Source organism: Streptomyces sp. NPDC032822, from assembly GCF_055578825.1.
In genome coordinates, this window is the sequence record NZ_JBVIOL010000006.1 from 1 (window position 1) to 57671 (window position 57671).

The 57671-nt window shown below is 71.3% G+C and carries 45 protein-coding genes; 20 read left to right on the top strand and 25 right to left on the bottom strand.

Annotation, left to right across the window (positions count from 1 at the left end; translation table 11 throughout):
• Positions 1–180: hypothetical protein (locus ACZ5VD_RS18080; RefSeq protein WP_468682692.1), on the top strand; the 180-nt coding region annotated here is incomplete at its 5' end.
• 145 nt (positions 181–325) lie between these two features.
• On the opposite strand, the gene ACZ5VD_RS18085 is transcribed toward ACZ5VD_RS18080, so the two are convergent.
• Positions 326–1333, bottom strand: a complete 1008-nt coding sequence (locus ACZ5VD_RS18085; protein ID WP_468682693.1) for a stage II sporulation protein M — start codon at positions 1331–1333, stop codon at positions 326–328.
• 134 nt (positions 1334–1467) lie between these two features.
• On the opposite strand from ACZ5VD_RS18085, the gene ACZ5VD_RS18090 reads away from it, so the two are divergent.
• Positions 1468–2511 (top strand): RDD family protein, encoded by a 1044-nt coding sequence (locus ACZ5VD_RS18090; RefSeq protein WP_468548779.1) that lies wholly within the window; start codon positions 1468–1470, stop codon positions 2509–2511.
• 69 nt (positions 2512–2580) lie between these two features.
• On the opposite strand, the gene ACZ5VD_RS18095 is transcribed toward ACZ5VD_RS18090, so the two are convergent.
• Together ACZ5VD_RS18095 and ahcY are read right to left on the bottom strand one after the other, a co-directional pair.
• Positions 2581–3195 carry a hypothetical protein gene (locus ACZ5VD_RS18095; protein ID WP_468548780.1) on the bottom strand — a complete coding sequence of 205 codons (615 nt, stop codon included), beginning with the start codon at positions 3193–3195 and terminating at the stop codon, positions 2581–2583.
• Between the two features lie 156 nt (positions 3196–3351).
• Positions 3352–4809, bottom strand: coding sequence for an adenosylhomocysteinase (gene ahcY, locus ACZ5VD_RS18100; protein ID WP_468548781.1), 1458 nt, complete (start codon positions 4807–4809; stop codon positions 3352–3354).
• A gap of 468 nt (positions 4810–5277) precedes the next feature.
• On the opposite strand from ahcY, the gene ACZ5VD_RS18105 reads away from it, so the two are divergent.
• A complete protein-coding gene (locus tag ACZ5VD_RS18105) occupies positions 5278–7428 on the top strand; it encodes a fructose-specific PTS transporter subunit EIIC (protein ID WP_468682694.1) in 2151 nt (716 codons plus the stop codon).
• 53 nt (positions 7429–7481) lie between these two features.
• Here the strand turns inward: ACZ5VD_RS18105 and ACZ5VD_RS18110 are convergent, their stop codons facing one another.
• The 7 genes from ACZ5VD_RS18110 to ACZ5VD_RS18140 form a co-directional block, all read right to left on the bottom strand.
• The gene (locus tag ACZ5VD_RS18110) at positions 7482–8465 is read right to left on the bottom strand and encodes a cation diffusion facilitator family transporter (RefSeq protein WP_468682695.1); all 984 of its coding nucleotides are present in this window, start codon (positions 8463–8465) and stop codon (positions 7482–7484) included.
• Between the two features lie 110 nt (positions 8466–8575).
• Positions 8576–9727, bottom strand: a complete 1152-nt coding sequence (gene manA / locus ACZ5VD_RS18115) for a mannose-6-phosphate isomerase, class I (protein WP_468682696.1) — start codon at positions 9725–9727, stop codon at positions 8576–8578.
• Positions 9728–9888: 161 nt separating this feature from the next.
• Complete coding sequence (locus ACZ5VD_RS18120; RefSeq protein WP_468682697.1) at positions 9889–11016, bottom strand: SIS domain-containing protein; 1128 nt, start codon at positions 11014–11016, stop codon at positions 9889–9891.
• A 62-nt stretch (positions 11017–11078) separates the two neighbouring features.
• Entirely contained in the window at positions 11079–11249 is a 171-nt protein-coding gene (locus ACZ5VD_RS18125) for a Trm112 family protein (protein WP_078883827.1), read from the bottom strand.
• 278 nt (positions 11250–11527) lie between these two features.
• Positions 11528–12892, bottom strand: a complete 1365-nt coding sequence (locus tag ACZ5VD_RS18130; protein ID WP_468682698.1) for a phosphomannomutase/phosphoglucomutase — start codon at positions 12890–12892, stop codon at positions 11528–11530.
• A gap of 142 nt (positions 12893–13034) precedes the next feature.
• On the bottom strand, positions 13035–14651 hold the full coding sequence (locus tag ACZ5VD_RS18135; protein WP_468549201.1) for an L-lactate permease: 1617 nt from the start codon (positions 14649–14651) through the stop codon (positions 13035–13037).
• 160 nt (positions 14652–14811) lie between these two features.
• Complete coding sequence (locus ACZ5VD_RS18140; protein ID WP_468682876.1) at positions 14812–15237, bottom strand: DUF3499 domain-containing protein; 426 nt, start codon at positions 15235–15237, stop codon at positions 14812–14814.
• Between the two features lie 291 nt (positions 15238–15528).
• Here ACZ5VD_RS18140 and ACZ5VD_RS18145 point away from each other — a divergent pair, with 291 nt between their 5' ends.
• Positions 15529–15978: a metallopeptidase family protein gene (locus ACZ5VD_RS18145; protein WP_468549203.1), complete on the top strand. Its 450-nt coding sequence runs from the start codon at positions 15529–15531 to the stop codon at positions 15976–15978.
• A 28-nt stretch (positions 15979–16006) separates the two neighbouring features.
• On the opposite strand, the gene ACZ5VD_RS18150 is transcribed toward ACZ5VD_RS18145, so the two are convergent.
• The 3 genes from ACZ5VD_RS18150 to ACZ5VD_RS18160 all read right to left on the bottom strand — a co-directional run bounded on the left by ACZ5VD_RS18150 (position 16007) and on the right by ACZ5VD_RS18160 (position 21611).
• Complete coding sequence (locus ACZ5VD_RS18150) at positions 16007–17473, bottom strand: DUF5719 family protein (protein ID WP_468682699.1); 1467 nt, start codon at positions 17471–17473, stop codon at positions 16007–16009.
• Positions 17470–21162: a glycosyltransferase gene (locus ACZ5VD_RS18155; protein WP_468682700.1), complete on the bottom strand. Its 3693-nt coding sequence runs from the start codon at positions 21160–21162 to the stop codon at positions 17470–17472. Before ACZ5VD_RS18155 ends, ACZ5VD_RS18150 begins: the two co-directional genes overlap by 4 nt.
• Before the next feature lie 185 nt (positions 21163–21347).
• Positions 21348–21611, bottom strand: coding sequence for a WhiB family transcriptional regulator (locus ACZ5VD_RS18160; RefSeq protein WP_020137941.1), 264 nt, complete (start codon positions 21609–21611; stop codon positions 21348–21350).
• A gap of 635 nt (positions 21612–22246) precedes the next feature.
• Between ACZ5VD_RS18160 and ACZ5VD_RS18165 the strand changes: the two genes are divergently transcribed.
• The 4 genes from ACZ5VD_RS18165 (at position 22247) to ACZ5VD_RS18180 (ending at position 26383) form a co-directional block, all read left to right on the top strand.
• Positions 22247–22756, top strand: coding sequence for a cysteine dioxygenase (locus ACZ5VD_RS18165; RefSeq protein WP_468548789.1), 510 nt, complete (start codon positions 22247–22249; stop codon positions 22754–22756).
• Between the two features lie 34 nt (positions 22757–22790).
• Positions 22791–23750, top strand: a complete 960-nt coding sequence (cofD, locus tag ACZ5VD_RS18170) for a 2-phospho-L-lactate transferase (protein WP_468548790.1) — start codon at positions 22791–22793, stop codon at positions 23748–23750.
• A 5-nt stretch (positions 23751–23755) separates the two neighbouring features.
• Positions 23756–25102 carry a coenzyme F420-0:L-glutamate ligase gene (locus tag ACZ5VD_RS18175; RefSeq protein WP_468682877.1) on the top strand — a complete coding sequence of 449 codons (1347 nt, stop codon included), beginning with the start codon at positions 23756–23758 and terminating at the stop codon, positions 25100–25102.
• Between the two features lie 240 nt (positions 25103–25342).
• Positions 25343–26383 carry a DNA-3-methyladenine glycosylase family protein gene (locus tag ACZ5VD_RS18180; protein ID WP_468548791.1) on the top strand — a complete coding sequence of 347 codons (1041 nt, stop codon included), beginning with the start codon at positions 25343–25345 and terminating at the stop codon, positions 26381–26383.
• A 366-nt stretch (positions 26384–26749) separates the two neighbouring features.
• Here ACZ5VD_RS18180 and manB read toward each other — a convergent pair whose 3' ends face one another.
• Positions 26750–27832, bottom strand: a complete 1083-nt coding sequence (gene manB, locus ACZ5VD_RS18185; protein ID WP_468548792.1) for a mannose-1-phosphate guanylyltransferase — start codon at positions 27830–27832, stop codon at positions 26750–26752.
• 316 nt (positions 27833–28148) lie between these two features.
• Positions 28149–29624 carry a peptidoglycan recognition protein family protein gene (locus ACZ5VD_RS18190; protein WP_468548793.1) on the bottom strand — a complete coding sequence of 492 codons (1476 nt, stop codon included), beginning with the start codon at positions 29622–29624 and terminating at the stop codon, positions 28149–28151.
• A 139-nt stretch (positions 29625–29763) separates the two neighbouring features.
• Here ACZ5VD_RS18190 and ACZ5VD_RS18195 point away from each other — a divergent pair, with 139 nt between their 5' ends.
• From ACZ5VD_RS18195 to ACZ5VD_RS18220, 6 genes are all read left to right on the top strand, one after another.
• Positions 29764–30519, top strand: coding sequence for a TIGR03089 family protein (locus tag ACZ5VD_RS18195; protein WP_468548794.1), 756 nt, complete (start codon positions 29764–29766; stop codon positions 30517–30519).
• A gap of 330 nt (positions 30520–30849) precedes the next feature.
• On the top strand, positions 30850–32133 hold the full coding sequence (locus ACZ5VD_RS18200) for an LCP family protein (RefSeq protein ID WP_468548795.1): 1284 nt from the start codon (positions 30850–30852) through the stop codon (positions 32131–32133).
• A 229-nt stretch (positions 32134–32362) separates the two neighbouring features.
• Positions 32363–34129 carry an LCP family protein gene (locus ACZ5VD_RS18205; RefSeq protein ID WP_468548796.1) on the top strand — a complete coding sequence of 589 codons (1767 nt, stop codon included), beginning with the start codon at positions 32363–32365 and terminating at the stop codon, positions 34127–34129.
• Positions 34130–34205: 76 nt separating this feature from the next.
• Complete coding sequence (locus tag ACZ5VD_RS18210) at positions 34206–35882, top strand: LCP family protein (protein WP_468548797.1); 1677 nt, start codon at positions 34206–34208, stop codon at positions 35880–35882.
• A gap of 138 nt (positions 35883–36020) precedes the next feature.
• On the top strand, positions 36021–37736 hold the full coding sequence (locus ACZ5VD_RS18215) for an LCP family protein (RefSeq protein WP_468548798.1): 1716 nt from the start codon (positions 36021–36023) through the stop codon (positions 37734–37736).
• Between the two features lie 95 nt (positions 37737–37831).
• Positions 37832–39394, top strand: coding sequence for an LCP family protein (locus ACZ5VD_RS18220; protein WP_468682701.1), 1563 nt, complete (start codon positions 37832–37834; stop codon positions 39392–39394).
• Between the two features lie 12 nt (positions 39395–39406).
• Here the strand turns inward: ACZ5VD_RS18220 and ACZ5VD_RS18225 are convergent, their stop codons facing one another.
• Positions 39407–40441, bottom strand: a complete 1035-nt coding sequence (locus tag ACZ5VD_RS18225) for a glycosyltransferase family 2 protein (protein WP_468548800.1) — start codon at positions 40439–40441, stop codon at positions 39407–39409.
• Positions 40442–40567: 126 nt separating this feature from the next.
• Here ACZ5VD_RS18225 and ACZ5VD_RS18230 point away from each other — a divergent pair, with 126 nt between their 5' ends.
• The gene (locus ACZ5VD_RS18230) at positions 40568–42031 is read left to right on the top strand and encodes an LCP family protein (protein WP_468548801.1); all 1464 of its coding nucleotides are present in this window, start codon (positions 40568–40570) and stop codon (positions 42029–42031) included.
• A 121-nt stretch (positions 42032–42152) separates the two neighbouring features.
• Here ACZ5VD_RS18230 and ACZ5VD_RS18235 read toward each other — a convergent pair whose 3' ends face one another.
• A complete protein-coding gene (locus tag ACZ5VD_RS18235) occupies positions 42153–42710 on the bottom strand; it encodes an acyl-CoA thioesterase (protein ID WP_468548802.1) in 558 nt (185 codons plus the stop codon).
• A gap of 118 nt (positions 42711–42828) precedes the next feature.
• On the opposite strand from ACZ5VD_RS18235, the gene ACZ5VD_RS18240 reads away from it, so the two are divergent.
• Entirely contained in the window at positions 42829–44145 is a 1317-nt protein-coding gene (locus ACZ5VD_RS18240; protein WP_468548803.1) for an LCP family protein, read from the top strand.
• A 70-nt stretch (positions 44146–44215) separates the two neighbouring features.
• Here the strand turns inward: ACZ5VD_RS18240 and ACZ5VD_RS18245 are convergent, their stop codons facing one another.
• The 3 genes from ACZ5VD_RS18245 to ACZ5VD_RS18255 all read right to left on the bottom strand — a co-directional run bounded on the left by ACZ5VD_RS18245 (position 44216) and on the right by ACZ5VD_RS18255 (position 48968).
• Complete coding sequence (locus tag ACZ5VD_RS18245) at positions 44216–46951, bottom strand: S8 family serine peptidase (protein ID WP_468682702.1); 2736 nt, start codon at positions 46949–46951, stop codon at positions 44216–44218.
• Between the two features lie 249 nt (positions 46952–47200).
• Positions 47201–47563, bottom strand: coding sequence for a four-helix bundle copper-binding protein (locus tag ACZ5VD_RS18250; protein ID WP_468548805.1), 363 nt, complete (start codon positions 47561–47563; stop codon positions 47201–47203).
• A gap of 247 nt (positions 47564–47810) precedes the next feature.
• On the bottom strand, positions 47811–48968 hold the full coding sequence (locus ACZ5VD_RS18255) for an acyl-CoA dehydrogenase (RefSeq protein ID WP_468548806.1): 1158 nt from the start codon (positions 48966–48968) through the stop codon (positions 47811–47813).
• Positions 48969–49212: 244 nt separating this feature from the next.
• Here ACZ5VD_RS18255 and ACZ5VD_RS18260 point away from each other — a divergent pair, with 244 nt between their 5' ends.
• Entirely contained in the window at positions 49213–50556 is a 1344-nt protein-coding gene (locus tag ACZ5VD_RS18260; protein ID WP_468682703.1) for a UDP-glucose dehydrogenase family protein, read from the top strand.
• Between the two features lie 768 nt (positions 50557–51324).
• On the opposite strand, the gene ACZ5VD_RS18265 is transcribed toward ACZ5VD_RS18260, so the two are convergent.
• A complete protein-coding gene (locus tag ACZ5VD_RS18265) occupies positions 51325–51816 on the bottom strand; it encodes a CGNR zinc finger domain-containing protein (RefSeq protein WP_468548809.1) in 492 nt (163 codons plus the stop codon).
• Between the two features lie 90 nt (positions 51817–51906).
• On the opposite strand from ACZ5VD_RS18265, the gene ACZ5VD_RS18270 reads away from it, so the two are divergent.
• Both ACZ5VD_RS18270 and ACZ5VD_RS18275 read left to right on the top strand, forming a co-directional pair.
• Positions 51907–52266, top strand: a complete 360-nt coding sequence (locus tag ACZ5VD_RS18270) for a VOC family protein (RefSeq protein ID WP_468682704.1) — start codon at positions 51907–51909, stop codon at positions 52264–52266.
• Positions 52267–52281: 15 nt separating this feature from the next.
• Positions 52282–52710, top strand: a complete 429-nt coding sequence (locus ACZ5VD_RS18275) for a VOC family protein (protein ID WP_468682705.1) — start codon at positions 52282–52284, stop codon at positions 52708–52710.
• 13 nt (positions 52711–52723) lie between these two features.
• On the opposite strand, the gene ACZ5VD_RS18280 is transcribed toward ACZ5VD_RS18275, so the two are convergent.
• Entirely contained in the window at positions 52724–53878 is a 1155-nt protein-coding gene (locus ACZ5VD_RS18280; RefSeq protein WP_468548812.1) for a dipeptidase, read from the bottom strand.
• Between the two features lie 172 nt (positions 53879–54050).
• On the opposite strand from ACZ5VD_RS18280, the gene ACZ5VD_RS18285 reads away from it, so the two are divergent.
• A complete protein-coding gene (locus ACZ5VD_RS18285) occupies positions 54051–54716 on the top strand; it encodes a response regulator transcription factor (protein WP_468548813.1) in 666 nt (221 codons plus the stop codon).
• 17 nt (positions 54717–54733) lie between these two features.
• Here ACZ5VD_RS18285 and ACZ5VD_RS18290 read toward each other — a convergent pair whose 3' ends face one another.
• The 3 genes from ACZ5VD_RS18290 to ACZ5VD_RS18300 are packed head-to-tail and all read right to left on the bottom strand — an operon-like array spanning position 54734 to position 57587.
• The gene (locus ACZ5VD_RS18290) at positions 54734–55921 is read right to left on the bottom strand and encodes a dipeptidase (protein ID WP_468682706.1); all 1188 of its coding nucleotides are present in this window, start codon (positions 55919–55921) and stop codon (positions 54734–54736) included.
• A 5-nt stretch (positions 55922–55926) separates the two neighbouring features.
• On the bottom strand, positions 55927–56451 hold the full coding sequence (purE, locus tag ACZ5VD_RS18295) for a 5-(carboxyamino)imidazole ribonucleotide mutase (protein WP_468548815.1): 525 nt from the start codon (positions 56449–56451) through the stop codon (positions 55927–55929).
• Positions 56448–57587, bottom strand: coding sequence for a 5-(carboxyamino)imidazole ribonucleotide synthase (locus ACZ5VD_RS18300; protein WP_468682707.1), 1140 nt, complete (start codon positions 57585–57587; stop codon positions 56448–56450). Before ACZ5VD_RS18300 ends, purE begins: the two co-directional genes overlap by 4 nt.
• Positions 57588–57671: the final 84 nt, after the last annotated feature.

A 57671-nucleotide genomic window follows, 5' to 3' on the forward strand; every position in this document is an offset into this window, starting at 1 on the left:
TTGCGTTTCCGACTCTACCAGACCGTTTTCCGATCCGATTTCCTCGGTGCTTTCCAGGTTCCCGCTTCCGCGTTTCCCTTTCCGGCGATTCCGACATTATCAGAAGTTTTAAGCCGGACTGACCGGCCGTCTGTTTCCGATTCATCGGGAAGAGGCTTCTTTGAAATCAACGTTTCTTAGAAGCAGGTAGATACTAACTGTCGCCGAGCCAAGATGAAAACCGAGCTCCAGGCAACTGTTCGAATCTACCTCCCCGCAAGCTCCGTGTCAACGACTCTTGTTGGGGCGAAGGAGACAGTAGCAGCTCAGCGAGGGTGCACGCACATCAGGCAGCGGTGGGGACGGTGGCACTGCGCTCGGCTGCCTCGACATCGCCGGTCTCGCCTGCGCGGGCCGCACGACCGCCCAGGACATAGACGTATGCGAGGAATGCCAGTTCGGCGGTGATGCCGATGCCGATGCGGGCCCAGGTGGGGAGACCGGAGGGGGTGACGAAGCCTTCGATGGCGCCTGAGACGAAGAGGACCAGCGCGAGGCCTATCGCCATGCCTACGGCCGCTCGGCCCTCCTCGGCCAGTGCCGAGCGGCGGGAGCGTGGGCCGGGGTCGATCACCGTCCAGCCCAGACGCAGTCCGGTGCCGGCGGCGACGAAGACGGCGGTGAGTTCGAGCAGACCGTGCGGAAGGATCAGGCCGAGGAAGGTGTCGAGGCGGCCGGCCGAGGACATCAGGCCGAACCCGATACCGAGGTTGAGCATGTTCTGGAACAGGATCCACAGGACCGGGAGGCCCAGGAAGACACCCAGGACCAGGCACATGGCCGCGGCCTGGGCGTTGTTCGTCCAGACCTGGGCGGCGAAGGAGGTCGCCGGGTGGGTGGAGTAGTACGCCTCGTACTGGCCGCCGGGGCGGGTGAGCTCGCGCAGCTCGGTGGGTGCCGCGATGGACGCCTGCACTTCGGGATGCGTACCGATCCACCAGCCCAGGAGAGCCGCTACAGCCGTGGACAGGAGCGCTGTGGGCACCCACCAGTGGCGCGACCTGTAGACCGCGGCGGGAAAGCTGTGCGACAGGAAGCGGGTGACGTCACGCCACGAGGCACGCCGGGTGCCTGTCACCGCACTACGCGCGCGGGCCACCAGTTGACTGAGCCGACCGGTCAGTTGCGGATCGGGGGCACTGGACTGGATCAGGGACAGGTGGGTGGCGGTGCGTTGGTAGAGAGCGACGAGTTCGTCGGCCTCGGCACCCGTCAGGCGGCGCTGACGCCGGAGCAGCGCGTCGAGACGGTCCCATTCGGCTCGGTGGGCGGTGACGAAGACGTCGAGGTCCATCGGTCTGCCTGCTCCTAGGCTGGTCGTCGGCGGTTCGTCATGGAGGTCAGCTTGTCGTACCGGGGCGCGATGCGCTCTCAGCTTGGCAGACTGGACGTTCTTGGGGCAGGTCAGGGGAAGGACGGCGGGCTGACGTGAGTGAACTGGTGACGGGGGAGGCGGTGGCGCTTGAGCTGCGCCCCGCGAAGTTGCCCAGCAGAGCCTTGGCCGTGCTGATCGATCTGGCGTTGGCCGTGACCGCCTACGTCGTCGTGACCATAGCTGTGGTGGCTTCCACCGCTTCCCTGGACGAGGCGGCACAGGTCGCGTTGTCGATCGCCGCGTTCCTTCTCGTCCTGGTGGGGGCGCCCATCGCGGTCGAGACGCTCAGTCATGGGCGCTCGCTCGGGAAGCTGGCGTGCGGGCTGCGTGTGGTGCGGGACGACGGCGGGCCGATCCGGTTCCGGCATGCGTTGGTGCGGGGCGCGGTGGGTGCGGTCGAGATTCTGATGATGTTCGGAGTCGTGGCCTGCATCGCGTCCCTCGTCTCGGCGCGGGGGCGTCGGCTCGGTGACGTGTTCGCGGGGACCCTGGTCGTACGGGAGCGGGTGCCGGCCGGGCGGACGGGTTTCGTGCCGCCGCCTCCACCCTGGCTGGCCGGGCGCTTCTCGGCGCTTGATCTGTCGGCGGTCCCGGACGGCTTGTGGCTTGCGATCCGCCAGTACCTGACGCGCATGCAGCAGTTGGATCCGCAGGTCGGCTGGGCGATGGCGGAGCGGCTCGCCGCCGACCTCACCGCTTGTACGGGGACTCCCGCACCGCAGGGCGTGCCGTCGGCCGCGTTTCTGGCGGCGGTGGTGCAGGAGCGACAGGCACGGGAGGTCCGGCGCTCCTTCGGGACCGGTGCGGCACCGGGCGGAGGACCGGTCGGTGCGGGGTACGCGGGTGGCGTTCCGGGCGGTGCCGGTGCGTTCGGTGCCGGTGGTCCGCAGCATGCGCCTGGTGTGCAGGGTGCGCCTGGTGTGCAGGGTGGGCCCGGTGCGTACGGGGCTCCGGTGGCGCAGCCCGCGGCGGGAGCCGCTCAGCCCGTCACGCCCGGGGCGTGGAGCACGCCGGCAGGGGGCGGGGGAACCTCGGAACCGCCGCGTGAGACGCCGTCGGCCGATCGTCCCGGTACCGGGTTCGCGCCGCCCGCCTGACCTGCTGGGAGGGGCGGTTGGGGTCGGCCTACTCGCCGTCATGACGGACTCGGCGGTTCGTGTCCCCGGTCAAGCAGGCGCCGACGGCGGGGACTCGAGGTCTTCGAGCTCGATTCCAGGTGCCGCGAGCACCACGTCGCCGGCGATGTGGATCGTGTGCTGCTCCCCCGTGTCCAGGGCTGTGACCTGGTATTCGTCCACGGTCAGGGGGCCGCTGTCAGTGCCGTGTGCTTCTCTTTTCAGCAGGGCCCAGGACTGGTCCACGGTGCGCGGCGCGAGGACCGGATCCGTGAAAGCGACGAGGCGTACGCGGGTTGCTGTGGCGGAGGGGGTGAGGCGGAGGAGACGGGTGGTGGCGACGAGGAACGCGGGAGAGGTGCCGGTGAAGGCGTGGGCGGGGACGTTGCCTTCCGTGGCCTCGGTTCCGGTGGGGTCCGTGCGGACCCAGGTGACGCCGTCGAGGGCGGCGCCGCGGACCTGCCAGCTCGCGGCATGCAGTTCGAGACGGATGGGGCGGCCCAGTTCGTCGAGGGTGAGGTCGACGGAGCCACTGTGATCGCCCGCGGGGGTGGTCAGTTGGGAGACGTAACGCCAGCCGGAGGGGCCGGGGGCGCAGTGGAAGTGCTCTTCTGCGAGGGGGGTGTGATCGTGCGGATCGTGGAGCGAATAGCGGCCGCGGGGCATGGAGGTCCTGGTCCTGGGGCTTGACGGGGCTGGTCCGGCCTCGGCGGCCAAAGGGGCAGGCCCCCGGCACGGGGGTGCGGGGGCCTGCCTCTGAGGACCTGCTGGTGCGGGAGCGCGTCCGTGCACGGACGTGCTCCTCGCGAGCCGGGGTGCGGCTCAGTAGCGGTAGTGGTCCGACTTGTACGGGCCGTCGACCTCCACGCCGATGTACGAGGCCTGCTCGGGGCGGAGCTGGGTCAGCTTCACGCCGAGCGCGTCCAGGTGCAGGCGGGCGACCTTCTCGTCGAGGTGCTTGGGCAGCACGTAGACATCGGTCGGGTACTCGCTCTGCTTGGTGAACAGCTCGATCTGGGCCAGGGTCTGGTCCGCGAAGGAGTTGGACATCACGAAGGACGGGTGACCGGTGGCGTTGCCCAGGTTCAGCAGGCGGCCCTCGGAGAGGACGATGAGCACCTTGCCGTCGGGGAACTTCCAGGTGTGGACCTGCGGCTTGACCTCGTCCTTGACGATGCCGGGGATCTTGGCGAGGCCGGCCATGTCGATCTCGTTGTCGAAGTGACCGATGTTGCCGACGATCGCCTGGTGCTTCATCTTGGCCATGTCCGAGGCCATGATGATGTCCTTGTTGCCGGTCGTGGTGACGAAGATGTCCGCCTTGTCCACGACCTCGTCGAGGGTCGTGACCTGGAAGCCGTCCATCGCCGCCTGCAGCGCGCAGATCGGGTCGATCTCGGTGATGATCACGCGGGCGCCCTGTCCGCGCAGGGACTCCGCGCAGCCCTTGCCCACGTCGCCGTAGCCGAAGACGACCGCGGTCTTGCCGCCGATGAGGACGTCGGTGGCGCGGTTGATGCCGTCGATCAGGGAGTGGCGGCAGCCGTACTTGTTGTCGAACTTCGACTTGGTGACGGCGTCGTTGACGTTGATCGCCGGGAACAGGAGGACGCCATCGCGCTGCATCTCGTACAGGCGGTGGACGCCGGTCGTGGTCTCCTCGGTCACGCCGCGGATCTCGGAGGCCAGCTGGGTCCACTTCTGGGAGCCGTCCGAGATGGTGCGGTTCAGGAGTTCGAGGATGACGCGGTGCTCGTCGTTCTCGGCGGTGTCGACCGAGGGGACCTTGCCGTCCTTCTCGTACTCGACGCCCTTGTGGACGAGGAGGGTGGCGTCACCACCGTCGTCGAGGATCATGTTCGGGCCGCCGGTGGGGGTGTTCGGCCAGGTCAGCGCCTGCTCCGTGCACCACCAGTACTCCTCCAGGGTCTCGCCCTTCCAGGCGAAGACCGGGACGCCCTGCGGGTTGTCCGGCGTGCCGTTCGGGCCGACGGCGATGGCGGCGGCCGCGTGGTCCTGGGTGGAGAAGATGTTGCAGGACACCCAGCGGACCTCGGCGCCCAGGGCGACCAGGGTCTCGATCAGGACAGCGGTCTGCACGGTCATGTGCAGCGAGCCCATGATGCGGGCGCCGGCCAGCGGCTGGGCGGCGGCGAACTCCCTGCGGATCGACATCAGGCCGGGCATCTCGTGCTCGGCGAGAGTGATCTCCTTGCGGCCGAACTCGGCCAGGGAGAGATCGGCGACCTTGAAGTCCTGTCGGTTGTCGACAGTCGTCATTACGAGATGCTCCTCGGGGTTGGGGCGAGGTGGGTACGGCTGGTCTGCGCGGCGGCGGACACAGGGGTGCCCGAAGAGGACACAGGCATGCCCGGTGCGCGCAGCGCAGTCCGTCGGAGGCCCTCTCTCCCTCGGCCGATCCGCGGTGGGACCGCCCGACCGCCATCAGCAGCGACGTCTGGCTCCCACCCAAGCTACACCGGTGGGCCCGGCCGTCCCCAGTCCGCATCCGAACACATCGAGTCGATCACGCGAAGTCGTCGGTGGCGGAGGCGGGCGGCCGGGACAGCGATAACAGGACACCTACGAACGGGAGGACAGGAGCCAACAGACCGGAACAATCAGGCACTTTCACACCTATGCGCCGGAGAGCGGGTGTTGCAGGATGCGAGGAGATCGGAACCTCTGATCGATCCTGCGGGGCGTCCGGGACGACGTTCCGCGTGACAAAGGCGTTAGGAGATCGACGTGACCAGTCCGGCCGGCCCTCCCCCCACGGGTGGCGGCGAAGGCGAGCACAGGCGGTTGAAGCTGCTCGCGGTGACCGCGTGCCCGACCGGCATCGCGCACACGTACATGGCGGCGGAGAAACTCGCACAGGCCGCCGAGAGCCGCGGTATCGACATGAAGGTGGAGACTCAGGGTTCCATCGGGGCCGAAAACATCCTGGATGACAACGATGTCAGCACCGCGGACGGCGTCATCGTCGCCGCGGACAAGGACGTGGACCTGAGCCGTTTCGTGGGCAAGCGGGTCCTCACGGTCGGGGTGGCCGAGGGCATTCGGCACCCCGAACGGCTGATCGAGCGGGTGCAGTCGGCGCCCGTACACACCGCGGCCGGCGCGGCCGGGCCCGCCGCCGAGGGCGGCGGCAAGGAGCGGAGCGTCGCGTACAAGGCACTGATGAACGGGGTCAGTTACATGATCCCGTTCGTGGTGGTCGGCGGGTTGCTGATCGCCATCTCGCTGTCGCTCGGCGGGCACACCGATCCCTCCGGGGGTCTCGTCATCCCGAAGGACTCCTTCTGGATGGACGTGAACAACATCGGTGTCATCGGCTTCACGCTGATGGTGCCGATCCTGTCCGGATACATCGCCTACGCCATCGGGGACCGGCCCGCGCTCGTGCCGGGCATGATCGGCGGCTGGATCGCCAACACCGGTTCGCTGTACGACTCGAAGGCGGGCGCCGGTTTCATCGGGGCGATCGTGACCGGGTTCCTCGCCGGGTATCTGGTGGTGTGGATCAAGAAGGTCGAGGTCCCGAAGTTCGCGCGGCCGATCATGCCGATCATCGTGATCCCGATCGTGGCGACCACGGCGCTCGGTCTGTTCTTCGTCTACGTCATCGGGAAGCCGATCGCGTGGGTCTTCGAGCACCTGACGGACTGGCTCAGCGGGATGACGGGCACCAGCGCGATCCTGCTGGGCGCGATTCTCGGGTTGATGATCGCGTTCGACATGGGCGGGCCGGTCAACAAGACGGCGTTCCTGTTCGGCGCCGGGCTCATCGCGACCGGCAACCAGACCGTCATGGGCATGTGCGCCGCCGCGATCCCGGTGATGCCGCTGGGCCAGGGCCTGGCCACGCTGATACGCAAGCGGCTGTACACCGAGCAGGAGCGGGAGACCGGTCTCGCCTCGCTGTTCATGGGCTGCTTCGGCATCTCCGAGGGGGCGATCCCGTTCGCGGCGTCGCGGCCCGCCCAGGTCATCCCGGCCAACATGCTGGGCGGGGCGGTGGCCGGTGCGGTCGCCGGAGTCGCCGGTGTGGAGGACGCGGTGCCGCACGGCGGGCCGATCGTGGCGGTGCTGGGTGCGGTGAGCGGTGTGCCGATGTTCTTCGTTGCCGTGGTGATCGGCACGGTGGTCACCGCCCTGACGACGGTGGCGTTGGTCGACATCGGCGAGCGGAGGCGGCGCGGTGGGTCGGTCGTCGGCGGGGGTGCGTCGGGGGCCGAGCCCGCGTTGGTCGGGGTGGGCGCGGGTGCGAGTCCGGGTGCGGGTTCTGTCGTAGCGCGGCAGGCCGTGGCCGGGACCGCGACCGGGGCCGCGGCGTCGAGTGTCGGTGCTCCCCCGGCGACGGTGGGTGCATCGGCCGGATCCGACGCCGCCGACGGCGCTGCCGATACCGACAGCGGCGAAGGCTCCGGCTCCGGCGGCACGGTTCTCTCCGGTTACCTGACCGAGCGGACCGTGAAGGTCTCGCTCGGTGCGCGTGACAAGGAGGCCGCCATCCGGGAGATGGCGGTACTGCTCGCGCGGAGCGGCAAGGTGGCCGACGGGGACGAGCTGGTACGGACGGCGTTGCGGCGGGAGGAGCAGGGCACGACCGGGCTCGGGGAGGAGATCGCGATCCCCCATGCCAAGACGGACGCGGTGACCGCGCCCGTCGTCGGGTTCGCGCGGTCCGCCGAGGGGGTCGAGTGGGGCTCCCCGGACGGGACGAAGGCCAGGCTGGTCTTCATGATCGCCGTACCGGAGGCCGCCGCGGGCGACGAGCATCTGCGGATTCTGGCGCTGCTGTCGCGGAAGTTGATGGACGCCGGGTTCCGTGAGCGGCTGACGGCGGCCGACGACGAGGGCGCCGTGCTCGGCGTGCTGGGCGAGATCCGGTAGACACCGACGGGGTCCACCGAGCTACTCGGTGGACCCCGTTGCCGTACGGAAGATCAGTGGCCGGTGTCGTGCGGTGTCGTGGGTCCGCCGGGGGCCGCCTCGCGGTCGGCGCCCTTGGCGGCCTCGGTCTCGCTGTAGATGTCCGGTTCGAGGTAGATGACGCGGGCGATCGGGACGGCCTCGCGGATGCGGGACTCGGCCGCGTTGATGGCGTTGGCGACCTCGGTGGCCGTGTCGTCGTGCTGGACGGCGATCTTGGCGGCGACCAGGAGTTCCTCGGGGCCGAGGTGGAGCGTGCGCATGTGGATGATGCCGGTGACGGTGTCGCCGTCGACGACGGCGGCCTCGATCTTCTTGACGTCCTCGATGCCGGCGGCCTCGCCCAGGAGGAGGGACTTGGTCTCGGCGGCCAGGACCAGCGCGATGAGGATGAGGAGGATGCCGATGCAGAGGGTGCCGATGCCGTCCCAGACGCCGTCGCCGGTCGCCAGGGCGATACCCACGCCGCCGAGGGCCAGGATCAGGCCGACGAGCGCGCCCAGGTCCTCTAGGAGGACCACGGGCAGTTCGGGGGCCTTGGCGTGCCGGACGAACTCCTTCCACGACCTCCCGGCGCGGAGCGGGTTGGACTCCCTGATGGCCGTACGGAAGGAGAAGCTCTCGGCGATGATCGCGAACACCAGGACGCCCACCGGCCAGTACCAGTGCTCGATCTCGTGCGGGTGCTTGATCTTCTCGTAGCCCTCGTAGATCGCGAACATGCCACCGACCGAGAAGAGGACGATGGAGACGAGGAAGGCGTAGATGTAGCGCTCTCGGCCGTAGCCGAAGGGGTGTTGCGGGGTGGCCTCGCGTTGGGCCTTCTTGCCGCCGACCAGGAGCAGGCCCTGGTTGCCGGAGTCAGCGAGCGAGTGCACGGACTCGGCGAGCATCGACGACGATCCGCTGAAGAGGAACGCCACGAACTTCGCTGCCGCGATCGCGAGGTTGGCGGCGAGTGCCGCCACGATCGCCTTGGTGCCGCCTGACGCGCTCATGTGTTCGCGTTGTCCCTTCGTACGCCGTCCCGGGCTTTGCCCGTCCTTTGCGGTGGGCCATTGTTGCAGCCCGGGACGACAATGGTGTGCGAGGGCGCCGAGTGGTGGCCTCAGACGACGACGGTCGCCCGGAAGACGGTGCCGGTACCGGACACTTCGGCCTTTTCTCCCGCCGGTACGAACACGGACCGGCCGGGGGCGAGTTCGATGTCCCCGGCGCGGACCGTGCCCGCGGTGCAGAGCAGGATCTGCGGGGTCGGGCGGGTGAGGTCGTGGGCGGCGGCGCCCGCCGGGAGGACGTACCGGGAGAGCCGGAACTCGTCGATCGGGGTCTCGTAGACCTCTTCGCCGTCGGGGGACGCCTCCGGGCGCAGTACGCCCGGGTCGCCGGCCTCGAAGCGGACGATGCGCAGGAGTTCGGGGACGTCGACGTGCTTGGGGGTCAGGCCGCAGCGCAGGACGTTGTCGGAGTTGGCCATGATCTCGACGCCGAGGCCGTTCAGGTAGGCGTGCGGGATGCCGGCGCCGAGGAACAGGGCCTCGCCGGGCTGGAGTCGGACGTGGTTGAGGAGCATCGCGGCGATGACGCCGGGGTCGCCCGGGTAGTGGTGGGCGATGTCCGCGTAGGGCGCGTGGTCGCCGCCGAGGCGGGTGCAGGCGGTCGCGGCCTCGGTGACCGTGCGGGTCATCTCCTCGGGGTCCGCGGTGAGGATCGCGGTGAGGACCTCGCGCAGGGCCGCCTCTTCGGGCTGGGCGTGCAGCAGGTCGACGTACGGCTTGAGGGAGTCGACGCCGAGGCGGTCGAGGAGGTCGGCGGCCTCGGCCGGGGCGCGGAAGCCGCAGAGGCCGTCGAACTCGGTGAGCGCGCAGATGAGTTCGGGCTTGTGGTTGGCGTCCTTGTAGTTGCGGTGTCCGGCGTCCACCGGGATGCCTCGGCGCTCCTCGTCCTCGTAGCCCTCCTTCGCCTGGGCGAGGTCGGGGTGCACCTGGAGGGAGAGCGGGGCGCCGGCGGCGAGGATCTTGAGGAGGAAGGGCAGGCGGGGACCGAACTTCGCGACGGCGGGTGCGCCCAACTCCCTTTCCGGGTCGGCTCCGACGACCTCGACGAGGGTGCCGCGGGCGGTGCGCGAGGGTGCGCCCGGGTGGGCGCCCATCCACATCTCCGCCTGTGGTTCGCCGGTCGGCTCGGTGCCGAGCAGGGCGGGGAGGGCGGTGGGGGAACCCCAGGCGTAGGGGCGGACGGTGTTGTCGAGGCGGTCCATGCTGGGTCTCTGTTCTCCGTACGTGCGCCGCTCGGCGGGCGCTGGTCACATAGAGCGGGCGGCGCGGGTGACGTGGTGGCGCTGATCGCCGTCCGGGGGTCGCGGGTGGCGATCGGTGGTGCGGGGGTCACGGATGCGCGGGTGGTGCGTGCGGGTCAAGGTCATGCCCTTGATGCGAGCGCCAGGTAAACGGCGGCGAAATCCGTGACGGCGATCAGTTCCGCGAGGGTCTCCAGTTCGCCGCCGGGTTCCGGCTCCAGTTCGCTGATCGGCGTGTCGTGGCTGAGGGCCAGGTCACGGGCGCCGGGGGCGGCACTGAGGCCGCCCAGGGGGCGGTCGCGGAGCAGCACCACGCGTGCGTGCAGGGCGGGCGCCTCCGCCACGCGGTCGCGGAAGAAGTCGTCCGGGTCGGCGCTCGCGGCGAGCCGGCCGGCCAGCAGGGCGCTGTGCGCGGCGAGTGCCTCGGGCAGTTCGGCGACGACGGCCGGGCTGCCGGAGAGCTCGGCGAGGGCGGCGGCGAACCGGCGGCCGGCGGGGCCCGCGGAGACGCCCTCGGTCCAGATCACCGGGAGGGCGTCGGAGAGTTCGGAGGCCAGCGTCTTGGCCGGGTTGCTGTAGGTCGCGATGGCGGGCCCGCAGCGCTCGGCGATCAGGTCGAGGCGGTCGGCGACCTTCTCCAGGACGTCCGGTGGGGCGACGAGCACGCCGGTGCGGTCGAGGAGCGCGAGGAGCGGCGTGAGCAGCGCCCACAGCACGCCGGGGGCGGAGGCGGCGAGGGGTTCGTCCTGGTCGTACGGGGCGGTCGCCATGGCGACGAAGAGGCCGTGGGCGCCGCTGACCGCCTCGGCGAGCGGGGAGCGGGCCGGAGCCACGGCGGCGACGGCGCAGCCGCGACGGTAGGCCTGTTCGGCGAGCAGGGACAGGCCCGGCTCGCTGCCGTCGGGGGTGGCGATCAGGAGCAGGTCCACGGAGCCGGCCCAGCCGGGCAGTTCCCAGCGCAGGGCGCCGGCGGCGGGGGCCACGCCGGTGGGGGCCAGGCGGATGACGGGACTGCCGGCGCCCGCGAGTGCGCCGAGGAGGTCGGCGGTGTGGGTGGCGGCGGCGCCGGGGCCCGCGATGAGGACGGCGCGGGGGCGGCCGTCGGGCTTGAGGTCCTGCACGCCGGCCTCGGCTGCGTGGCGGGCCGCGGTGCGGACGCGGACGCCGGCTTCGGCGGCGCCGCGGAGCAGGCCGCGGTGGTCGGCCTCCGAGAGTGCCTCGGGGGTGTCGAGCAGCGATTCGTCGAGCATGGGAGGCAGCCTCCGGTCGCCGGGTTCGTCGGATGCGCGGGGTTCCGGTCGCCAGGTCGCGCTTACGCGGGGCGGCGGGCCTCGTCGACGAGGAGGACGGGGATGCCGTCGCGGACGGGGTACGCCAGGCCGCAGTCCTGGCCGGTGCAGACCAGCTCGGTGTCCTGCTCCTCCAGAGGGGCGTGACAGGCCGGGCAGGCGAGGATCTCCAGGAGGCCGGCTTCGAGCGGCATGGGGGTGTCCCTTCGGGGGATGCGGGTGTACGTGTGCCTGTGCGGATGTGCCTGGTCAGGGTACCGCCGGTGGGGGTGGGGTGTGAGGGTTGCGCTGATCGGCGTCGGGGGGTGACAGCGGGTGACGGGCGTGGGGGTGGCCCTGGTGGATTCGCCCCCGCCGCCCCTTCCCGTCCCGTCCCTGGGGGCCGCCGCCCCCAGACCCCCGCTTCGGCCCCGAAAGGGCCTCGTCCTCAAACGCCGGACGGGCTGAAAGGAGTGCGGGTGGGCCGGAAGCGTCAGCCTCGGATGATTTCCAGTACCTCGTCCCGGACCTTCGCCATCGTCGTCTCGTCTCTCGCCTCCGCGTTCAGGCGGAGCAGGGGCTCGGTGTTGGAGGGGCGGACGTTGAACCACCAGTCGGCGGCGGTGACGGTGAGGCCGTCGAGTTCGTCGAGGGTGATGCCGTCCCGGCCCTCGTAGGCGGCTCTGACGGCGGCCAGGCGGCCGGTCTGGTCGGCGACGGTGGAGTTGATCTCGCCGGACCCCGCGTAGCGGTCGTACTGGGCGACCAGGGCCGAGAGCGGGCTGTCCTGGCCGCCGAGGGTGGCGAGGACGTGCAGGGCGGCGAGCATGCCCGTGTCGGCGTTCCAGAAGTCCGCGAAGTAGTAGTGCGCGGAGTGTTCGCCGCCGAAGATCGCGCCGGTCCTGGCCATCTCGGCCTTGATGAAGGAGTGGCCCACGCGGGTGCGGACCGGTGTGCCGCCGTTCTCCTTCACGACCTCCGGGACCGACCAGGACGTGATCAGGTTGTGGATGACCACGCCCTTGCCGCCGTGCCTGGCCAGCTCGCGCGCGGCGACCAGGGCGGTGATCGCGGACGGGGAGACCGGGTCGCCGTGCTCGTCGACGACGAAGCAGCGGTCGGCGTCGCCGTCGAAGGCGATGCCGAGGTCCGCGTCCTCCTCGCGGACGCGCTTCTGGAGGTCCACGATGTTGGCCGGGTCGAGGGGATTGGCCTCGTGGTTGGGGAAGGTGCCGTCCAGTTCGAAGTACATGGGGACGACGTCCAGGGGCAGGCCCTCGAAGACGGTCGGGACGGTGTGGCCGCCCATGCCGTTGCCCGCGTCGACGACGACCTTGAGGGGGCGGATCGAGGTGAGGTCGACGAGGGAGCGGAGGTGGGCCGCGTAGTCCGTCAGGGTGTCGCGCCCGGTGATCGTGCCCGTGGTGGCCGCGGGGGCCGGGGCGCCCGAGTCGCTCCACTCCTCGACGAGTTCGCGGATGTCGGTGAGGCCGGTGTCCTGGCCGACCGGGGCGGCGCCCGCGCGGCACATCTTGATGCCGTTGTACTGGGCCGGGTTGTGCGAGGCCGTGAACATCGCGCCCGGCAGGTCCAGCGCGCCTGAGGCGTAGTACAGCTGGTCGGTGGAGCAGAGGCCGATCTCGGTCACGTCGACGCCCTGCGCTGCCGCCCCGCGCGCGAAGGCCCGCGACAGGCCGGGGGACGAAGGCCGCATGTCGTGTCCGGTCACGATCGCGCTCGCGCCGGTCAGCCGGGCGAAGGCGGCCCCGAAGAGCTCGGCCAGGGTCTCGTCCCACTGGTCGGGGACGACCCCGCGCACGTCGTACGCCTTCACCAACTGTGACAGATCTGCGGTCACGGCCACCCCTTCTGGAAGTCCTGTCGGTCGCCTCAAACTACCCGCACCCACTGACAGTGCGCTGCGCGGAAGCCGAGTGGACTCCCAGCCGTTACCTGAGGTCAATGGGTACGGAAGGGGCGTCGGGCGGGCCCGGCGGGTCTCAGGGCAGCATCCAGCCCAGGACCGGTGAGCTCTGTCCGACCACGATCAGGCACATCACGAGCAGCAGGCCGATGCTCCAGGGCAGCACCTTGCGCAGGAGGTCGCCCTCGCGGCCGGCGAGACCCACGGCCGCGCAGGCGATGGTGAGGTTCTGCGGCGAGATCATCTTGCCGAGGACACCGCCCGAACTGTTGGCGGCGGCCAGGAGTTCGGGCGAGAGGCCGGACTCTCGGGCTGCGGTCACCTGCAACGCACCGAAGAGGGCGTTGGCCGAGGTGTCCGAGCCGGAGACGGCCACCCCGAACCAGCCGAGGACCGGGGAGAGGAAGGCCAGGCCCGCGCCGGCCGCCGCCACGAAGTGGCCGATCGTGGCGGCCTGTCCGGAGAGGTTCATGACGTAGGCGAGGGCCAGGACGGACGTCACGGTCAGGATCGCGAACCTCAACTCGTACACCGTCGCGCCCCATTCCCGGACCGCCACGCGCGCGTGCACGCCGAGCACGACGGCCGTGAGGACGCCCGCGAGCAGCACGAGCGTGCCGCCGGTGGCCACGATCGGCCAGGTGAAGACGTTCGCGCCGACCGGGTCGCCGTCCGCGTCCACCACGTTCAGGAAGGGCCAGTCGTACGTCCGGGTCGCCTTGGCCAGCCAGTCCTTGACGGGCGGGATCTGGGCGAGGGAGAAGATCACCACGATCAGCGCGTACGGGGCGTAGGCGCGCACGACTTCGCGGCGCGGGTCGGCCTCGTCCAGGTCCTCGCTGCGCGCGCCGGTGAGCACGGCCACCCGGACGGTCTCGGTGGCGGGCCGGCGGGCCTGCGGTACGGCGACCAGGGCGCCCGCGCCGGCCAAGGCGGCGCCGATGTCGGCGAGTTGCGCGGAGACGTAGTTGGCGGCGGCGAACTGGGCGACGGCGAAGGCGGTTCCGCACGCCAGGGCGGGCACCCAGGTCTCGCGCAGACCGCGCCGCCCGTCCACCAGCCAGACCAGCACCAGCGGCACCACGAGGGCCAGCAGCGGGGTCTGACGGCCGACCACGGACGCCACGGTGTCCAGGGGGAGTTCGGTGACCTGGGCGAGGGTGACGACGGGGGTGCCCATGGCGCCGAAGGCGACCGGCGCGGTGTTGGCGACCAGGGCGACGACGGCGGCGCGTACCGGGTCGAAGCCGAGCGCGACGAGCATGACCGAGCAGATGGCGACGGGGGCGCCGAAGCCGGCGAGGGCCTCCAGGAGGGCGCCGAAGCAGAAGGCGACCACGAGGGCCTGGATGCGCGGGTCGTCGGAGAGCCGGCCGAAGGAGCGGCGCAGGATGTCGAAGTGCCGGGTGCGGACCGTCATCCGGTACACCCAGAGGGCGTTGACGACGATCCACAGGATGGGGAAGAGGCCGAAGACGGCTCCCTGGGCGGCGCTGGAGACCGTCTGGCCCGGCGGCATGCCGTAGGCGAGCCAGGCGACCAGAGCGGCCGCCAGGAGGCCGGTGAGGCCCGCCAGGTGCGCCTTCATGCGGACGCCGCCGAGCAGGACGAGGACGATCATCAGGGGTAGGGCCGCCACCAGGGCGGACAGGCCGAGTGAGTCGGCGACCGGTTCCAGTTCCTGGACGTACACGGGAGCCCTCGATTCCGTCATGCGGAAGGCGACTTCTCGTTTCGACGTAACGGAATGGTCGTGTCCACATCAGCCGCTCGTCAATGGGTGTGCGTCACCCAGCGGAACGCGCGTTCACCGGAAGAGGCCGCCGAAGAGACCAAGAAGGGGGCGGGGAGGGTCAGTTGTCCGGGGAGCGCAGCACCCGGAGATGGCCACGGCGGGCGACCTCCATCGGGTCGGCGCCCCGTCGGCCGCCACCGGTGCCGGCCGACCGCTCCGGCGGACGGGCCGCCTCGCGCACGGCGTTGGCCAGCGCTTCCAGGTCGTCACCGCTGGGCCGGGCCGGAGCCGAGCTGTCGAGGAGGCGGACGACCTCCCAGCCGCGCGGGGCGGTGAGGCGCTCGGAGTGCTCGGCGCACAGGTCGTAGCAGTGGGGTTCGGCGTAGGTGGCGAGCGGGCCGAGGACCGCGGTCGAGTCGGCGTAGACGTACGTCAGCGTCGCGACGGCGGGACGGCCGCAAGCGGTGCGCGAACAGCGACGTACAGGGCTCACGAGGTTGGACGGTACCGCACTCTTGAGCGGGCCGCGACGACTCTCCCCCAGGTCACTCCACCGTGTCGTGTGGTGAAACGCCTCACATACCCCACCGGACACACGGCGTTGACCTGCGCGGATGAAGGTTCCCGCGGGCTCGGTCGATCGTGAGGACGATCATCACCCGGTACAAACCACGTCAATTGCCTTGAGATCGACGGTCTCGGAGAGAACGGATTCGAGCCCAACCTTGGCTGGAATGGTCAACTGCCGACATGCCGCCCGGGATGGACGCAGGAGACCGCGCCGCCGCGTGGGTACCGGGCGGGCGGGCCGGGCGGGGACTACGCTTCACCGGTGATGGACAACCCCGTACCGCCCCGTGCAGCCGGACCCGGCCCCCGCCGTCGTGATCGCCACGGGCGGGGGATGCGCGGACCGATCGCGCCACCGCAGGTACCGCTGGCGGCGAGCCGTGCCGAGGGGTTCGCGGATCTGGTGCAGGACTCCGTGGAGCGGCTGGAGCGGCGGTGGCCGCAGCTGGCCGACATCGATTTCCTGGTCCTCGAGGTGCCGCAGCTGGACGCGCCCGGCCAGGTCTGGAACGACGAGGCGGTTCCGCTGGGCGGCACGATTCCCTCCGCGGAGGGACGGCCGGCCCGGGTGATCGTCTACCGGCGGCCGGTGGAGATTCGCACGAAAGGGCGCGACGAACGGGCCGCGCTCGTGCACGAGATCGTGGTCGAGCAGGTCGCCGAGTTGCTCGGGCTGACTCCGGAGACGGTGGATCCGCGGTACGGCGAGGACTGAACCGCCCCGCGGATCACGCCGCGCCGCGCTACTTCTGCAGCACCGACAGGTCCTCGTCCGCCTGCGGCACCGCCACCGTGCCCCGGTCGTCCGTGAGGGTCTGGATCGTGAAGCCCGGGACACCGTCCTCGGTGGCCGTCAGCAGGCGTGCCGCGTAGACCTTGCCGCCGGAGACCGGCTCGACCGTCAGGGCGTACGTGCCCTTCCCGCCGCTCGGCGTCGGGGCCTCGACGTTCTGGGTCGTGCCCGCCTTGATCGTGAACGTCTTCGAGACCGCCGTACCGCCGCCGCTGCCCGCCGACGCGGTGACCTTGACCTTCGCGGTCGCGCCGGGCGCGGCCAGGGAGAGGGTGGAGCCCTTGGCACTGTTGTCGGCGGACGTCGCGCGCGCGCCGACCGCGCGGCTGGCGGGGATGTACGCCGTCTCCTGGTCCGATCCCTTGCCCCGTACGACGCGCAGGGCGGCGACCACCGGAACGGACTGGTCGGTGGGGGTCAGGATCAGCGAACCGGCCTCGCCGCGGGTGAGGTCACCGAGGTCGACCGCGCTGGTCATGCCCGCCTTGACGTGCAGTGTCTCGTTGCCGGCCGGGGTGATCTGGCCGGTCGGCGAGGAGAGCCGCACCTTGAGGTCGGCGTCCGAGTCGCCGGGCGTGAAGGCGACCAGACGCACCGCGGTGGCGTCCTTGGGGATGCCGGGCAGGACCAGACTGCTCGTCGGGTCGGTGGAGGCGGCCAGCCAGTCGCCGCCGAGCTTGTCGTCCAGGGCCTGTATGGCGGCGCCCACGCGCCCGCTGCGGACGTTCACATGGACGGTGAGGTTCTCCTGCTTCTCGTCCGTGAGCGTGGACAGCAGGACCGGCTCGCTGGAGTGCGGCCGGACGGTGATGCCCTCCCCCGCCGTGGTCTCCAGGGCGCCGTCCTTGCCGTACAGCTCGATGTCGACGACGGCCGCGGAGTCGTCGGGGTTGGTCAGGTGCACGTAGTCGGTGCGGTCGGCGGCCGTGCTGGCGCCCGGGAACCAGAACTCCGTGTCCGGGGCGGTGCAGTTGACGCCCTGGAGGCCGCGACCGGTGCCCGCGGCGACCTCGGTGGTCTCCTGGACCGTCCAGCCGGGCGCGAACTTCCCCTCGGCGGTGCCGACCAGGGCGGGTGAGTCGCCGCCGGAGGTGTCCCCGGTGACCGGGGTGCCGGGCTCCTTCGGTGTCAGGACCGGCTTGTCGGCCTTCTTCTTGTCCTCGCCCGCGGACCGGAGTTCGCCCTTCCCGTCGCTCCCCGTGCCCTTCGTGACGGGCGTGAACGACGTGTACGACGTCTCCGCGAGGTCGGCGAGGCTGGGCGCCGGGCACAGCAGGCTGGTGCGCTCCACGGGCAGTACGGCGGCGGCCCGGGCGGTGTCCTGGCCGGCCGCGTCCGGGGTGGTGAGCACGGCGAATCCGGTGACGGCGGCGAGGGCGGCGGTGCCGGCGATCAGGGACAGGGTGGTGCGGTTCACTGCTGACTCCCGTCGGGGCGCTGCTCACTGCCGTCGCCGTGCGGGTGCGGCGCGTTCGGGTCGTACGCCGGGTCGTAGCCCTGGTCGTATCCCTCGTCGTAGCCCTGCTGTGGTGGGTACTGCCCGCCGTATCCCTGGTCGTACGGCGGCTGTGGGGCCTGGCCGCCGTAGGCGTAGGGGTCGTACTGGCCGTTCTGGTACGGGTCCGCCTGGTAGGGCTGCTGGTCGTAGCCGCCCGCCGGGTACTGCTGCGGGGCGGGCTGGTACTGCTCGCCGTAGCCGGTGCCGTACTCGGCGCCCGCGTAGTTCGGGGTGTCCCACTCGCCGTAGGACTGCTGCTGCGGGACGGCGGCGGGGGCGGGGGCCTCCTCCTGAGGCGGGGGCGGGAAATCGTCGGGGTGTCCGCCGTCCTCGGCCTCGGCCTGGGCGCGCAGTCGGCGGGCGCGGCGGCCCTCGCCGGCGACGGCCTGGGCGGGGACCACGGGCTCCTCGGGGAGGTCGTCGTCGACGTCCCGGCGGCGGCCGGGCAGGGCCAGGACGACGAGGACGACGGCGAGGGCGCCCTGGGCCCACAGCCAGGCGGTGTGGGTGATCGGGTCGTCGAAGGTGACGTCCAGCCGGCCGCCGGAGGCGGGGAGTTCGAAGCCCTGGGCCCAGCCGTCGACCGTGGTGCGGGTGAGCGGCTCGCCGTCCAGGGTGGCCGTCCAGCCCTCGGCGGCGGCGTCGGCGAGGCGCAGGACGCGGCCGTCGGCGCCGGCCGGGATCGTGGTGTGGATCTCGACCGGGCCCGCGGCGACGGGCTGCGGTTCCGCCGACCCGGTGGTGAGGGTGGCGCGCGCGACCTCCTGGTTGACCCGCCACAGGCCGCTGCCGTCCTGCTGGCTGAGCCGGGACAGGCCGGGGGTCGCGTCCAGGACGCGGGTGACCTCGCGGGGCGCGCCCTTGTGGACGAGGACGTAGCGCACGGCGAACTTGCCGAGCTGGTCGGCCTGGTCGGCGCCGGAGCCCGCCACCAGGTTGGCGACGGTCTGGTCGAGGTCGCTGTTCTCGCCGTCGGCCGCGGCCAGTTCGGCGTCGCCGAGGCGGGCGCCGGAGCCGCGCACCAGCATGTAGCCGACGTGCGCGGCGGAGTCGCTGTCGAGGACGAGTGTGCGGGCCTGGTCGCGGGTGCCGCTCTCCTCGGCGACGAACGCGGGCACCTGCACCGGGTCGCGGCGCTCCAGGGGGCCGTCGGCGCCGCCGATCATCCAGCCGGCGGCGACCAGCAGCGGGCCCGCGGCCGAGGCGAAGGCAATCAGCGCGGCGACCGGCTGGCGCCAGCCGAAGCTCTGCTCGGCCACGCGCGCGCGTGCCCCGTCGGCGCCGAGGACGGCGGCGGCGAGGAGCGCGAGGCCGTAGACGAGGGTGGCGGGGCCGGCCCAGGTGGAGGCGTTGGACAGGATCGCGAAGACGAGACCCACGAGGGCGGCGGTCCAGGCGGTCAGGATGCCGAACTGCCGCTCGGAGCGCAGCAGGGCGGCCAGTGCGGCCAGGACGACGCCGACGAGCATCAGCCCGCTGACCGTGCCGGGGCCGCCGGGGCTGATGCCGAGCAGGTCGAGGGCGGAGGCCGCCGAGGCGCCGTACTCCATGCCGGCTTCCTGGAAGAAGCCGGTCGGGAGGAGGGACAGCGACCACGGGGCGAGGATCAGCAGGGGGGTGCCGAGCTGGACCAGGAAGCGCAGGCCGTAAGCGGTGATCTCGGCCCGGCGCACGGCCAGCAGACCGATGCCGAGGATCAGCGCGATGGGCCACACGATCGGCGTGAACGCCGTGGTGATGGTCAGCAGCAGGGCGTACGCCCAGGTGGCGCGCCAGCTGCCGCGGGTGCCCGCGCCGTACGCCAGGCCGCTGGCCGCGATGCCCGCGCGCGCGATGAGCGGCAGCAGGATGGCGAGGACGGCGGTGCCGATGCGGCCGCCGGCGAGGGCGCCGGTGGCGGCGGGCAGGAAGGCGTAGACGACGGCCGCCCACGCGCGCAGGAGGCGCGACTCGACGAGCGGGCGGGAGGCGAAGTAGGCGGCGACCCCGGCCAGCGGCACCGAGCAGACCAGCAGGACGGTGACGGCGAGGCCGGTGGAGCCGAACAGCACGGAGGCGAACATCGCGACGATCGCGAGGTACGGGGGTGCGGACGAGGTGCCGCCGGCGCCCACCGTGTGCCAGGCGTCCAGGTAGCGCGACCACAGCTCGCTCGCGTCGGCCGGGGCGGGCAGCAGGGCGCCGCCCGCGAGCGCGCCGCCGCCGAGCAGGGCGCGGCAGGCGACCAGCGAGACGAACAGGAGCACCAGGAAGAGCACCGGTCCGGGCTTGCGGGCGATGCGCTTGAGGCGGACGAACTGCTCGACCTCCAGGAAGTCGGCGTCGTCGCCGCCCGGCCCGGACTCGACGGCGCCGCCGTGCCGGCCGGCGCCGGAGGTCGCCTCGGGGTCGGAGCTGCCGAAGAGGTCGCCCGCGGCCTGCTCGATCGTGGCCCGGACGGTCGCACCGGGCGGCGGGAACAGCGGCCGCAGTTCGTCCTTGTCGACGGTCGGACGGCCGCGCCTGCGGCGGCCGGCGAGGATCCGCTCGGGCCGCAGCAGGGTGCCCACCAGGCCCCGGATCTCGTCGACGGCCTGCCCGGGGACCTTGCCGACGAGGTAGGCGACGGTCCGCAGCAGGGTGCCCAAGACGAGACGTACCAGCACCCACGGCAGCACGGCCGTACGCGTGTTGACGAGCAGGGTGTAGACGGCGCCGGCCTTGTCGACCTTGTGCGGGGAGGCGGTGGTGCGGCCCGCGCAGTCGACGGCGCGGCGCTCGCGAGAGGCGGCCTCCGCGTGCCGGACGACGGCCTCCGGGGCGATCAGGACGCGGTAGCCGGCCGCGTGCGCCCGCCAGCACAGGTCGACGTCGTCACGCATCAGGGGCAGTCGGCGGTCGAAGCCGCCGAGCTCCTCGAAGACGTCGCGGCGGATCAGCATGCCGGCGGTGGAGACGGACAGCACCGGCCGCACGTGGTCGTGCTGGCCCTGGTCCTGTTCGCGGCGGTCGATGCCGGTCCAGCGACGGCCGGAGTGGGCGATGCTGACACCGACCTCCAGCAGCTGCCGCCGGTCGTACCAGCCGCGGAGCTTGGGGCCGACGACGGCCACGTCGTCCCGGCCCAGGTCGTACTCGGTCTCCACGACGCGCAGCAGCTGGGCCAGGGCGTCGGGGTCGGGGGCGCAGTCGTCGTGCAGCAGCCACAGCCACTGGACGGGCTCTCCGTGCGGGAGCTCCGGCATGTCATAGGCGTCGTCGCGCCAGGTGCGCGTGACGGGGTCCCAGCCGCTGGGCCGCTTCAGGTACGGCAGCTCGTCGGGGGTGAGGACGGGCGCGGTACGGCCCGCCTCCTCGACGGCCTGGCCGAAGCCGGTGCGGCGGGCGAGGTGCAGCACGCGGTCGGCGCCGAGGGCGTCGGTGACCAGCTGGGCGGAGGCGTCCGCGCTGCCGGTGTCGGCGCCCAGGGCGCACTGCACAGGGCGTTCCTGCCCGAGCAGCCCGGCGAGCGCGTCGGGCAGCCAGCGGGCGCCGTCGTGGGAGACGAGGACCGCCGTCACCACGTGACGCGGGAACTCAGGTGTGGCAGCGGTGTCTTGCTGGGCTGCCGTGTGGCTGTGCACGGACATCGAGGTACGGGCCCCGGTTCGGTGGACTGCGGTGGACGCCTGTGCCCCCAGGGAGCAGCGGGGCGTCTCGGACGAGCGCCCACACTATCGGCTGGGCATGACGACGGCCCGCCGCCTGTGGACAACCACCTGCGACGGGCCGTTCGTGACCCTCATGTACGCGGAGCCCGGGCCGGTGACCCGGATCAGACCGCCGCCTTCTTCAGTCTGCGGCGCTCGCGCTCCGACAGGCCGCCCCAGATACCGAAGCGTTCGTCGTTGGCGAGGGCGTATTCGAGGCACTCGGATCGGACCTCACAGGAGAGGCAGACCTTCTTGGCCTCTCGGGTGGAGCCGCCCTTCTCGGGGAAGAAGGACTCGGGGTCGGTCTGGGCGCACAGCGCGCGCTCCTGCCAGCCGAGTTCCTCGTCCGCGTCGTCGACCAGCAGTTGCTGCACCGTCTCGGTCATGTGCGCCCCTCGTCTGTCTTTCGCGTCCCCGTGATGTAGCCGTACCGATTTCGGCTGAACGACACGAGTGAAATTACAAGTGTGCTGCTCCGGGCGAGTCAAGCCGAGATCTGCTATTGGGCCCCTTATTCACTCTGCGGAACCAAGGCCTAGCGGAAAGTGTTCAAATCGGCATAAACCTTGACAGACAGAGAAGACCCCGACGGGCTCCGTTCTCGTACAGCTCTGTTCGGGCCTGTACGAAGAAGGACGCCCAGAAGTTCGATCTCGTTCCGAGGCCCGTGCGTCTGGTTGTGCGCCATGTGTCCCGGTGGGCGCATGAACAAACCTTTCCCCTGGGAGATGAACCGGATGAGGTGAAACATGTCCCACATACCGGGCGTCGAGTTGACAGTGAAGGTGTGAGCCGATGTCCTTATGGGCATGCTCGCGAACTTGGCACTCACCTCGACCCGCTCCGCCGGGTCCCCCGGTGCTGCCCGTCGTCGCTGTAGCTGTAGCTGTTGTTGCCTTTCCAGCTGTTGAGCCCCACCCGCTCCAGCTTGTCGGCCGAGTCGTCCGTGATCCGGACAGGCCCGACCTCTCGTTCCCTCTGACCTGCTTTCACTGATTTCACTGAGGAACCACCGCACCCCATGAACAGCGACAGCGACCTCCAGATCGCCGGCGACATCCTCGAAGTCCCGCACCTGCTCCAGCCCGCGCGCGAACACCCGGCCACCGTCGCCGAGTTCGTCGGACTGTCCCGGGCCGTCGCCGCCGACCGCGCCCAGTGGGCGCACCTCGTCGAGTACGACGCGACGACCCGCTGGTACCACCGGCTGCGTACCGGCCCCGGCTACGAGGTGTGGCTGCTGTCCTGGGTGCCCGGACAGGGCAGCGGACCGCACGACCACGGCGGCTCCTCCGGCGTCCTGACCGTCCTGGAGGGCACGCTCACCGAGCGGACCGAGCGGGGCACGCGCGCGCTGGGCACGGGCGCCCAGCGGGTGTTCGCGCCGGGGTACGTGCACGAGGTGGTCAACGACACCCTGGAACCGGCCATAAGCCTGCACGTCTACTACCCCGGCCTGACCGAGATGCCCATGCACTCCGCCTGCACGGCCCCCGCGGCCCACGACGACGTGGACGCCGTCACCGCCTGACGCGTTGTCGTACCCGCCTGCAAGACTTGGCCCCATGCGCATTGTGGTTCTGGCAGGCGGCATCGGCGGTGCCCGGTTCCTGCGCGGTCTCAAACAGGCCGCGCCGGACGCGGACGTCACGGTCATCGGCAACACCGGCGACGACATCCACCTCTTCGGTCTGAAGGTCTGCCCGGACCTCGACACGGTGATGTACACGCTCGGTGGCGGCATCAACGAGGAGCAGGGCTGGGGGCGGGCGGAGGAGACCTTCCATCTCAAGGAGGAGCTCGCGGCGTACGGCGCCGGGCCCGGGTGGTTCGGGCTGGGCGACCGGGACTTCGCCACGCACATCGTGCGGACGCAGATGATCGGCGCCGGGTATCCGCTGAGCGCGGTGACCGAGGCGCTGTGCGACCGGTGGAAACCGGGCGTACGACTGATCCCCATGACCGACGACCGGGTCGAGACCCATGTCGCCGTCGAGGTCGACGGGGAGCGCAAGGCGGTCCACTTCCAGGAGTACTGGGTGCGGCTGCGGGCCTCCGTGCCGGCCGAGGCGATCGTGCCGGTGGGCGCGGAGCAGTCGAAGCCGGCGCCCGGGGTGCTGGAGGCGATCGCGGCGGCCGACGTCGTACTGTTCCCGCCGTCCAACCCGGTCGTGTCGATCGGCACGATCCTCGCCGTGCCGGGGATCCGCGAGGCCATCGCCGAGGCCGGTGTGCCGGTGGTCGGACTGTCCCCGATCGTCGGGGACGCGCCGGTGCGCGGGATGGCCGACAAGGTGCTCGCGGCGGTGGGCGTGGAGTCCACGGCCGCGGCGGTCGCCGAGCACTACGGCTCGGGACTGCTGGACGGCTGGCTGGTCGACACCGTGGACGCGGGTGTGGTGGAGCGGGTGGAGTCCGCCGGGATCCGGTGCCGGGCGGTGCCGCTGATGATGACCGACGTGGACGCGTCCGCGCAGATGGCGCGTGAGGCGCTGGCGCTGGCGGAGGAGGTGCGGGCGATTTGAGCGGCATGCCGGTCGGCTCTGCCGACGCAGACGGATCCGGGCACGGAGACGGGGACGGGGACGGGTACAGGGTTTGGGCCGTGCCCGGTCTGCCCGAGGTGCAGCGGGGCGACGACCTCGGGAAGCTGATCGCCGCCGCGGAGCCGGGGCTGATGGACGGGGACGTACTCCTCGTCACCTCGAAGATCGTCTCCAAGGCGGAGGGGCGGATCGTCGAGGCGGCCGACCGGGAGGCGGCGATCGACGCCGAGACCGTACGGGTGGTGGCGCGGCGCGGCCCGCTGCGGATCGTCGAGAACCGGCAGGGGCTCGTGATGGCCGCCGCCGGGGTCGACGCCTCCAACACCCCTTCCGGGACGGTGCTGTTGCTCCCCGAGGACCCGGACGCCTCCGCACGGGCCGTCCGGGACGGCCTGCGGGACGCCCTCGGGGTCGAGGTCGGCGTCGTGGTGACCGACACGTTCGGGCGGCCCTGGCGCGCGGGGCTCACGGATGTCGCCATCGGCGCCGCCGGGATCCATGTGCTGGACGACCTGCGCGGGGGCACGGACGCGTACGGCAACCCCCTCGGCGCGACGGTCGTGGCGACCGCGGACGAGCTGGCCTCGGCCGGCGATCTCGTCAAGGGCAAGGCCGCCGGGCTGCCCGTCGCCGTGGTGCGCGGGCTGTCGCACGTGGTGGCCGCGGACCACGGGGAGGGGGCGCGGGCCATGGTGCGCTCCGCACGCGACGACATGTTCCGGCTGGGGACCTCGGAGGCGGTACGGGAGGCGGTCACCCAGCGTCGTACCGTACGGGCCTTCACCGACGAGCCCGTCGACCCCGGAGCCGTACGACGGGCCGTGGCCCTGGCGGTCACGGCGCCGGCGCCGCACCACACGACGCCGTGGCGTTTCGTGCTGCTGGAGTCGCAGGCCGCACGGACCGGGCTGTTGGACGCCATGCGTGAGGCCTGGATCGCAGATCTTCGGCAGGACGGGAAGAGCGAGGAGTCCATCGCCAAGCGGGTGCGGCGGGGGGATGTGCTGCGGAACGCGCCGTACCTGGTGGTGCCGTGTCTCGTGATGGAGGGCTCGCACACGTACGGCGATGCGCGGCGGGACGCGGCCGAGCGGGAGATGTTCGTGGTCGCCGCCGGGGCCGGTGTGCAGAACTTCCTCGTCGGGCTGGCCGGGGAGCGGCTGGGGTCGGCGTGGGTGTCGTCCACGATGTTCTGCCGGGATGTCGTGCGGGAGGTGCTGGAGCTGCCGGAGGGGTGGGATCCGATGGGGGCCGTGGCGGTGGGGCATCCGGCGGAGGAACCTCGGGCTCGGGCGGAGCGGGAGCCGGGGGGATTCATCGAGGTGCGGTGACGCTCCGCGGGGGCTGCCGTGTCTGTGTCTGCCGGAATCGCCGTGTCTGCCGGGGTGCTGTGTCTGCCGTGTATGCCGGGTGCCGTGTCTGCCGGGTGGCGTCTTGGTGCGGTGGCGACGGTGGGCGGTGGCGACGGTGAGGGGTGGCTCTACTCTCGTACGGCTTCCCTTTCGTACGGCTTCTCTTTCGTACGGCTTCTCTTTCGTACGGCTTCTCTTTCGTGACCCTGGGAGTCATTCGTGGCTGGACGGTTCGCTCCTCGGCCCACGCGTACGACCGTGCGCGGTGGGGAGGTCGGCGTGCCCGCGGGGATGCCTCGGCAGGGGCGGGCGGCAGCGGGGCGGGTGCGGACGTGGGTGCCGGGCTGGCCGCTCGATCTCGGGCTGGTGCTCGGGCCGCTGCGGCGGGGGCCGGGTGATCCGACGTTCCGGGCGCTGCCCGACGGGTCCGTGTGGCGGGCCAGTCTCACGCCGGCCGGGCCGGGGACGCTGCGGATCTCCGCGGCGGGCGGGGCGGTACGGGGAGAGGCGTGGGGGCCGGGAGCCGAGTGGCTGCTGGAGCGGTTGCCGGCGATGGTGGGCGCCGAGGACGATCCGGCCGCGTTCACGCCTCGGCACCGGGTGGTGGCGGGGGCGTGGCACCGGCGGCCGGGGCTGCGGTTGACGCGGACCGGGCTGGTGCTGGAGTCGTTGATTCCGTCGGTTCTGGAGCAGAAGGTCACGACCGACGAGGCGTATCGGGCGTGGCGGTTGCTCGTGCGGAAGTACGGGGAGCCGGCGCCGGGGCCCGCGGGGGCGGGTTCGGGGTCTGGGGCGGGTTCGGGTTCGGGTGGGCGGATGTGGGTGATGCCCGCGCCTCGGACGTGGGCGTTGATTCCGTCGTGGGAGTGGCATCGGGCCGGCGTGGACAACAAGCGGGCCTCGACGATTCTGCGGGCGGTTCGGGTCGCCGCGCGGCTGGAGGAGGCCGTGGGGATGGAACCGGTGGCCGCGCGGGCCCGGTTGGAGGTCGTGTCCGGGATCGGGCCCTGGACCTCCGCGGAGGTGGTGCAGCGGAGTCATGGGGCGGCCGATGCGGTGACCGTGGGGGATCTGCATCTGCCGGGGATCGTGGGGTGGGCGTTGGCCGGGGACCGGTTGGCCGATGACGCGGTGATGCTGGAGCTGTTGGAGCCCTATGCCGGGCAGCGGCATCGGGCGGCTCGGTTGATTCTGTTGAGCGGGAAGGTTCCGGCGCGGCGGGCGCCGCGGATGCCGCGGGGGGATATCGGGCGGTTGTGACGTGCGACGACGTCGGGGTGACCGTCCCTGGGGGCTCCGCCCCCAGCCCCCCGGACCTTTGCCCACCCACCACCCGACTCGGTCGGACAGAGAAGTGGACCCGCCCCGGGGGCTGCGCCCCCAGACCCCCCTTCGGCCCTGAAGGGGCCTCGTCCTCAAACGCCGGACGGGCTGGGAGGTGGGCTCCACGTTCAACACCGGACCGGATGGGAGGTGGGCTCCGTCTCCACCACCGCACCGGAGAGGAAGCGGACTCCGTCTCCAACACCGGACCGGATGGGACGTGAGCCCCACCCTCCAACACTGGACCGGAGAGGAAGCGGGCCCCGTCTCCCATGCCGGACCGGACCCGGGGGACCGGTGTCGTTACTGGTCTGAGGAGAAGCGGACTGCTCCTGCCGGGATCTGGGCGTCGCACCAGATGCGCATGCCGTCGCGGAGTTCGTTGTCGGGGCCGATGACCGCGCCGTCGCCGATGACCGTGCCGGTGAGGACGGAGCGTTCGCCGACGCGGGCTCGGGTGCCGATGAGGGAGTCGGTGATGACGGCACCGGGTTCGATGACGGCGCCCGGCAGGATCGTCGAGCCGAAGACCCTCGCGCCCTGTGCCACGAACGCGCCCTCGCCGACCACCGTGCCGCCGGTCAGCTTGGCGTCGGGGGCGACCCTCGCCGTCGGGAGGACGAGGCGGTCGCCGCAGCGGCCGGGGATCGCGGGGGACGGGGCGCGGCCCAGGACGAGGTCGGCGGAGCCGCGGACGAAGGCGGCCGGGGTGCCGAGGTCCAGCCAGTAGGTCGAGTCGACCATGCCCTGGAGGTGGGCGCCGGCCGCCAGCAGGTCGGGAAACGTTTCTCTTTCCACCGAGACCGGGCGTCCCGCCGGGATGGTGTCGATGACCGAGCGGCGGAAGACGTACGCTCCCGCGTTGATCTGGTCGGTGACGATCTCCTCGGGCGTCTGGGGCTTCTCCAGGAACGCCAGGACCTTGCCCGTGCCGTCCGTGGGGACCAGTCCGTAGGCGCGCGGGTCGGTGACCTGGGTGAGGTGCAGGGAGACGTCCGCGGCCGTCCGCTCGTGGGTCTCCACCAGGGCGCCGATGTCCAGGCCGGTGAGGATGTCGCCGTTGAAGACGAGGACCGGGTCGTCGGGGGCGGAGTGCAGCCGGGAGGCGACGTTGCGGATCGCGCCGCCCGTGCCGAGGGGCTCGTCCTCCGTGACGTACTCGATGTGGAGTCCGAGGGCGGAGCCGTCACCGAAGTACGGTTCGAAGACCTCGGCGAGGTAGGACGTGGCGAGCACGATGTGGTCGACGCCCGCCGCTCTCGCTCTCGCCAGCTGGTGCGTGAGGAACGGGACCCCGGCCGCGCGGACCATGGGTTTGGGCGTGTGCACGGTGAGCGGGCGCAGCCGGGTGCCCTTGCCGCCGACCAGGAGTATCGCTTCTGTCACCTGTCGTCTCTGCTTCCTGCCGGGACCGGCCGAACTGTCTTTCGGCCGGCCAGTGTATGCAGACCGTTGTGCGGTGCCTTCGACGGCGGTGCGGCCTCCGCCTCTGCCCCCCGACGGCGGTGAGTGTGTTCCCGGACGGACAGACCCCGGTGGCACCGGGATGGTTCCCGGTCCCCGGTTTCCGGCCCTTGTTCCTGCCTCCGGTTGCCGGCCCCGAGTTCCGGCTTCCGGTTCCTGCCCGCGGGGCCCGCCCGCAGTGCCTGCCCGCGGTTCCTAGCCGCAGTGCCTGGCTGCCGTGCCTGGCTGCCGTGCCTGTCTAGCGGCCCTGGAGGCGGGCTGCCGTCAGTCGGGTCGTGGTGAGCTTGCGGTAGAGCTGCCAGCCGGGGCACTCCGTGGCGAACCCGTCCCGGTGACCGGAGATCACGTTCAGTCGTACGTTCTTTCCCTTGCCGTACAGATTGCCACCGCCCGACTTCAGGTAGGTCTTGCCGCGCGGATTGACGCCGTGCAGGCCGAGCTTCCACGCCGTGAGCCGGGCGACGGCCTTCACCGCGGCGGCGGACGGCTTGGCGGAGCCGAAGCTGCCGAGGACGGCGATCCCCATGCTGTTGGTGTTGAAACCCAGCGTGTGGGCGCCCAGCACCGGCTTCGCCACGCCCCCCGCACGCCCCTCGTAGATGTTTCCGCACTTGTCGACGAGGAAGTTGTAGCCGATGTCACGCCAGCCCATGCTGTTGACGTGGTAGCGGTAGATACCGCGAATGACGGAGGGGGCCTGCGCACAGCGGTACCCGTTGCCGGAGGCCGTGTGGTGCACGAAGGCCGCCTTGACCTTCTTCGTGTAGACGAACTTCCGTTCCCGGAGCGTCTCGTCCGCGCCCCAGCCGCGCCGGGTGACCAGACGCGGGCGCGAGCCGATGTACGGCTTCACCCGCTGCTCCTGGGTCAGGTCGGCGGCCCGGAGCGTGACGAGTTCCCGCTCGGTCTGGCTCCGGGTGAGTGCCGGGATCTCGGTGGCGCCGAGGGGGGCCAGGCCGGCGTTGGCCGCGGAGGCCTCGACGATCGCGGAGGCCTCGACGGGTTCGGCGGTCGGGGCGAGGGCGCGGGAGGTGAAGGGGGCAGGAGAGGTGAGGGGGGCGGAGGCGTCCGGGGCCGGGTCCGGGTCCGGGCGGGTCTCCTCCCCCGGGTCGACCAGTTCCAGGCGCAGGCCGGCGGGGAGCGGAGCGGCGGCCGTCGCCGTACGGGGGCCTCGGGCGGTGTCCTCGACACGGTGGGCCTGGGTCCCGGCGTCCGCGCGGACGCGTACTTCCACGCCGTCCGAGTCGCCCACCCACAGCGGTGCCGTCGCGCCGCGGACCCGGCCCGAGGTGCGCTCGGCGGTGTCCGGGTCGGCCGAGTGCTCGGCGTTGTGGGTCTCCACGTCCTGCCAGTCGGACCAGGTGTCGGTGCCGGCCGCGCGGGTGCGGACCTGGACGAGGCCGTGCAGCTCGACGTCCGGGTTGTCCCACACCACGCCGACGAGCGAGAAGTGCCGTACGTCCCGGCGGGCCACGCCCTGGTCGGCGGTGGGGGCGAGGGTGCGGTCGCGGGTGGTGAGGGGCGCGAGGGGGAGCGACTGGGTGCTGCCCGGCGCTTCCGCGGTCGACGCCGGTCTGATGGCCGTCGCCGATGCCGCCGGTGACAGCACGGGCGCCCTGGACGGCAGGCTCGCCGCGGCCGCGGGCGGGGTCAGCGGCAGGGCGAGAGCCGCCGCACAGGTGACGCCGATCGAGGAAGCAAGGAATCCACGCATGCCCCTGATCTTGGACATAGTCATACATATCTGTCCATCGGGGATTTGACGGACCGTCGGGTGGCGTTCCGCCGAACCGGTGGTGATCCGTGGTCCGGACGGCCGGTGCGCGGCCCGCGGCCCGCGTACGCTTCTGCGGATGAACGCCACCGACCGCACCCCTGCCGACCTGCTGCGTTCCGCGCTCGCCGCGGATCCCGGACGCCCCCTGGTGACCTTCTACGACGACGCCACGGGCGAGCGGGTCGAATTGTCCGTGGCCACCTTCGCCAATTGGGTGGCCAAGACCTCGAACCTCCTCCAGGGCGATCTCGCCGCGGGGCCCGGCGACCGGGTCGCGCTGCTGCTGCCCGCGCACTGGCAGACGGCGGTGTGGCTGCTGGCCTGTTCGTCGGTAGGGGTGATCGCCGACGTCGGCGGTGACCCGGCGGTGGCCGACGTGGTGGTGAGCGGGCCCCAGTCGCTGGAGGCGGCGCGGGCGTGCGGTGGGGAGCGGGTGGCGTTGGCGCTGCGGCCGCTGGGCGGGCGGTTTCCGCAGCCGCCGGCCGGTTTCGCCGACTACGCCGTCGAGGTGCCGGGGCAGGGGGACCGGTTCGTGCCGTTCGCGCCGGTGGATCCGGAGGAGGCGGCGCTGATCGTGGCCGGGCGGGAGTTCAGCTCGGCGGAGGTGGTCGAGCGGGCCCGGGCGGAGGCGACGGGGGTGGGGCTCACGGGGCCCGGGTCCCGGCTGCTGTCGGGGCTGGCGTACGACACGTGGGAGGGGCTGAACGCGGGGTTGTACGCGCCGCTGGCCACCGGGGGGTCCGTGGTGCTGTGCCGGAACCTGGATCAGCTGGGTGCGGATGCGCTGGCCAAGCGGATCGAGAGTGAGCGGGTGTCCGCGACGGCGAGGTGAGACGGGGTACGGCCGTCTCGGTGGCCCCCTCGCGCACCAGCGCCCGATGCGTGCCGCCCCGCACCCCCCACTGGGGGCTCCGCCCCCGGACCCCCGAACCTATGCCCACCCACCCCCCGACTCGGCCAACCAAGAAGTGACCCCACCCCGGGGGCTGCGCCCCCAGCCCCCCAGACCCCCCAGACCCCTCGGCCCCCCTCCCCCTCCCCCCTCCCCCCTCCCCCCTTCACCCGTTCGGCCCCCTCCACCCACCCCCCGCCCTCGCGCCCACGCCATGGTCGTAGGAGCAGCCGCACGACACGCTCGTATGCCGTGAGGGGTGGATCCGACGTGACCGACACCGCAGGTGCGCCTGGCGTGGGCTCCGGTGTGTTCGGGCCGGGGGTGGGGGCCTCGGCGACCGGGGTGGGGCTGACACGGCGGCGTCGGCGGCGGTGGGTGCGGGGTGTCGGGGGTGGGGTCGTGGTCGTGCTGGTGGTGGCCGGCGGGGTCGGGTGGGGCGCCTACGCGAAGCTGGACGGGAACATCACGTCGGACAACGAGGCGGCGGCCGAGCTGGCGCGGTACGACAAGGAGCGGCCCACCTCGTTGGTGCGGGGGGCGCAGAACATCCTGGTGATCGGGTCGGACTCGCGGTCCGGGGACGGGAACCGGCGTTACGGGCGGGACTCGGGGACCGAGCGGTCCGACACCGCCATCCTGTTGCATCTGGCCGCCGGGCGGAGCAGCGCGACGGCGGTGTCGCTGCCGCGGGACCTGATGGCCGACGTGCCGAGTTGCGCACGGCCCGACGGCAGCCGCACCGAGCCGATGTTCGCGATGTTCAACTACGCGTTCCAGGTGGGGGGTTCGGCCTGCACGATCCGGACCGTGGAGCGGATGACGAACATCCGTGTCGACCATCACATGGTCGTCGACTTCCACGGGTTCAAGGACATGGTCGACGCGGTCGACGGCGTCGAGGTGTGTCTGGCCGAGCCGATCCACGACAAGGCGGCCAGGCTGCGGCTGCCGGCGGGGCGGGTCACGCTCAGCGGGGAACAGGCGCTCGGTTATGTAAGGGCCCGCAAGTCGCTGGGCAACGGCAGTGACACCGACCGGATGGACCGTCAGCAGCGGTTCCTCGGGGCGTTGGTCAACAAGGCGCAGAGCAATGACGTCCTGCTGAACCCGGCGAAGCTCTATCCGGTGCTCGACGCGGCCACTTCGTCGTTGACGACCGATCCGGGCCTGGCGAGCTTGCGTGGTTTGTACGAACTCGTGCGCGGGCTGCGCGACATCCCCACCGAACGTGTGCAATTCCTTACGGTGCCGAGGGAGTCGTACGTTTACAACGCCAATCGCGACCAGCTCGTGGAACCGGAAGCGGAGAAGTTGTTCGAACGGCTGCGCGCCGACGCACCCGTGGAGGTTGCGGAGAACGTGCGACGGGACGCGGTGGAGTCGGCGCCGAAAAGCCTCGATTCGGCCGACAGTGGCCGGGAGAACAGCGACGACACGGGCGGGTCGGGGAACGAGAAGTCGGGTCGTGAGGAGGTCGGGGAACCCTTCGACGGCCATTCCCCGGCACCCACGTTCCGCGGGAACACGGCGGCCGAGGACAGTTGCGCGTAAAGCATTCACCAAGGTGGCCAACAGGGTCTCGGGCAAATGGGCGGATTGCCCAGTTGTAGTGACGTGGAATTAATCACCGGCGTCGCCCGCGGACGAACGAGGCGGTTAGTGTGAGCGATCCGGTGCATCCGGCCAGAAGGTCCGTCCTGGGGTCGAGCACTGTGTGACCGAGATCCGAGCGCCTGGAGGGGAAGGCGCCGCGTGGCCCCGACGGAGGATTCAGACAACCGTGGACGCGCAAGGCCGTGGGCGGGCGGACGACATCGACCCCGCAGACCAGTGGGTACTCAATCCGACCACCGGTGAATACGAACTGCGACTGACCCCTTCCGCACCGCAATCACCGCGGTCGGGCGTTCCCGGTCCCCGCAGATCCGGCACCGGTCGGGCGGGCGACGACAGAGCGGGCGACGACAGGGCGGGAACCCCGCCGCGTGGGCGTACGGCGGCTCCGGTCGCCCCCGGCCGTGACGTGCCGTCGCCGCGCAGACGCCGGGGCGCTCCCGAGGAGCCGTTGCCGGGCCGGCGCGGGCGCCGCCCGGTCAAGAAGAAGTCCAAGGCGAAGAAGATCCTGCTGTGGACCGGCGGCACGATGGCGTTCGTGCTGGTGGCCGGGGCGGGCGCCGGGTACCTCTACATCGAGCACCTGAACGGCAACATCACGTCCGTCTCCGACGACGGCGCGAGCACCGGCGGCTTCCAGAAGGACAAGGCGATCAACATCCTGTTGATCGGCACGGACAAGCGCACGGGTTCGGGCAACGAGGGCTACGGCGACGCCGGCAGTGTCGGCCACGCGGACACCACGATCCTGCTGCATGTCTCCAAGGACCGTTCGAACGCGACCGCGTTGAGCATCCCGCGTGACCTGATCGTGGATGTCCCCGACTGCCCGACCACGCAGGACGACGGCAACCAGGAGGTCATCCCGGGTACGACCGACGTCCGCTTCAACACCAGCCTCGGCCAGGACGGCCGTACCCCCAGCTGCACCATGCGGGCGGTCACCGAGCTGACCGGGGTCACCCCCGACAACTTCATGGTCGCCGACTTCAACGCGGTCAAGACGCTGACCACGGCGGTCGGCGGGGTCGACGTGTGTCTGGGCAAGGACATCGACGACCCCGACTCGCACCTGAAGCTGAGCAAGGGGATCCAGCACATCTCGGGTGAGACGGCGCTCGCGTTCGTGCGCACCCGGCACGCGGTCGGGTTCGGCGGCGACCTGAGCCGGATCACCCTGCAGCAGAATTTCCTCAGCGCGCTGATGCGGAAGCTGAAGTCCAACGACACGCTGACCAGCCCCACGAAGATGATCAAGCTGGCGGAGGCGGGCACCAAGGCGTTGACCGTGGACTCCCAGCTGGACAGCATCGACAAGCTGAAGGACCTCGGTCTGGAGCTGGGCAAGCTCAACGTCAAGAACCTGACGTTCACCACGGTGCCGGTGATCGACAACCCGGCGGAGAAGGTCAAGGCGACCGTCGTCGCCAACCCGTCGTCGGCTCCCCAGGTCTTCTCCATGATCAAGAACGATGTGTCGTTCACCGAGGTCAAGGCGCAGAAGAAGAAGGAGGCCGCGGCCGTCGCGGCCCGTCTCAAGGGCACCAAGGCGGACGCCGCGGACGTCCGGGTGCGCATCCTCAACGGGGGTGCGGAGGCGGGCAGCGCGCAGGCGGAGCTGGAGTACCTGCAGAACGACGAGGGTGTGCTCAAGTCCGAGAACGCGGGCAACGCCGGCACGGAACTGAGCAAGACCACGCTTGAGTACGCTCCCGACCAGGCCGACCAGGCCCGTCGGCTGGCCGCCATCATGGGGCTGTCCGGCTCGGCGCTGAAGCCGGGCAAGAGCGTCACCAACTCCCAGGGCCTGCCCACGATGACGCTGACCCTGGGCGAGGACTTCAAGAGCGCGGGCGAGTCGCTCACCGCTCCGACGAAGGCGCCGGAGGGGGTTCAGCAGTCCACCGCGGACAAGGTCGAGTGCGCCAAGTGACCTGAGGGGCCTGTCGTACGTCTACCAAGGCGTACGGCAGGCCTGTTTGTTGGCGCGAGGGTGGGGGGAACAGGAAATGACGCACAGCAGTGTGCACGAGGAGGGGACGCGACCGGAGGTCCGGCCCGGCCGCGGGCCGGGGCGGGCGGGTGGCCGTCGTGGGGACGACGGCAGCGGCTCCGGCAGATCCTCCGGGGGCGGCCACGGCGGCCGGCGCGGCAGGCGGCGGCCCCGGCAGGGGCGCCGGGTGCTGCGCTGGTCGGCGACGACGCTGGCGGTGCTGATACTGGGGACGGCCGGCGCCGGTTACCTCTACTACGAGCATCTCAACGGCAACATCCAGAAGGGCGAGCGCAGCGGCGGCGACTCCAAGGCGCGCCGGACCGAGCCGAACGCCGCCGGACAGACGCCGCTGAACATCCTGCTGCTCGGCTCCGACAGCCGCAGCTCCGACGCGAACGTGGCGCTCGGCGGCGGCAAGGACACCCGCGGCAATCCGCCGCTGGCCGATGTGCAGATGCTCATCCACCTCTCCGCGGACCGCAAGAGCGCCTCGGTGGTGAGCATTCCGCGTGACACCCGGGTCGACATCCCGGCGTGCAAGGACCCGGACAGCGGGCAGAGGTACGCGGCGACGAACGACATCATCAACACGACGCTGGGCCGCGGTGGGGCCGGCTGCACCCTCACCACCTGGGAGAACCTCACCGGGATCTACATCGACCACTGGATGACGATCGACTTCGCGGGCGTGGTGAGCATGGCGGACGCCATCGGCGGCGTCGAGGTCTGTGTGAACCAGAACGTGTGGGACCGCCCGTTGCCCCGGGTGTCCGGCGGTTCCGGGCTGAAGATGAAGGCCGGAACGAAGAAGGTCAAGGGCAAGCAGGCCCTGGAGTGGCTGCGCACCCGGCACGCCTGGGGCAGCGACCCGTTGCGGGCCCGCGCCCAGCACATGTACATGAACTCGATGATCCGCACGCTGAAGGACCAGAACGTCTTCACCGACGGGGGCCGGCTGATGGACCTGGCCGAGGCGGCCACCAACTCCCTGACGGTGTCGAAGGAGATCGGCACGGTCAAGGAGCTCTACGACCTCGGTACGCAGCTCAAGACGGTGCCCACGAACCGCATCACCATGACGACGATGCCGACGATCGAGGACCCCGAGGACATCAACCACCTGCTGCCGGCCGGGTCCGACGCCGAGAAGATGTGGGCGATGCTCCGCGACGACGTGCCCTTCGACGACAAGGGCGGGAAGGCGGAGGCGAAGCAGACGGCCACCGCCGCCGCGTCCACCGGCACGCGGAAGGCCACCACCGACCCGGCCGCGGCCAAGGGCGAGATCGGCGTCCTGGTGCAGAACGGCACGGGGTCCGCCACTCTCGGCCCGGTCAGCGGCCGGGCGGGTGAGATCGCCCAGGCCCTGGTGGGCAAGGGGTTCACCCGGGCGGCGAAGGACACCTCGGGCGCGGTCTCCGAGGCGAGGACCCTGGTGCGCTACCCGAGCGCCGAACTGGCGGGCGACGCCCGGGCGGTGGCCAAGTCCCTGGGGATTCCGACGAGTTCGGTGCAGAAGTCGACGGACGTGTCCGGGGTCACCGTCGTGGTCGGCGGTGACTGGCGCAGTGGCGCGGCCTATCCGAAGCAGTCAACGCCGGAAGCCGGGGATCTGCCGGGCAGCTCCGACGCCATCAACGGATCCGATACCGGACAGTGCATGAACGTGTACAAGCCGTATCGCTGGTAGTGCTTTTGTCACCCTCTGTCGAACTACCTTGCAAAAGAAACCAAGGAAAATTCACTCGACGCCAAACCGTGCGGATAGTGTGAGCGCTCCAGAGGGGGAGAAGGCGCCCATGGGGCCCTGATGAAGGATTCGGCAACCTTGGACGCACCAGGCCGTGGGCGGGCGGAGCACGTCGACCCCGCAGATCAGTGGGTACTCAATCCGAACACCGGTGAATACGAACTGCGGTTGACGCCCTCCGCGCCACAGCGGCAGGCCGTGCCCCAGCCTCGCGGCGGCCGTACGGCCGCCCCGGTCGCCCCGGCGTCCCCGTCCGCTCCCGGCCGTGAGGTCCCGCCTCCGCGCAGGCGGGCACCGGCTCCCGAGGAGCCGTTGCCGGGCCGGCGCGGGCGCCGCCCGGTCAAGAAGAAGTCCAAGGCGAAGAAGGTCCTGTTGTGGACCGGCGGCGGCATGGCGTTCGTGCTGGTGGCCACCGCGGGCGGCGGTTACTTCTACCTCAAGCACCTTGAGGGCAACGTCAGGACGACCGATGTCGGCGCCGCGGGTGCGAGCAGCTTCAAGAAGGACGAGGCGTTCAACATCCTCGTCATCGGCACCGACAAGCGCACCGGCGAGGGCAACGAGGGCTACGGCGACAAGGGCAGCGTCGGCCACGCCGACACCACGATCCTGCTGCACGTCGCCAAGGACCGCTCCAACGCGACCGCGTTGAGCATCCCGCGTGACCTGATCGTCGACATCCCGGAGTGCCAGGCCACGAAGGACGACGGCACCAAGTCGACCGTGTCGGCCCAGCAGGACGTCCGCTTCAACCGGAGTCTCGGCGAGAGCGGCCGGGACGCGGGCTGCACCATGCTCACGGTGAAGGCGGCCACCGGCATAGCGCCGGACCACTTCATGATGGCCGACTTCAACGCGGTCAAGACGCTGACCACGGCGGTGGACGGCGTCGAGGTGTGTGTGACGAAGGCCGTCGACGACAAGGAGTCGAAGCTCGTCCTGCCCGCGGGCGAGTCCAAGGTCGAGGGTGAGCAGGCGCTCGCCTTCCTCCGCACCCGGCACAGTTTCGGCAACCAGGGCGACCTCGACCGCATCAAGGTGCAGCAGCAGTTCCTGGGCTCGCTGATGCGCAAGATGTCCTCCGGTGACACCCTGACCAGCCCCACGAAGCTGCTGAAGCTGGCCGAGGCGGCCACCGAGGCGCTCACCGTCGACTCGGCGATCGGCAAGGTCGGCACCCTCAAGGACATGGCGCTGGAGCTGAAGAAGGTGCCGCCGAAGAACATCACCTTCGCCACGGTGCCGGTGGTGGACAACCCCGCCGAGACGGTCAAGGCGACGGTGGTCATCGACGATACGCGGGCCCCGCAGGTCTTCGACATGGTCCAGAACGACATCTCGTTCACCGAGGTCAAGGCGCAGAAGAAGAAGGAGGCCGCCGCGGTGGCCGCCCGGCTCAAGGGCACCAAGGCGGATGCCTCGGAGGTGCGGGTGCGTGTCCTGAACGGCGGTGCGGAGGGCGGCAGCGCGCAGCAGCAGCTGGACTGGCTGCAGAACAGCGCGGGCGTGACCAAGTCCGAGAACGCGGGCAACGCGGACGCCGACCAGGCGAAGACGACCCTTGAGTACGCGCCCGAGCAGGCCGACCAGGCACGCCGGCTGGCCGCCATCATGGGGCTGTCCGGCTCGGCGCTGAAGCCGGGCAAGAGCGTCACCAACTCCCAGGGCCTGCCCGCGATGACCCTCGTCCTGGGCAAGGACTTCAAGGGCGCGGGTGTGAAGCTGAACGCCTCTTCGGCCAAGACGCCGGACGTGGAGAAGTCCACGGCCGACAAGGTCCAGTGCGCGAGTTGACGAATTAGAGCAACCTGACGGGCCCGTCGTATGTCTCCAGGACGTACGGCGGGTCTCGTCGTGGTGCGGGGCGGGTAGGCGGGGAGGACTCTGAAGTGACGCGGAGCAGTGTGCGGGAGGCCGCGCCGGCCGTCGTGGTGGACAGCGGTGTCCGGCACGGCGGGCGCGGGACGCCGCGGCGACGGCTGTTGCGCTGGTCGGCGACGGCCCTCGCGGTGCTGCTGGTGGGCTCGGCCACGGCCGGTTACGTCTACTACCGGCATCTGAACGCCAACATCCAGCAGGCCGAGCTCAACCTGGGTGACAACAAGGTCGCCGAGCCGACGCCGAACGCCGCCGGGCAGACGCCGTTGAACATCCTGCTCATCGGCTCCGACGCCCGGGACACCGCGGCGAACCAGCAACTCGGCGGCGCCCGCGAGACGTTCGGCTCGACACCGCTGGCGGACGTGCAGATGCTGGTGCACCTGTCGGCGGACCGCTCCAACATGTCGGTCGTCAGCATGCCCCGCGACACCCTGGTGAAGATTCCCAAGTGCACCGACCCGGACGACGACGAGGTGTACCCGGCGAGCGAAGGCCGGACGATGACCAACCAGAGCCTGGGCCACGGCGGTCCCGGCTGCACGGTGGCCACCTGGCAGGAGCTGACCGGCATCCACATCGACCACTTCGTGATGGTCGACTTCGCGGGCGTGGTGTCCATGGCGGACGCCGTCGGCGGGGTCCCGGTGTGTGTGGACGCCAACATCCTCTCCCGCGACAGCCAGGGCCACGGCTCCGGCCTGAGGCTGGCCAAGGGCACCCATCCGGTGAAGGGCGAGCAGGCCCTGCAGTGGCTGCGGACGCGGTACGGCTTCGAGGACGGCAGCGACCTCGCCCGCGCCAAGGCCCAGCACATGTACATGAACTCGATGATCCGGACGCTGCGCGAGAACGCCACCCTGAGCAGCCCGAACAAGCTGCGCAGACTCGCCGAGAAGGCCACCGCGGCCCTCACGGTCGACCCCGGCCTCGACACCGTCAAGAAGCTCTACGACCTGAGCAACGAGCTGCGCCGGGTCGAGCCGGAGCGCATCACCATGACGACGATGCCCAACCGGTACGTCGGCGCCCGGGTCGAACCCACCGAGGACGCCGAGCAGTTGTTCCGGCTGGTGCGGGAGGACATCGCGCTGGACGGCAAGGACGAGAAGAAGGCGAGCCCGGCCGCTTCGGCGACCGCGTCCGGTGATCCGGCCGCCGACGACGAGAAGATCGGCGTCCTCGTCCAGAACGGCACCCGTACCGACACCCTGCGGGCGGCGGCCGGACGGGCGAGCGCGGTGGCCGGGCTGCTCGTCGGGAAGGGCTTCGCCAAGGCGTCCGCGGACACCGCGTCCGCGCTGAGCGAGGACCGCACGGTCGTCCGCTACCCGAGCGCCGACCTCGCGGGCGACGCGCGGGCGGTGGCCAAGTCCCTGGGGATTCCGGCGAGTTCGGTGAAGAAGTCGACGGACGTCTCCGGGGTCACGCTGGTCGTGGGCGCGGACTGGCGTACCGGTACGGCCTACCGGGCGCCCGTGGCGGACGACACGACCCCGAAGTCCGCCGAGGCGCTCAACGGCGCCGACACGGACGCCTGCATGCATGTGAACCCGGGGTTCACCTGGTCCTGACGTCCGGCCGGACTACGCGTCGGCGTCCGCGCGCACCGCGGGGCGCCGGCTCGCGATCACCTTGCGGGCGAGCGAGCGCGGGCTGGTCAGGAAGCCCCAGCCCCACGACATGTGCATGGTGGCGAGGGCGAGCGGGATCTGCAGCCGTGCCTTCAGCGGCAGCCCCTTGCCCGCGGGGACCGAGCCGAGAGCGATCGCCGCGAGGTAGCCGCCGGGGATCACCAGCGCCCACGGGGTGACGAGGGCGCCGACGACGAGGCCCGCCGCGATGGCGCAGACCGCGGTCGGCGGGGCGAGGTAGCGCAGGTTGATGGAGCCCTCGTGGTAGCGGGCGACGACGTGCCGCCAGCGGCCGTAGTCCTTGTACTGCTTGGCGAGGGCCTTCATCGACGGCCTCGGGCGGTACGACACCTTCAGCTCGGGCGAGAACCAGATGAGGCCGCCGGCCTCCCGGATCCGGAAGTTGAGCTCCCAGTCCTGGGCGCGGACGAACTCCACGTTGTAGCCGCCCTGCTGTTCCAGCGCCTCGCGCCGGAAGACGCCGAGGTACACCGTCTCGGCCTCGCAGGCCGCACCGCCGGTGTGGAAGACGGCGTTGCCCACGCCGATCTTCGAGGTCATGGCGGCGGCGACCGCGTGCTCCCAGTCGTTCTCGCCCTCGGCGTGCATGATGCCGCCGACGTTCTGCGCGCCGGTCTCCTCCAGGAGCCGTACCGCGGTGGTGATGTAGTTCGGCGAGAGCATGCCGTGGCCGTCGACGCGGACGACGATCGAGTGGCGGGATGCCTTGATCGCGGCGTTCAGCGCGGCGGGCGTACGGCCCGTCGGGTTCGGCACGGTGTGCACGCGGGGGTCTTCGCGGACGAGTTCGGCCGCGATCTCGTCCGTACGGTCCGTCGAGGGACCGATGGCGATCACGACCTCCATCTCGCCGGCGTACTCCTGCGCGAGGATCGCTTGGACGGCTCCGCGCAGATGCCGTTCCTCGTTGAGGACGGGCATGATCACGGACACGGCGGGGAGCTGCACGTCGGGCTTGGCGTTCATAGAGGGCAAACGTTACCGCGAATGGGGGACACGGGTGCGCCCGCCCGGGGCGGTGCACCGGGCCGCAGATCGTATGGGCCTACGGTGCTCAAGATCCCACGTACGGCCCTCGCGGAGGTGTCCCCCATGCCCACGCCGCCCCGCTCCCCCGCCGCCCGCCCCCGGCGTCGTCCACAGCCGCCCCGGTCGCCGCGGCCACCGGTACGGAACAAGAAACCCCGTTGGGCCATGCGGGCGGTGAGCACGCTGTCGGTGGTGGTGCTCGCCTCGGCCGGGATCGGTCACGCGGTGGTCACCAGCCTCGACGCCGGTATCGCCCGGGTCGACCCGTTCAAGGACATGAAGAACCGTCCGCGGGCGGGCCACGGCATGAACGTCCTGCTCGTCGGCACGGACGGCCGCGACAAGATCACCGAGGCCGAGCGGCGCAGGTACCGGCTCGGCGGCGCCCCCTGCCACTGCACCGACACGATCATGATCGTGCACATCTCGGAGGACCGGGAGCGGGCGAGCGTGGTGAGCCTGCCGCGCGACTCGTACGCCATGACGCCCGCGCACACCGACCAGACCACCGGGAAGCGGCACCACGGCCACCCCATCAAGATCAACGCGGCGTACGCGGAGGGCGGGCCCCAGCTGACCGTGCGGACCGTCGAGAGCATGACCCGCGTGAAGATCGACCACTATCTGGAGGTCGACTTCACCAGCTTCATGAAGACGGTGGACGTGATCGGCGGGGTCAGGATCTGTACGGCCGAGCCGCTGAAGGACACCTACACCGGCCTCGACCTCCCGGCCGGCGCACACACCCTCCAGGGCGGCCAGGCCCTCCAGTACGTCCGCTCCCGGCATGTCGACGGCGCCTCCGACCTCGGCCGGATGCAGCGCCAGCAGCGCTTCCTGGCCGCGCTGATCGACCGTACGACGTCCTCCGGGATCCTGCTGAACCCGATGAAGTTCCGGGACATCACCCGGGCCGTGCTCGGCTCCGTACGCGCGGACAAGGGCTTCGGCACGGACGAGCTGCTCGATCTCGGCCGGGCGATGCGGAACTTCTCCCCCTCCTCCTCCGAGTTCACGACCGTGCCGATCGGACAGATGGGGTACGCCGTGAAGGGCGTCGGCTCGACCCTGAAGTGGGACCCGAAGAAGTCCGGGCGTCTCTTCGGCGCCCTGCGCGAGGACCGGCCGCTGTCCGTGCACCGGCCCCGCAGCAAGGCGGTGCGGGTGGGGGTGGCCCCGCAGCAGATCCGCGTCCAGGTGGAGAACGGGACGCCCACGTCCGGGCTCGGCAAGCGGGTGGACGCGGAGCTGGCGGCGACGGGCTTCCGGACCACCCGGCTGCCCGTGGACGCCGCGGACCGCCGGGTGCGGCGCACGGTCGTCGCCTACGACCCGCGCTGGGACCGTTCGGCCAGGTCCCTGGCGACGGCCCTGCCCGGGAGCGAGCTGCGGGCGGTGAAGGGGCTGGGGCCGACGCTGAAGGTGATCGCGGGGGCCGACTTCAAGCAGGTGCGGAAGGTGCGGGCCGAGGAGCCGTATCAGGGGGAGTTCGGGGTGATGAGGGGGGATGACACGGGGTGTGCGTGAGCGGGTGGGGTGAACGGGAGGCGCGGAGCCGGGCGGGTGGGCGGAGCCGGGCGGGAGGCTGATCCTCCGCCCCCGCCTCCCGGCGCTCGCGCCCTCAGTCCTCGAACCGGTCCTCGAATCCTCAGTCCTCGAACCCCTCCGCAGCCCGCCGCTCCCGGAGTTCCATGATCGCCCGGCGGCGGGCGAGGCGGTGGGTGCGGCGGATCTGGGCCTCCTGGCAGCGGCGCTTGTCGCGCTCGGTCTCCGGGATCACCGGCGGGACCCGGCGCGGCTTGCCGTCGGCGTCGACGGCGGCGAAGACGAGGTAGGCGGAGCCGACCTGGGTGGCCGGGTTCGACTCGTTCCAGCGCTCGGCCAGTACCCGCACCCCGACCTCCATCGAGCTCCGGCCGGTCCAGTTGACCTGGGCTTTCACATGGACCAGGTCACCGACCCGGACGGGTTCGAGGAAGGCCATCTCGTCCATGGAGGCGGTGACGGCGGGCCCGCCGCTGTGCCGCCCGGCCACGGCACCGGCCGCGTCGTCGACCAGCTTCATGATCACGCCGCCGTGCACGGTGCCCAGCAGGTTCGTGTCGGCGTTGGTCATGATGTGGCTGAGCGTGGTGCGGGACGCCGAGGTCGGCTTGCCCGGGATATCCGGAGTCTCCGATTCCGCGACGGAGGCCTGATCTGTCATGGCCCCCACTTTATGCCGGGGCGACAATCAGGGAATTTGTGTCAGCTTGGCAACAGCACTGCCCTGATTTTCCGACGAACCTTGTAAGGCACCCGGCAGTGCCCTGCACACTGGCCTCATGAACGATTGGCCCGAGGGATGGTCCGGCGACAACCGCGGCGACCGGTACGGACGCGGCAGCGCGAACGCGCAGCCCGAGAGTGCCCGCGTGATGCGGCAGGTCCGCCGCGACCAGGGGCCGCCCGGGCAGGGCGGGTACCGGGGTGGCCCGGGCACACCCGCCCCGTCGTACGGCGGCGGCGTCCCGCAGCAGCCGTCGTACGTCAGCGGCGGTGACGCCACCGCCTACGACAACGGGTACGACGGCTACAACACGGGCCAGGTCTACGGCTCGCCCGGCGGCGGTGGCCCCGGCGACCCCGGAGGCGGCGGCGGGCGCGGTCCGCGCCCCGCGCCGAACTGGGGCCGGCGGATCAAGCTGACGTCGATCACCGTGCTGGTGGTGCTGGTCGTGACGACCGTCGGCACGTACTTCTGGGCCGATTCCAAGCTCAACCGCGAGGTCGACCTGTCCAAGGTCATCGACCGTCCGGAGGCGGGCGACGGCACGAACTACCTGATCGTCGGTTCCGACAGCCGCGCGGGCATGTCCTCGGAGGAGAAGAAGAAGCTGCACACCGGCTCCGCCGAGGGCAAGCGCACCGACTCGATGATGCTGCTGCACGTCGGCGGCAACGGCGACACCCTGATCTCCCTGCCGCGTGACTCGAACGTGGAGATCCCGTCGTACAAGGGCTCCGAGTCCGGCAAGACCTACCAGGGCACGGGCCGCCAGGTGAAGCTGAACGCCGCCTACGCGGAGGACGGCCCCGAGCTGCTGGTGCGGACCGTCGAGTACAACACCGGCCTGCACATCGACCACTACGTGGAGATCGGCTTCGCCGGCTTCGCGAACATCGTGGACGCGGTCGGCGGCGTCGAGATCGAGATCCCGAAGGGCGGCATGAAGGACACCAAGTCCGGCGCCGACTTCGAGGCGGGCAAGCAGACCCTGAACGGCGAGCAGTCCCTCGCCTTCGTCCGCACCCGGTACGCGCTGGCCGGCTCCGACCTGGACCGTACGAAGAACCAGCAGAAGTTCCTCGCGGCCCTCGCCAACCAGGTGGCGACGCCGAGCACGATCCTGAACCCCTTCAAGCTCTATCCGACGATGGGTGCGGGCCTGGACTCGCTGATCGTCGACAAGGACATGGGCCTGTACGACCTGGCCTCCATGTTCTGGGCGATGAAGAGCGTCAACGGCGGCGACGGCAAGTCGATGAACATGCCGATCTCCGGCTCCACCGGGGGCAACCTCGTCTGGGACAAGGCCAAGGTGAAGACCCTGGTCGAGCAGCTGAACAACGACGAGGCGGTCACGGTCTCCGGCAACTGAGCACCGAGCACGGCAGGGCCGGTCGGGTCCCGCGGGACCCGACCGGCCCGTTCTGCGGGAGGGGAGCCCGTCACCTCCGTCCGGCGACGATGCGCGGGTGCTTCTCGACCCGCCAGCCGCCGGCGTCGTGGCCGAGATTCCGCACGACGAGCCGCGGCGCCGCGAAGGCGATGCCGTTGCCGCTGTTGAGCGACTCCCAGACACCGGCGTCCCCGAACCCGACGATGTCCGCACGCCGGTCCCCCGTGAGGTCGGCGAGGAAACGCGGATGCCGCTCGACGCGCCAACCGCCCGCGACATGGGCGAAGTTCTGCACGACCAGCCGCGGGTCCTGGAAGGTGCCGTCACCGTTGTTGAGCGACACCCATACGCCCGCGTCGCCGAACCCGACGATGTCCGCACGGCCGTCACCGGTGAGATCGGACAGGAAGCGCGGGTGCTTCGACGTACGCCAACCCCCTGCTACATAGGCGAAGTTGGGCACCCTGAGCTGCGGCTCTTGGAACGTGCCGTCACCGTTGTTCAGGGACACCCATACGCCCGCGTCCCCGAAACCCACGATGTCCGCACGGCCGTCGCCCGTCACGTCCGCCAGGAAGCGCGGGTGCTTCTCCGTGCTCCAACCGCCCTCCGCGTAGGCGAAGTTGGCCACCCTGAGCTGTGAGGGCTGGAAGGTGCCGTCGCCGTTGTTCAGGGACACCCACACGCCCGCGTCGCCGAAGCCCACGATGTCCGCACGGCCGTCGCCCGTCAGGTCGGCGAGGAATCGCGGGTGGCGTTCGACGCGCCAGCCGCCCGCGTCGTAGCCGAAGTTCGGCACGACCAGTTCCGGGGACCGGAAGGTGCCGTCGCCGTTGTTCAGGGACCGCCAGACGCCGGCGTTTCCGAAGCCGACGATGTCCGCGCGGCGGTCACCGGTGAGGTCGGCGAGGAAGCGCGGGTGCCGCTCGGTGCGCCAACCACCCGCCACATAGGCGAAGTTGGCCACCATGAGTCCGGGCTCCCGGAAGGTGCCGTCGCCGTTGTTGAGCGACACCCATACACCCGCGTCCCCGAACCCGACGATGTCCGCACGGCCGTCACCGGTGAGATCGGCGAGGAAGCGCGGGTGCTTCGACGTACGCCAACCCCCTGCCACATAGGCGAAGTTGGCCACCCTGAGCTGTGAGGGCTGGAAGGTGCCGTCGCCGTTGTTCAGGGACACCCATACGCCCGCGTCGCCGAAGCCCACGACGTCCGCGCGGCCGTCGCCCGTCAGGTCCGCCTGGACGGTCGTGTCGGCGGTCGCGTCGGCCGGGTGGACCAGTGGGCTGGTGACGGCCCGGAAGGCGTTGACCCGGCCGCGCCCGAGCATGCCCGCGAAGCCGGGGTTGGCGGCGTCCACGTCGTCGCAGGTGCTCTCGACGATGCGGCGGACCTGGTCGCCCGTGAGCTCCGGGTTGCGGGACCAGACCAGGGCGGCGACCCCGGCGACATGCGGGGACGCCATCGAAGTGCCGTTCAGGAAGCGGTAGTTGCCGCCCAGGTAGGTCGACCAGATGTTGACGCCGGGTGCCGCGACGTCGACGTTGGTGCCGAAGTTGGAGAAGGACGCCTTGGCGTTGTTCTGGTCCAGGGCGGCGACCGAGACGACCTCGGGATACACGCCGGGGAACTGCGGTGTGACGTCGGTGTTGGTGCTCGCGTTGCCCGCGGCGAAGCAGATCAGGACGCCGCCCGCGACCGCGTCCTGGACGGCCGTACGGATACCCGCGTGGTCGCCGCTGGTACGCCAGCTGCAGTTGACGACGTAACGGCGGTCGGGGTGGGCCAGGGCCTGGGCGCGGACGTAGTCGATGGCGTCGGCGCGGTTGTCGTTCATGCCGGCGGTCAGGTTGATCCGCAGCGGCATGATGCGGCAGCCGGGAGCGGCGCCGATGACGCCGATCTTGTTGTCGGACGCGGCGATGGTGCCGGCGACATGGGTGCCGTGGCCGTCCGTGTCCTCGGGCACGCTGTCGCCCGCGTCGGAGAAGTCCCAGTCCTCCGTGCCCCGCGGCAGGAGGTTGCCGACGAGGTCGGGGTGGGCGAGGTGCGCCCCGGTGTCGATGACGGTGACGATGACGTTCGGGTCGCCGCGGGTGAAGTCCCAGGCGTCCGAGACGCCGATGTCGACGCCTGCGGTGCCGATGACGCCCTCGACGGACTGGCCGGTGTTGCGCATGCCCCACAGCCGGTCGAAGTCCGGGTCGTCGGGCCGATAGGGCAGCGCGTCGTCGAAGCCGGCCTCGGACGGCTCGGCGAACCGCACCTCCTCCAGTTCGGCGAACTCCCGGATGGTCGCGAAGAGTTCGTGCCCTTCGGGGACCTCCAGCGTGTAGGCCCCGGGGGTCCGGCGGGCGACGGCGATGCTGCTGCCGTGCTCGGAGACGATCTGCTCGGCGCGGGCCGGGCTGACCTCCGGACGGAAGCGGACGGAGAACTCGCCGGGGACGAAGTACCGTGACGCCCCGTTCTCGTCGATCATCACCGGCAGCGAACCGGTGACCTCCGGCTGTCGCTCCAGCGCCGCCGCGTCCGTGTCGGCCGCGGGGTTGAGGTAGACGGCGGCGAAACCGCGGTCCAGGTTGTAGCCCTGGCTGACCGAGAGCAGCGGCTCGGCGGCCACCAGGCCGTCGAGGGTGTCTCCCGTGGCGTCGTCCGGCAGTCGCACCATGGCCTCGGTGCCGGAGGGCCGGAAGGTCCGGCGCCTGCCGCTCGCCTTGTCGACGTAGCTGAACTCGTCCCCTGAGGACGGTGAGGCTGGTTCCGGGCTGGATGTGCTCATGACGTGCCCCCGTTGATGCCTGAGAAGTGCCCCCGTTGCGGGCGACCGCCGTCAGAACGACGGGGTCGCGACCCCTGCGGGACCACACTGCTCCTCGGGGCCGGGCGCGCCTAGGGCGGTGTCCGGGAAGGCGCTCCGGATACGCCGACTGTCCGGCCTGCCCCGCCGTCACCGACGTAGCGCGTTCTGCCGTACGACATGGCCGAGGGCGCCCACCCGGGCGCCCTCGGACACGGTCGGGCAGGGGCGTCACATGGTGGCGCCCGCCATGGCCCGACAGGTTTCCGCGCAGCGGCGACACGCCTCCGCGCAGCGCATCATCTGGGGATCGTCCGGCATGGACATACACGCTTCGGCGCACATCTCGCACGCCGTGGCGCACAGGGCGCACATCTCGGCCGACAGGGGCGAGCGGCGCATCATCATGTCCGCGCACACGCGGGTGGTGTCGGCGCAGTCGATGAGCGCGCGCATGATCTGCATCTGGGCCTGGCCGCCCCTCTGCATGCAGGAGCTCATGGTCTCCTCGCAGACGCTGTGGCAGGCCATGCACGCCTCGACGCAGTCCTGCATCTCCTTGCTCATCGCGGACATGGTTCCGGGCTGGGTCATGGCTCCTCCTGGTGGTGCGGGAGCCCGGGGCGGGCCCCGTACCCTTCCCGTCCTACGCCTCTCGCCCGCCCGGCGCCATCGGGCGGACACGAACAATCCGCTACGAATGCCGCACGACCGAACCGGCAGAAGCGGCATGGGAGATACGGGGGGGGCGGGAACGTCACCAGGGGCAGGAGCGTCATGCGCGACAGAAGCCCCCGGATCCTCTCCGGGGGCTTCTGTCACTGCGGTGGTGCGGCGGGGGTTACGGCAGGTTCCTCGCCATCACGATCCGCTGGACCTGGTTCGTGCCCTCGTAGATCTGCGTGATCTTGGCATCGCGCATCATGCGCTCGACCGGGTAGTCGCGGGTGTAGCCGTAGCCGCCGAGGAGTTGGACGGCGTCCGTGGTGACCTCCATGGCCACGTCCGACGCGAAGCACTTGGCCGCCGCGCCCTGGAAGGTGAGGTCCTTGTCGCCGCGCTCCGACTTGGCCGCCGCCGCGTACGTCAGCTGCCGGGCCGCCTCGATCTTCATGGCCATGTCGGCGAGCATGAACTGGATGCCCTGGAAGTCGGCGATGGGCTTGCCGAACTGCTTGCGCTCCTGGACATAACCCTTGGCGTAGTCGAGGGCGCCCTGGGCGATGCCGAGAGCCTGGGCGGCGATGGTGACACGGGTGTGGTCGAGGGTCTTCATCGCCGTGGCGAAGCCGGTGCCCTCGTCGCCGATCATGCGGTCCGCGGGGATGCGGACGTTGTCCAGGTAGACCTCGCGGGTGGGCGAGCCCTTGATGCCGAGCTTCTTCTCGGGGGCGCCGAAGGAGACGCCCTCGTCGGACTTCTCGACGACGAAGGCGGAGATGCCCTTGCTGCGCTTCGTCGGGTCGGTGACCGCCATCACCGTGTAGTACTCGGACTCGCCCGCGTTGGTGATCCAGCGCTTCACGCCGTTCAGCACGTAGTGGTCGCCGTCGCGGACGGCCTTCGTCTTCATGCCGGCCGCGTCGGAGCCCGCGTCCGGCTCGGAGAGGGCGTACGAGAACATCGCGTCGCCCTTGGCGAGCGGGGTCATGTACCGCTTCTTCAGCTCCTCGGATCCGGAGAGGATCACGGGGAGGGAGCCGAGCTTGTTCACCGCCGGGATGAGGGAGGACGAGGCGCACACCCGCGCCACCTCCTCGATCACGATCACCGTGGCGAGCGCGTCCGCGCCGGCGCCGCCGTACTCCTCGGGGACGTGGACGGCGTGCAGGTCGCCCGCCACCAGGGCCTCCAGGGCCTCCTGCGGGAAGCGGGACTCCTCGTCGACCGCGGCGGCGTACGGCAAGATCTTCGCCTCGGCCAGCGAACGGATCGCGTCGCGGAGCATGTCGTGCTCCTCGGACGGGCGGTACAGGTCGAAGTCAGCCGATCCGGCCAAGGTGTCTCACGCTCCAAAGACGCTGCGGTACTGAGGTGGTGGTGCGGTACCGATGGTGGCGCTGATGCTAATTACCGTTAAGTAACCAAAATTCTAGGGGCCTGCCCACGTGAGTGATACGTGAGCTTGGCGACAGCGGGAGAGTTGCCCACCGGTTCGCCCGCTGAAGCCTCCTGTCATGCCCCGACTATGCTCTTCCCGCGCACCCCACGCACCCCACGGCCGTCCCCCCTGGAGCACCACAATGAGCCTCAAGATCACCGTGATCGGCACCGGCTACCTCGGCGCCACGCACGCCGCCGCCATGGCCGAGCTCGGCTTCGAGGTGCTGGGGCTCGACGTCGTACCGGAGAAGATCGAGAAACTGCAGCGGGGCGAGGTCCCGATGTACGAGCCCGGTCTGGAGGACCTGCTGCGCAAGCATGTCGCCGGGATCGAGGGGTCGAGCGGGCGACTGCGCTTCACCATGGACTTCGCGGAGGTGGCGGCGTTCGGCGACGTCCACTTCGTCTGCGTGAACACTCCGCAGCGGCACGGCGAGTACGCCTGTGACATGTCGTACGTCGACTCCGCCATCGCCTCCCTCGCGCCGCACCTCACCGGCCCCGCCCTCGTCGTCGGCAAGTCGACGGTGCCGGTGGGCTCCGCCGACCGGCTGGCCCGCTACCTCGCCGAGAACTCCCCGGCCGGGGAGGACGCCGAGCTGGCCTGGAACCCGGAGTTCCTGCGCGAGGGCTTCGCCGTCCAGGACACCCTGCGTCCGGACCGGATCGTGGCGGGCGTGCGCAGCGAGCGGGCGGAGAAGCTGATGCGCGAGGTGTACGCGACGCCGATCTCCGCGGGCACCCCCTTCGTGGTCACCGACTTCCCGACCGCCGAGCTGGTGAAGACGTCCGCGAACTCCTTCCTGGCCACCAAGATCTCCTTCATCAACGCGATGGCGGAGGTCTGCGAGGCCGCCGACGGTGATGTCGCCAAGCTGGCCGAGGCGATCGGCTACGACGACCGGATCGGGAAGAAGTTCCTGCGGGCCGGGATCGGCTTCGGCGGTGGCTGTCTGCCGAAGGACATCCGCGCCTTCATGGCCCGGGCGGGCGAGCTGGGCGCCGACCAGGCGCTGACCTTCCTGCGCGAGATCGACTCGATCAACATGCGCCAGCGCGGCCAGATGGTGGAGCTGACCCGGCAGGTGCTGGGTGGCAGTTCCTTCCTGGGCAAGCGGGTCGGCGTGCTCGGCGCCACCTTCAAGCCCGACTCGGACGACGTCCGTGACTCGCCCGCGCTGAACGTGGCCGGGCAGATCCACCTCCAGGGCGGCCAGGTGACGGTGTACGACCCGAAGGGCATGGACAACGCCCGCCGGCTCTTCCCGACCCTCGGGTACGCCGACTCGGCCGTCGAGGCGGTCCGGGGCGCCGATGTCGTCCTCCACCTCACGGAGTGGCGCGAGTTCCGCGAGCTGGACCCGGCGGCGCTCGGCGAGGCCGCAGCGGACCGGGTGATCCTGGACGGCCGCAACGCCCTCGACCCGGAGCTGTGGCGGCGGGCCGGGTGGCGATACCGGGCCATGGGACGACCGACGGCCTGACGCCCCACCGACCCCGCCGCCCTCGGCCGGACCAGCCGTGCCGGGAGACGCCGGCGCGCGCAGGCGCCCGGGACGGGAACGGGTGAACTCCCCGTCGGCACAGGTGAGTTGCGGTCACACGGAGGAGTCGGCGGCGGTTCGACACGGGCACCGGGTACGGCACCGTCTGGGCCGGGCACATGCTCACGCCCAGGACGGGCTTCCTCACCGACACCTGCTGACGTGGCCCGTGCCCCATGGGGACGCCGCTCCGGCCGGGGCTCAGCCGGCCGGAGCGGCGCCTCCCCATTCTCCACACCCCCACCGCGCTTCGGGAACCGCTTTCCGAGGACTTCGGGATGACGACCGTCACCCTGTCCACCGACCCTCCCCCTTCGCCGTCGCCCGGCCGCTCGCTCGCCGAACCCACCGCCTGGTACGGCTGCCGCGCCGCGCCTCCGGGTTCCGGCTGCCGTGGCGCCTGCCGGTCACCCGGCGGCGGCTGCTCGGCTGCGGCTGCTCGTCGTGGCGGAGTTCGCGTGAGGGCGGGGCGGCGTACGGCGGCGGTCCTGCGCGCGACGCGGGGTACCGCGAGGGCCGTCGCCCTCCCCCGGCCCCGCAGACCACCGCCACCGCGGCGGTGCGCCCGCTCGATCCGCCGCTCGTGCCGGTCGGCAGCGTCGCCGGGGTCGCCGTGCCGTGTCTGCCGGTGGTCGGGTCCCGGTCGGCGGCACCGGGGAGGGAGGGGGAGGCACCGGAGACGGGGCGGCGAGGGCCTGGCGGCCCGGGTCAGTCCTTCGACCGGTAACGGCGCATCTTCGCCCGGGCCCCGCACACCTGCATCGAGCACCAGCGTCCGCGGCCGGCCGGGCTGCGGTCGAAGTACGCCCAGTGGCAGTCGGCGGCCTCGCAGGCCTTCAGCCGGGTCCAGGTGCCCTCGACGAGGGCCTGGCCGACGGCTGCCGCGACCCGGGAGAGCAGCGGCTCGCCGTCGGCGGGGGCGAGGGCGGCCGAGCCGTCCCCCGCGTCGACCGTCACCACCAGGGGCGCCCGCGCGAGCAGCTCGCCCAGCGGGGTCACCGTGCGGTGCGGGGGGTGGCCCGCGTGGGCGAGGAGCACCGCGCGCAGGGATTCGCGCAGCTCACGGGCGGCCGGGAGGTCGTCCGGCGTCAGCCCGAACCCCGCTCCGGTCAGCGCGTCGGTGCCCGACTCCAGGTCCAGGGTGTTCACCAGGGACTGGACGAGGGCCAGCCCGCCGGGCGCGGGCGATCGTTCACTCACCTCTGAGACGTTACTGCCAATGGGGATGCATGAGGTAACCGTTACTGGTTACCCTGCTCTACAGGTAACCCCGACTTCGAGGAGGAAGTCATGGCTGTCGCCAAACTGGACGTCGTCGTACTGGACTGTCCCGACCCCCGCGCCCTCGCCGGTTTCTACGCCGGTGTCCTCGGCGGCACCGTCGAGGACCAGGGAGAGTGGGTGGACCTGAAGCTGTCCGACGGGCAGACGCTGGCCTTCCAGGCCGCCCCCGGGTTCGTAGCGCCCCGGTGGCCCGAGCCCGACCACTCGCAGCAGTTCCACCTGGACCTGAAGGTCGAGGACCTGGACACGGCCGAGAAGGAGGTGCTGGCGCTCGGCGCGAAGCCGCTGGACGCCGAGGACCGCTCCCGGACCTTCCGGGTTTACGCGGACCCGGCGGGGCACCCGTTCTGCCTCTGCGCCTGCTGAGCCGGGAGGACCCTGATGGAACCCGTGACACCCGTGACACGCGCGGAACCCGCGACACCGGTCGCCCGCCTGCGTTCCGTGGTCGTGGACTGCCCCGACCCGCACGCGCTGGCCGCCTTCTACGCCAAGGTCGGCGGCGGCACACCGGAGGCGGAGGACGACGACTGGGTCGTCCTGCGGATTCCGGACGGACCGCGGCTCGCCTTCCAGCGGGCCACCGGCCTCGTCCCGCCGGAGTGGCCGCGCGCCGACCGCAACGCCCAGCAGTTCCACCTCGACTTCGACGGCGGGACCACCTGGGAGGAGATGGACGCGGCGGAGCAGCGGGTGCTGGCGCTGGGGGCACGCGTCCTGGACCGGGAGGACTTCGAGAAGAAGGACTTCCGGGTGTACGCCGATCCGGCGGGGCACCCCTTCTGCCTCTGCCGGATCGACCCCCTGTAGCCCGTCCGGGCCCTCAGCCGTCCAGTTCGGCGATCTTCGCCGTGGACGGTTCCCGGCGCTCCTGGGCCGCCCGGGCCGTGAAGTCCGCGCCGCGCAGAACGCGTTGGACGTTGCCCCAGGTCAGCAGGGCGATGTCGGTCTCGGACCAGCCGCGGCGCAGGAGTTCGGCGATGAGGTGCGGGTAGCAGGAGGCGTCGCCGAGTTCCTGCGGGTGGGCGGTCCCGGCGTCGTAGGTGCCGGACAGGCCGACGCACTCGGCGCCCGCGACCGCGCGGACGTGGTCGAGGTGGTCGGCGACGTCCCGGACGGTCGGGCCGGTCTGCTCCGCGGTCAGCGGGACCATGCACAGCCCCTTGGCGGCACCCAGCTCGACGAGCAGGTCGTCGGGCAGGTTGGCCGGGTGCGGGCGCAGGGCGCGGGCGGCGGACCGGGTGCACAGGACCGGCGCCTTGGAGACGGCCAGGGCCCGTCGGACGGTGCCCTCGGAGGCGCCGGAGAGGTCGGCGAGCACACCGAGGCGGTTCATCTCGCGCAGCACCTCCTCGCCGAACCGGGTGAGTCCGGCCTCGCTGGCCCAGGTCGCCCCGGTCAGGGTGAGGGCGCGCAGGCCGAGGGCGTGCAGGGAGCGCAGGATGCCGAGGGAGTCGCCGAGGGCGGCGGCTCCGGCGGGGCCCAGCAAAACGGAGACGCGACCACAGTTGCGTACGTCGGTGGTCTGGCCCGCGGTGAAGGCGAGGCGCAGCCCCTCGGGGTGGGCGCGCACGACCGTCTTGACCAGGTCGAGCTGTTCCAGGGTGGCGCCGACGGCCCGGTCGCCGTCGAGGCCCTCGGGCAGGTGCAGCGCCCACAGCAGCGCGCCGACATGCCCCTCGCGCAGCCGCGGTACGTCGGTGTCGACGGAGCTCTCACCGAGTTCCAGGTCGAACCAGGGCAGGTGGCGCAGCGCCCAGGGCAGTCCGCTGTAGCCGTCGGCGACGGGGTGCTCGTCGAGGATCGCGCGGGCCCGCTCCAGCGGGGAGGCGTCCTCGCTGAGGGCGGGGGCGACCGGCGCGAGCGCCTCCTCCCCCGGCGCGGGGGAGGTCGCGAAGGGATCGGCGAGCGGCTCCGGCAGGTCGTCGAGCGCGCCGACCTCTGTGGTGGTCTGCAGTTCGTCCTGGAGGTCTGTCATGGCGGGCTCCGTACGTCGTGAGGTACGTCGCGATCGTCCTGACCGCAGTACGGTCACCGTCGCACGGAGCCAGGGGGCCTTCCTGGTGGGCGGGGCGTTCGGGGGAGATCACGGGCACCTTTGGCCACGGATCTTCGTCCTTAAGTTCGTGAACATTCAAAGACCAAGCCCGGTGCGTGTCCTCGTGGTGGACGCGGACCCCGGCGCCCGGCCCCTGATCGCACGGCTCGGCGAACTCGGCTTCGAGGTGTACGCGGCCAGCCGAGGCCGCTTCGCGATACCTGTGGGCCGGGCCGTACGCCCCCATCTGGTCGTCCTCGACATGGCCCTGCCCGACGGCGACGGCCCCCGCACCTACGACGGACTGCGCGCCGCCGGCGTCCAGGCGCCGGTGCTGTTCGTCACCGACCGCGAGGACAGCGGGGCCCGGGCGGAGGTGGGGCGCGTGCGGACGGACGCGGACGGCCATGTCACCAAGCCGTTCGAGCTGACCGAGGCGATCGAGGGCGTCCGGGAACTGCTGGCCCGCGACCTGGCGGACGAGACCCGGCTGCTGCGCCACGGGGACCTGGCGGTGGACCCGGCGCGCCGCGAGGTCTGGCGGGACGGCACCCGGATCGACCTCTCGGACCGGGAGTTCGAACTGCTCGCCTATCTGCTGGACAACGCGGGCCAGGTCGTCACCAAGCGGCAGATCCTGGACCGGGTGTGGGGCGCGCCCTTCCGTGCCGGGACGGTCGAGACGTACGTCTACTACCTGCGGCGGAAGCTGAACGACGACGACCAGTCGCTGATCAGGACGGTACGCGGCGTCGGCTACACCATGCCGCGCGACTGACCCGGCCCTCCTCGCGCTCAGCCGTCGAGGGAGGCGATCGTCGCGTTGGACGGCCCCCGCCGCGCCTGGAGGTCACGTGCCACGTCCTCCGCCGCGCCCAGCACCCGTACCGAGTTCTGCCAGGTCAGCTTGGCCAGGTCGGGCTTCGACCAGCCGCGGTCCAGCAGTTCGGCGAGGAGGTTCGGATAGCCGGAGACGTCGTCCAGGCCGTCCGGGGTGAAGGCCGTGCCGTCGTAGTCGCCGCCGATGCCCAGGTGGTCCACGCCCGCCACCTCGCGCATGTGGTCCAGGTGGTCGGCCACCGTCGAGACCGTCGCGACCGGGCGCGGGGTGCGCTCCTCGAAGGCGCGGTGCACCTTCATGGCCTCGGGGGTGGTGGCGAGGTGGTGGAAGCCGTGCGCCCGCATGTTCTCGTCGGCCTCGGCCGTCCAGTCGACGGCCGCCTGGAGCACGAACTTCGGCACGAACGTCACCATCGCGACCCCGCCGTTGGCCGGCAGCCGCTCCAGCACGTCGTCCGGGATGTTGCGGGGGTGCTCGCACACGGCCCGCGAGGAGGAGTGCGAGAAGATCACCGGCGCGGACGAGGTGTCCAGCGCGTCCCGCATGGTCGTGGCGGCGACGTGCGAGAGGTCGACGAGCATGCCCTCGCGGTTCATCTCCCGCACGACCTCGCGGCCGAACGCCGACAGCCCGCCGACCCCCGGCCGGTCGGTCGCCGAGTCCGCCCACGCCACGTTGTCGTTGTGGGTGAGGGTCATGTACCGGACGCCGAGCGCGTACAACCCCCGCAGGGTGGCGAGGGAGTCGGCGATGGAGTGCCCGCCCTCCGCGCCCATCAGGGAGGCGATACGGCCCTCCGCGCGCGCCGCCTCCATGTCGGCGGCGGTCAGCGCGCGGCGCAGGTCCTGCGGATAGCGCGCCAGCAACTGCCGTACGCAGTCGATCTGTTCCAGCGTCGCCGGGACCGCGTCGGGCAGGTCCGAGCGGACGTACACCGACCAGTACTGCGCGCCGACCCCGCCCTCGCGCAGGCGCGGGATGTCGGTGTGCAGGTGGGCGCCCTGGTGGCCGGCGATGTCCCGGGCGTCGAGGTCGTAGCGGACCTGTTCGCGCAGTGCCCAGGGGAGGTCGTTGTGCCCGTCGACGACGGGGAACTCCCGCAGCAGTTCCCGGACTTCCTCCAACGAGGTCGACGAGGTCATCCGGGTCACTTCCCGAAGCCGAAGCCGTTGCCCGGGCCGTCGACCTTGGCGCGCAGCCGTTTGCCCTTCTCGGTGGCCTGGTCGTTCAGTTCCTGCTGGAACTCCCGCATCCGGCCGAGGAGTTCCTCGTCGTGGGTGGCGAGGATGCGGGCGGCGAGCAGTCCGGCGTTGCGGGCCCCGGCGACGGAGACCGTGGCGACGGGCACGCCGGCCGGCATCTGCACGATCGACAGCAGCGAGTCCATGCCGTCGAGGTACTTCAGCGGGACCGGGACGCCGATGACCGGCAGCGGGGTGACCGAGGCGAGCATGCCGGGGAGATGGGCGGCGCCGCCCGCACCCGCGATGATCACCTTGAGGCCGCGCCCGTCGGCCTGCTCGCCGTACGCGATCATCTCGCGCGGCATGCGGTGCGCGGAGACGACGTCGACCTCGTACGCGATCTCGAACTCGTCGAGGGCCTGGGCGGCGGCCTCCATGACGGGCCAGTCGGAGTCCGACCCCATGACGATGCCAACAACAGGGCTCATTCTGTGATCGTGCCTCTCAGGTAACCGGCTGCGTGACGGGCGCGTTCCAGGACGTCGTCCAGGTCGTCGCCGTAGGTGTTGACGTGGCCGACCTTGCGGCCGGGCTTCACGTCCTTGCCGTACATGTGGATCTTCAGCTGGGGGTCGCGGGCCATGCAGTGCAGGTACGCGGAGTACATGTCCGGGTAGTCGCCGCCGAGGACGTTGACCATGACGGTCCACTTGGCGCGCGGGCGCGGGTCGCCCAGGGGCAGGTCCAGGACCGCGCGGACGTGGTTGGCGAACTGGGAGGTGATCGCGCCGTCCATCGACCAGTGGCCGGAGTTGTGCGGGCGCATGGCGAGTTCGTTGACGAGGATGCGCCCGTCGCGGGTCTGGAACAGCTCGACGGCGAGGTGGCCGACGACGTCCAGTTCCTTCGCGATGCGCAGGGCCATCTCCTCGGCCCGGAGGGCCAGTGCCTCCTCCAGGCCGGGGGCGGGGGCGATCACCGTGTCGCAGACGCCGTTCACCTGGCGCGACTCGACGACCGGGTACGCGACCGCCTGGCCGTGCGGAGAGCGCACCACGTCGGCCGCCAGCTCACGGACGTAGTCGACCTTCTCCTCGGCGAGGACGGGGACACCCGCGCGGAAGGGGTCCTCGGCCTCGGTGGCGTTGTCGACGACCCACACGCCCTTGCCGTCATAGCCGCCGCGGACGGTCTTGAGGACGACGGGGAAGCCGTCGCCCTCCGCCGCGAAGGCGACCACGTCGGCCGGGTCCGAGACGATCCGGTGCCGTGGGCACGGCACTCCGATCGCGTCGAGTCTCGCCCGCATCACCCCCTTGTCCTGGGCGTGCACGAGCGCGTCGGGCCCCGGGCGGACGGGGATGCCGTCCGCCTCCAGAGCCCTGAGGTGCTCGGTGGGGACGTGCTCGTGATCGAAGGTGATCACGTCACAGCCCCGGGCGAACGCGCGCAGCGTGTCGAGGTCGCGGTAGTCGCCGATGACGACTTCGCTCACGACCTGTGCCGCGGAATCCTGCGGGGTGTCACTGAGGAGCTTGAACCTGATGCCGAGCGGGATGCCCGCCTCGTGTGTCATACGAGCGAGCTGCCCCCCGCCGACCATACCGACTACCGGGAACGTCACGCCCCCAGGGTATCGGCCACACGGAGGTGGCCGATTTCCCCTGCCGCGAGTGGTTCCTTTGTCCGGGTGTGAGTTCATCCACAG

Coding starts and splice junctions, on each gene's coding strand:
- ACZ5VD_RS18085 (WP_468682693.1), bottom strand. CDS start 1,333: ATGGACCTCGACGTCTTCGTCACCGCCCACCGAGCCGAATGGGACCGT.
- ACZ5VD_RS18095 (WP_468548780.1), bottom strand. CDS start 3,195: ATGCCCCGCGGCCGCTATTCGCTCCACGATCCGCACGATCACACCCCC.
- ahcY (WP_468548781.1), bottom strand. CDS start 4,809: ATGACGACTGTCGACAACCGACAGGACTTCAAGGTCGCCGATCTCTCC.
- ACZ5VD_RS18110 (WP_468682695.1), bottom strand. CDS start 8,465: ATGAGCGCGTCAGGCGGCACCAAGGCGATCGTGGCGGCACTCGCCGCC.
- manA (WP_468682696.1), bottom strand. CDS start 9,727: ATGGACCGCCTCGACAACACCGTCCGCCCCTACGCCTGGGGTTCCCCC.
- ACZ5VD_RS18120 (WP_468682697.1), bottom strand. CDS start 11,016: ATGCTCGACGAATCGCTGCTCGACACCCCCGAGGCACTCTCGGAGGCC.
- ACZ5VD_RS18125 (WP_078883827.1), bottom strand. CDS start 11,249: ATGCCGCTCGAAGCCGGCCTCCTGGAGATCCTCGCCTGCCCGGCCTGT.
- ACZ5VD_RS18145 (WP_468549203.1), top strand. CDS start 15,529: ATGGACAACCCCGTACCGCCCCGTGCAGCCGGACCCGGCCCCCGCCGT.
- ACZ5VD_RS18155 (WP_468682700.1), bottom strand. CDS start 21,162: ATGTCCGTGCACAGCCACACGGCAGCCCAGCAAGACACCGCTGCCACA.
- ACZ5VD_RS18160 (WP_020137941.1), bottom strand. CDS start 21,611: ATGACCGAGACGGTGCAGCAACTGCTGGTCGACGACGCGGACGAGGAA.
- ACZ5VD_RS18165 (WP_468548789.1), top strand. CDS start 22,247: ATGAACAGCGACAGCGACCTCCAGATCGCCGGCGACATCCTCGAAGTC.
- cofD (WP_468548790.1), top strand. CDS start 22,791: ATGCGCATTGTGGTTCTGGCAGGCGGCATCGGCGGTGCCCGGTTCCTG.
- ACZ5VD_RS18175 (WP_468682877.1), top strand. CDS start 23,756: ATGCCGGTCGGCTCTGCCGACGCAGACGGATCCGGGCACGGAGACGGG.
- ACZ5VD_RS18190 (WP_468548793.1), bottom strand. CDS start 29,624: ATGCGTGGATTCCTTGCTTCCTCGATCGGCGTCACCTGTGCGGCGGCT.
- ACZ5VD_RS18195 (WP_468548794.1), top strand. CDS start 29,764: ATGAACGCCACCGACCGCACCCCTGCCGACCTGCTGCGTTCCGCGCTC.
- ACZ5VD_RS18210 (WP_468548797.1), top strand. CDS start 34,206: ATGACGCACAGCAGTGTGCACGAGGAGGGGACGCGACCGGAGGTCCGG.
- ACZ5VD_RS18225 (WP_468548800.1), bottom strand. CDS start 40,441: ATGAACGCCAAGCCCGACGTGCAGCTCCCCGCCGTGTCCGTGATCATG.
- ACZ5VD_RS18230 (WP_468548801.1), top strand. CDS start 40,568: ATGCCCACGCCGCCCCGCTCCCCCGCCGCCCGCCCCCGGCGTCGTCCA.
- ACZ5VD_RS18235 (WP_468548802.1), bottom strand. CDS start 42,710: ATGACAGATCAGGCCTCCGTCGCGGAATCGGAGACTCCGGATATCCCG.
- ACZ5VD_RS18240 (WP_468548803.1), top strand. CDS start 42,829: ATGAACGATTGGCCCGAGGGATGGTCCGGCGACAACCGCGGCGACCGG.
- ACZ5VD_RS18245 (WP_468682702.1), bottom strand. CDS start 46,951: ATGAGCACATCCAGCCCGGAACCAGCCTCACCGTCCTCAGGGGACGAG.
- ACZ5VD_RS18250 (WP_468548805.1), bottom strand. CDS start 47,563: ATGACCCAGCCCGGAACCATGTCCGCGATGAGCAAGGAGATGCAGGAC.
- ACZ5VD_RS18260 (WP_468682703.1), top strand. CDS start 49,213: ATGAGCCTCAAGATCACCGTGATCGGCACCGGCTACCTCGGCGCCACG.
- ACZ5VD_RS18270 (WP_468682704.1), top strand. CDS start 51,907: ATGGCTGTCGCCAAACTGGACGTCGTCGTACTGGACTGTCCCGACCCC.
- ACZ5VD_RS18275 (WP_468682705.1), top strand. CDS start 52,282: ATGGAACCCGTGACACCCGTGACACGCGCGGAACCCGCGACACCGGTC.
- ACZ5VD_RS18280 (WP_468548812.1), bottom strand. CDS start 53,878: ATGACAGACCTCCAGGACGAACTGCAGACCACCACAGAGGTCGGCGCG.
- ACZ5VD_RS18290 (WP_468682706.1), bottom strand. CDS start 55,921: ATGACCTCGTCGACCTCGTTGGAGGAAGTCCGGGAACTGCTGCGGGAG.
- purE (WP_468548815.1), bottom strand. CDS start 56,451: ATGAGCCCTGTTGTTGGCATCGTCATGGGGTCGGACTCCGACTGGCCC.